At 38.6% G+C, this 57671-nt stretch carries 55 protein-coding genes (2 of these 55 running past the window's edge); 33 read left to right on the forward strand and 22 right to left on the reverse strand.

The window, feature by feature from the left end; all coding sequences use genetic code 11:
* On the reverse strand, positions 1–492 hold the 5' portion of the coding sequence (gene suhB, locus KP713_RS06565) for an inositol-1-monophosphatase (protein ID WP_215770195.1). It extends 312 nt beyond the left edge of the window; only the first 492 of its 804 coding nucleotides appear in the window; its start codon is at positions 490–492; the stop codon falls past the left edge of the window.
* 199 nt (positions 493–691) lie between these two features.
* Here suhB and KP713_RS06570 point away from each other — a divergent pair, with 199 nt between their 5' ends.
* From KP713_RS06570 to degS, 8 genes are all read left to right on the forward strand, one after another.
* Positions 692–1210 (forward strand): type II secretion system protein, encoded by a 519-nt coding sequence (locus KP713_RS06570; protein WP_215770196.1) that lies wholly within the window; start codon positions 692–694, stop codon positions 1208–1210.
* Positions 1204–1920 (forward strand): type II secretion system protein J, encoded by a 717-nt coding sequence (locus KP713_RS06575; RefSeq protein WP_215770281.1) that lies wholly within the window; start codon positions 1204–1206, stop codon positions 1918–1920. The genes KP713_RS06570 and KP713_RS06575 overlap by 7 nt, the downstream gene beginning before the upstream one ends.
* Positions 1920–2603 carry a DUF2572 family protein gene (locus KP713_RS06580; protein ID WP_140449939.1) on the forward strand — a complete coding sequence of 228 codons (684 nt, stop codon included), beginning with the start codon at positions 1920–1922 and terminating at the stop codon, positions 2601–2603. The genes KP713_RS06575 and KP713_RS06580 overlap by 1 nt, the downstream gene beginning before the upstream one ends.
* Positions 2596–2883: a DUF5374 domain-containing protein gene (locus KP713_RS06585; RefSeq protein ID WP_181153749.1), complete on the forward strand. Its 288-nt coding sequence runs from the start codon at positions 2596–2598 to the stop codon at positions 2881–2883. The genes KP713_RS06580 and KP713_RS06585 overlap by 8 nt, the downstream gene beginning before the upstream one ends.
* A 47-nt stretch (positions 2884–2930) precedes the next feature.
* Positions 2931–6305, forward strand: a complete 3375-nt coding sequence (gene recC, locus KP713_RS06590; RefSeq protein ID WP_215770197.1) for an exodeoxyribonuclease V subunit gamma — start codon at positions 2931–2933, stop codon at positions 6303–6305.
* Positions 6306–6367: 62 nt separating this feature from the next.
* A complete protein-coding gene (nrdR, locus tag KP713_RS06595; protein ID WP_046949673.1) occupies positions 6368–6817 on the forward strand; it encodes a transcriptional regulator NrdR in 450 nt (149 codons plus the stop codon).
* Positions 6818–6819: 2 nt separating this feature from the next.
* On the forward strand, positions 6820–7938 hold the full coding sequence (gene ribD, locus KP713_RS06600; RefSeq protein WP_111407732.1) for a bifunctional diaminohydroxyphosphoribosylaminopyrimidine deaminase/5-amino-6-(5-phosphoribosylamino)uracil reductase RibD: 1119 nt from the start codon (positions 6820–6822) through the stop codon (positions 7936–7938).
* Complete coding sequence (gene degS / locus KP713_RS06605; RefSeq protein WP_065265561.1) at positions 7939–8961, forward strand: outer membrane-stress sensor serine endopeptidase DegS; 1023 nt, start codon at positions 7939–7941, stop codon at positions 8959–8961.
* A 58-nt stretch (positions 8962–9019) separates the two neighbouring features.
* On the opposite strand, the gene KP713_RS06610 is transcribed toward degS, so the two are convergent.
* Positions 9020–10270: an O-antigen ligase family protein gene (locus KP713_RS06610; RefSeq protein WP_111407733.1), complete on the reverse strand. Its 1251-nt coding sequence runs from the start codon at positions 10268–10270 to the stop codon at positions 9020–9022.
* Between the two features lie 143 nt (positions 10271–10413).
* Here KP713_RS06610 and pepB point away from each other — a divergent pair, with 143 nt between their 5' ends.
* Together pepB and ndk are read left to right on the forward strand one after the other, a co-directional pair.
* Positions 10414–11718: an aminopeptidase PepB gene (pepB, locus tag KP713_RS06615; RefSeq protein WP_215770198.1), complete on the forward strand. Its 1305-nt coding sequence runs from the start codon at positions 10414–10416 to the stop codon at positions 11716–11718.
* A 10-nt stretch (positions 11719–11728) separates the two neighbouring features.
* Positions 11729–12151: a nucleoside-diphosphate kinase gene (ndk, locus tag KP713_RS06620; RefSeq protein ID WP_140527434.1), complete on the forward strand. Its 423-nt coding sequence runs from the start codon at positions 11729–11731 to the stop codon at positions 12149–12151.
* A gap of 109 nt (positions 12152–12260) precedes the next feature.
* Here ndk and KP713_RS06625 read toward each other — a convergent pair whose 3' ends face one another.
* Together KP713_RS06625 and KP713_RS06630 are read right to left on the reverse strand one after the other, a co-directional pair.
* Positions 12261–12665 (reverse strand): DoxX family protein, encoded by a 405-nt coding sequence (locus KP713_RS06625; RefSeq protein WP_140527435.1) that lies wholly within the window; start codon positions 12663–12665, stop codon positions 12261–12263.
* 111 nt (positions 12666–12776) lie between these two features.
* Positions 12777–14510, reverse strand: a complete 1734-nt coding sequence (locus KP713_RS06630) for a protein-disulfide reductase DsbD (protein WP_140527436.1) — start codon at positions 14508–14510, stop codon at positions 12777–12779.
* Positions 14511–14703: 193 nt separating this feature from the next.
* On the opposite strand from KP713_RS06630, the gene arcA reads away from it, so the two are divergent.
* A complete protein-coding gene (gene arcA / locus KP713_RS06635; protein WP_048953492.1) occupies positions 14704–15414 on the forward strand; it encodes a two-component system response regulator ArcA in 711 nt (236 codons plus the stop codon).
* A 42-nt stretch (positions 15415–15456) separates the two neighbouring features.
* Here arcA and ruvX read toward each other — a convergent pair whose 3' ends face one another.
* The 4 genes from ruvX to fadR all read right to left on the reverse strand — a co-directional run bounded on the left by ruvX (position 15457) and on the right by fadR (position 17999).
* Positions 15457–15879, reverse strand: coding sequence for a Holliday junction resolvase RuvX (ruvX, locus tag KP713_RS06640; protein WP_140527437.1), 423 nt, complete (start codon positions 15877–15879; stop codon positions 15457–15459).
* A complete protein-coding gene (locus KP713_RS06645) occupies positions 15879–16439 on the reverse strand; it encodes a YqgE/AlgH family protein (RefSeq protein WP_106013626.1) in 561 nt (186 codons plus the stop codon). The genes ruvX and KP713_RS06645 overlap by 1 nt, the downstream gene beginning before the upstream one ends.
* Positions 16436–17173, reverse strand: a complete 738-nt coding sequence (rsmE, locus tag KP713_RS06650) for a 16S rRNA (uracil(1498)-N(3))-methyltransferase (protein WP_106013627.1) — start codon at positions 17171–17173, stop codon at positions 16436–16438. The genes KP713_RS06645 and rsmE overlap by 4 nt, the downstream gene beginning before the upstream one ends.
* Positions 17174–17273: 100 nt before the next feature.
* Positions 17274–17999 carry a fatty acid metabolism transcriptional regulator FadR gene (gene fadR, locus KP713_RS06655; protein ID WP_140527439.1) on the reverse strand — a complete coding sequence of 242 codons (726 nt, stop codon included), beginning with the start codon at positions 17997–17999 and terminating at the stop codon, positions 17274–17276.
* A 124-nt stretch (positions 18000–18123) separates the two neighbouring features.
* Here fadR and nhaB point away from each other — a divergent pair, with 124 nt between their 5' ends.
* The 14 genes from nhaB (at position 18124) to trhP (ending at position 33781) form a co-directional block, all read left to right on the forward strand.
* Positions 18124–19668 (forward strand): Na(+)/H(+) antiporter NhaB, encoded by a 1545-nt coding sequence (nhaB, locus tag KP713_RS06660; protein WP_140527440.1) that lies wholly within the window; start codon positions 18124–18126, stop codon positions 19666–19668.
* 9 nt (positions 19669–19677) lie between these two features.
* Positions 19678–20211, forward strand: coding sequence for a disulfide bond formation protein DsbB (dsbB, locus tag KP713_RS06665; RefSeq protein ID WP_140527441.1), 534 nt, complete (start codon positions 19678–19680; stop codon positions 20209–20211).
* 148 nt (positions 20212–20359) lie between these two features.
* Positions 20360–21958, forward strand: coding sequence for a bifunctional phosphoribosylaminoimidazolecarboxamide formyltransferase/IMP cyclohydrolase (gene purH, locus KP713_RS06670; protein WP_252346327.1), 1599 nt, complete (start codon positions 20360–20362; stop codon positions 21956–21958).
* A gap of 156 nt (positions 21959–22114) precedes the next feature.
* Positions 22115–23404: a phosphoribosylamine--glycine ligase gene (gene purD / locus KP713_RS06675; RefSeq protein ID WP_215770200.1), complete on the forward strand. Its 1290-nt coding sequence runs from the start codon at positions 22115–22117 to the stop codon at positions 23402–23404.
* A gap of 421 nt (positions 23405–23825) precedes the next feature.
* Positions 23826–25091, forward strand: coding sequence for a phosphoethanolamine transferase (locus KP713_RS06680; protein ID WP_252346328.1), 1266 nt, complete (start codon positions 23826–23828; stop codon positions 25089–25091).
* Positions 25092–25216: 125 nt separating this feature from the next.
* Positions 25217–26482, forward strand: coding sequence for a serine hydroxymethyltransferase (gene glyA / locus KP713_RS06685; protein WP_215770201.1), 1266 nt, complete (start codon positions 25217–25219; stop codon positions 26480–26482).
* Positions 26479–26775, forward strand: a complete 297-nt coding sequence (locus KP713_RS06690) for a DUF1294 domain-containing protein (RefSeq protein ID WP_215770202.1) — start codon at positions 26479–26481, stop codon at positions 26773–26775. The genes glyA and KP713_RS06690 overlap by 4 nt, the downstream gene beginning before the upstream one ends.
* A gap of 107 nt (positions 26776–26882) precedes the next feature.
* A complete protein-coding gene (gene coaE / locus KP713_RS06695; protein WP_215770203.1) occupies positions 26883–27503 on the forward strand; it encodes a dephospho-CoA kinase in 621 nt (206 codons plus the stop codon).
* Positions 27496–27702, forward strand: a complete 207-nt coding sequence (gene yacG / locus KP713_RS06700; protein WP_005645697.1) for a DNA gyrase inhibitor YacG — start codon at positions 27496–27498, stop codon at positions 27700–27702. The genes coaE and yacG overlap by 8 nt, the downstream gene beginning before the upstream one ends.
* A 116-nt stretch (positions 27703–27818) precedes the next feature.
* Positions 27819–29066 (forward strand): ATP-dependent RNA helicase RhlB, encoded by a 1248-nt coding sequence (rhlB, locus tag KP713_RS06705; protein ID WP_215770204.1) that lies wholly within the window; start codon positions 27819–27821, stop codon positions 29064–29066.
* Positions 29067–29108: 42 nt separating this feature from the next.
* Positions 29109–30125 (forward strand): UDP-glucose 4-epimerase GalE, encoded by a 1017-nt coding sequence (gene galE / locus KP713_RS06710; RefSeq protein ID WP_215770205.1) that lies wholly within the window; start codon positions 29109–29111, stop codon positions 30123–30125.
* Between the two features lie 142 nt (positions 30126–30267).
* Positions 30268–31545 carry an MFS transporter gene (locus KP713_RS06715; protein WP_140527450.1) on the forward strand — a complete coding sequence of 426 codons (1278 nt, stop codon included), beginning with the start codon at positions 30268–30270 and terminating at the stop codon, positions 31543–31545.
* An 84-nt stretch (positions 31546–31629) separates the two neighbouring features.
* On the forward strand, positions 31630–32274 hold the full coding sequence (gene adk, locus KP713_RS06720) for an adenylate kinase (RefSeq protein ID WP_048953463.1): 645 nt from the start codon (positions 31630–31632) through the stop codon (positions 32272–32274).
* Positions 32275–32401: 127 nt separating this feature from the next.
* Positions 32402–33781: a prephenate-dependent tRNA uridine(34) hydroxylase TrhP gene (gene trhP / locus KP713_RS06725; protein WP_140527452.1), complete on the forward strand. Its 1380-nt coding sequence runs from the start codon at positions 32402–32404 to the stop codon at positions 33779–33781.
* Positions 33782–33937: 156 nt separating this feature from the next.
* Here the strand turns inward: trhP and KP713_RS06730 are convergent, their stop codons facing one another.
* Positions 33938–34978, reverse strand: coding sequence for a glycosyltransferase family 9 protein (locus tag KP713_RS06730; protein WP_215770206.1), 1041 nt, complete (start codon positions 34976–34978; stop codon positions 33938–33940).
* 77 nt (positions 34979–35055) lie between these two features.
* Between KP713_RS06730 and KP713_RS06735 the strand changes: the two genes are divergently transcribed.
* Positions 35056–35790: a 3-deoxy-D-manno-octulosonic acid kinase gene (locus KP713_RS06735; RefSeq protein ID WP_215770207.1), complete on the forward strand. Its 735-nt coding sequence runs from the start codon at positions 35056–35058 to the stop codon at positions 35788–35790.
* A gap of 10 nt (positions 35791–35800) precedes the next feature.
* Positions 35801–36394, forward strand: coding sequence for an RdgB/HAM1 family non-canonical purine NTP pyrophosphatase (rdgB, locus tag KP713_RS06740; RefSeq protein ID WP_048953456.1), 594 nt, complete (start codon positions 35801–35803; stop codon positions 36392–36394).
* Between the two features lie 66 nt (positions 36395–36460).
* On the opposite strand, the gene argH is transcribed toward rdgB, so the two are convergent.
* From argH to KP713_RS06805, 13 genes are all read right to left on the reverse strand, one after another.
* Positions 36461–37834, reverse strand: a complete 1374-nt coding sequence (argH, locus tag KP713_RS06745; protein ID WP_215770208.1) for an argininosuccinate lyase — start codon at positions 37832–37834, stop codon at positions 36461–36463.
* A gap of 134 nt (positions 37835–37968) precedes the next feature.
* A complete protein-coding gene (gene galU, locus KP713_RS06750) occupies positions 37969–38856 on the reverse strand; it encodes a UTP--glucose-1-phosphate uridylyltransferase GalU (RefSeq protein ID WP_048953452.1) in 888 nt (295 codons plus the stop codon).
* Between the two features lie 23 nt (positions 38857–38879).
* On the reverse strand, positions 38880–39071 hold the full coding sequence (gene csrA / locus KP713_RS06755; RefSeq protein WP_048953448.1) for a carbon storage regulator CsrA: 192 nt from the start codon (positions 39069–39071) through the stop codon (positions 38880–38882).
* A 77-nt stretch (positions 39072–39148) separates the two neighbouring features.
* Complete coding sequence (gene alaS, locus KP713_RS06760) at positions 39149–41773, reverse strand: alanine--tRNA ligase (protein ID WP_215770209.1); 2625 nt, start codon at positions 41771–41773, stop codon at positions 39149–39151.
* Between the two features lie 187 nt (positions 41774–41960).
* Complete coding sequence (gene uspA / locus KP713_RS06765) at positions 41961–42386, reverse strand: universal stress protein UspA (protein WP_005629483.1); 426 nt, start codon at positions 42384–42386, stop codon at positions 41961–41963.
* Positions 42387–42487: 101 nt separating this feature from the next.
* Positions 42488–43780 (reverse strand): Xaa-Pro aminopeptidase, encoded by a 1293-nt coding sequence (pepP, locus tag KP713_RS06770; protein WP_215770210.1) that lies wholly within the window; start codon positions 43778–43780, stop codon positions 42488–42490.
* Between the two features lie 11 nt (positions 43781–43791).
* Positions 43792–44340, reverse strand: a complete 549-nt coding sequence (locus tag KP713_RS06775) for a YecA/YgfB family protein (RefSeq protein WP_105887821.1) — start codon at positions 44338–44340, stop codon at positions 43792–43794.
* A 109-nt stretch (positions 44341–44449) separates the two neighbouring features.
* A complete protein-coding gene (groL, locus tag KP713_RS06780) occupies positions 44450–46093 on the reverse strand; it encodes a chaperonin GroEL (RefSeq protein ID WP_005632790.1) in 1644 nt (547 codons plus the stop codon).
* Positions 46094–46112: 19 nt separating this feature from the next.
* Positions 46113–46403: a co-chaperone GroES gene (locus tag KP713_RS06785; protein WP_005629492.1), complete on the reverse strand. Its 291-nt coding sequence runs from the start codon at positions 46401–46403 to the stop codon at positions 46113–46115.
* Between the two features lie 116 nt (positions 46404–46519).
* Positions 46520–47764 carry an MFS transporter gene (locus KP713_RS06790; RefSeq protein WP_215770211.1) on the reverse strand — a complete coding sequence of 415 codons (1245 nt, stop codon included), beginning with the start codon at positions 47762–47764 and terminating at the stop codon, positions 46520–46522.
* A complete protein-coding gene (locus KP713_RS06795; RefSeq protein ID WP_215770212.1) occupies positions 47721–49493 on the reverse strand; it encodes an ABC transporter ATP-binding protein in 1773 nt (590 codons plus the stop codon). The genes KP713_RS06790 and KP713_RS06795 overlap by 44 nt, the downstream gene beginning before the upstream one ends.
* Before the next feature lie 8 nt (positions 49494–49501).
* Positions 49502–51226, reverse strand: coding sequence for an ABC transporter ATP-binding protein (locus KP713_RS06800; RefSeq protein ID WP_215770213.1), 1725 nt, complete (start codon positions 51224–51226; stop codon positions 49502–49504).
* Between the two features lie 3 nt (positions 51227–51229).
* Positions 51230–53293 carry a TonB-dependent receptor gene (locus KP713_RS06805; RefSeq protein ID WP_215770214.1) on the reverse strand — a complete coding sequence of 688 codons (2064 nt, stop codon included), beginning with the start codon at positions 53291–53293 and terminating at the stop codon, positions 51230–51232.
* 170 nt (positions 53294–53463) lie between these two features.
* Between KP713_RS06805 and KP713_RS06810 the strand changes: the two genes are divergently transcribed.
* From KP713_RS06810 to ureE, 6 genes are all read left to right on the forward strand, one after another.
* Positions 53464–54042 (forward strand): TetR/AcrR family transcriptional regulator, encoded by a 579-nt coding sequence (locus tag KP713_RS06810; RefSeq protein ID WP_215770215.1) that lies wholly within the window; start codon positions 53464–53466, stop codon positions 54040–54042.
* Between the two features lie 140 nt (positions 54043–54182).
* Complete coding sequence (ureA, locus tag KP713_RS06815) at positions 54183–54485, forward strand: urease subunit gamma (RefSeq protein WP_005688619.1); 303 nt, start codon at positions 54183–54185, stop codon at positions 54483–54485.
* Between the two features lie 22 nt (positions 54486–54507).
* On the forward strand, positions 54508–54813 hold the full coding sequence (gene ureB, locus KP713_RS06820) for an urease subunit beta (RefSeq protein WP_215770216.1): 306 nt from the start codon (positions 54508–54510) through the stop codon (positions 54811–54813).
* An 11-nt stretch (positions 54814–54824) separates the two neighbouring features.
* On the forward strand, positions 54825–56543 hold the full coding sequence (gene ureC / locus KP713_RS06825; RefSeq protein ID WP_215770217.1) for an urease subunit alpha: 1719 nt from the start codon (positions 54825–54827) through the stop codon (positions 56541–56543).
* A 37-nt stretch (positions 56544–56580) separates the two neighbouring features.
* Positions 56581–57201 (forward strand): glutathione S-transferase, encoded by a 621-nt coding sequence (locus KP713_RS06830; RefSeq protein ID WP_215770218.1) that lies wholly within the window; start codon positions 56581–56583, stop codon positions 57199–57201.
* A gap of 250 nt (positions 57202–57451) precedes the next feature.
* Positions 57452–57671, forward strand: the 5' portion of a protein-coding gene (gene ureE / locus KP713_RS06835) for an urease accessory protein UreE (protein ID WP_215770219.1). The gene runs 326 nt beyond the window's last position; 220 of the gene's 546 nt are visible here — the first part of the coding sequence; its start codon is at positions 57452–57454; the stop codon falls past the right edge of the window.

Consider the following 57671-nt stretch of genomic DNA (forward strand, 5'->3'; position numbering starts at 1 on the left):
TAATTTTGGTTGTTTGAATGGGAAACCAGTCGCTAAAATTGAACCTTGAATTTCACATTTACTATCTACACGTAAACGTACTTCATTTAATTTTGCGCCTTCACCACGCACAGCGGTAAATAATTCATTGCGGATTGGATCGTAAACAACACCAACTTCAGTACGATTTTTTACACGAATTGCGATAGACACGGCAAAATGAGGAAGGCCCGTCATAAAATTGCGGGTACCATCTAGTGGATCAATCACCCATTGTACATCACTATCTTTGCCTTCAAGCGCACCTGTTTCTTCGCTGATGATGGTGTGGTCAGGATAAGATTTACGAATAATTTCAATGATTTCTGCTTCTGCCGCTTTATCAACGTTTGTCACATAATCATTAATACCTTTTTGTGTGCTTTCGATAGCATCACGGCGTTCATAATTTTTAGCAATCACATTGCCCGCTTTTCGTGCCGCACGAATTGCGATATTTAACATTGGATTCATATTTCCACCAGATTTTAAAGAACAGAAAAATTCCGCGCCATTATAGCGAGATTTGCCAAAATAACCAGTTGAAAATTATAAAACAATGGTTTTTATAGGGTTTCAGGAAAAGTTTGCGATACAGATCGCAAAAATAGCATGAAGTGATTTTTCCATTAATTATTTGCCATTAAAGTGCGGTAGAAAATTGGAGCGTTTTATGCAGAAAGGTGTGACATTAGTAGAATTATTGATTGGGTTAGCCATTATCAGCATTGCGCTGAGTTTTGCCGCGCCATTATGGCAAACGGATTCACCTAAAACGATTTTAGCCAAAGAGCAACATCGTCTGTATTTATTTCTACGCCAAATTCAGGCTCGGGCAGAAAATTCATCGGAAGTGTGGTTTTTACTTATCAATCGTAACCTTGCGACACAACAATGGTGCTTAACGGCACAAGTAAAAAATGATCAAACTTGTGATTGTTTAAACCCAACAAACTGCCCGAAAGAGGCCTATGCTCATTTTTACTATCCTTATTTTCCTAAAAAAACGATGATTCAAAGCCATTATATTTATCCCAAAGAAATCACGAGGTTTTATGGTGCTCGTAATACCAGTGTCACCCGTTGCTTTATTCTACAAGCGGAAAATGAACGTACATTATTTTCATTTTTCAATGTTGGCAGTATTCGTTTGAAAACCAATCAAGCGGCTAGTGCATGCAATCAATCATGAAAACATTATTAAAAGGGCAAACCCTATTAGCACTGATGATTTCGCTGGCGTTATCATCTTTATTATTGCTAAGTATTTCGCATTTTTATGTGCAAATACAAACTCAAAATCAACACATGTTATTGCATTTAAAACTACAAGCAGAATTACAACGAATATTACAGCTAATCGGTAAAGATCTTCGGCGATTGGGATTTAGAGCATTAAATACAAAAGGAACAGAAAGCAATTTATCTTTATTTGAATTAGATGAACAAGGCACTGCCATTTTCATTAGCCAAGAAGATAACGCCCCACTTAATAGCTGCGTGTTGTTCTTTTATGATTTAAATAAAAATGGTTGTATTGGCAAAGATTCGCCTAAAACCTGTATGAAAAATGGGAAAAATATATCTAAAAACAGTACAGAAGAATTATTCGGTTATAAAGTAAGTAATAAAATGATAAAAACCAAACTGACTTATCAAAGTGTTATTCCTACTAATTGCACAGCAGAAACTTGTAAACGAGCTTTTCAACAATCGGCTTGCAACGCTGGAGGCGGTTGGACAGATTTATTAGATAACAATGAATACGAAGTCACTACCCTACAATTTAATTGGTTAATCGAAGGCAAAGGATTAGAAATCAAACTAAAAGGAAATTTAAAACAAACCCCAAATATCAGTTACGAAACATCCCTTGTCGTTGCGCTCTGGAATCAAAAATAATGGCTACACACAAAGGCATTATCACGCTGACTATTCTGATTTTTATTTCAGGTTTATTAACCGTAATCTTATTATTGGATGACAGCCATTTAAGTTTTTTTCGTGCACAACAAAATCAACGAAAATACTATGTAGAAAGAACATTACAACTGCAAAAAATAACAGAGGAGAAAAAACAAACCGCCTGCCTTGATTTACCGTTAAATAATAATGAAAGTGTAAAGCAAATCAGCATCACGCTTGATGGCGCCACCGATGCAATTCAATATTTTCTTTGGTGTGAAAGAATGAGTCTATTTAAAAAATCGCCCACAAGAGGCGATAATCAAGGTGCATTGAAAGATTTTATTCACATAGAAAAACTAACGGATTTTCGACCGCGCTTTTCTTCCCCACCCAAAATTTTAAATGCTAACAAAATACCTAAACTTTATTGGTTTTCAGATTCACAAGCGGAAGTTGAAATTAATGGCATCGTGTCTGCCGTATTAATTGCGGAGGGAGATTTAAAACTAACGGGCAAAGGAAGGATTAGTGGCGCGGTGATCACCAACGGGAATTTAACTTTAGATGGGGTAACTTTAGCCTATGGCAAACCGGTTGTAACAACCTTAGTGCAACAATATAGCCAATGGCAGTTGGCTGAAAAAGGTTGGAGTGATTTTAATGTTCCAGATGAATAAAGGCATGTCGCTCACTACCCTATTATTTTCCTTGGCTTTATTTAGCGTTTTATTTATTGCTTTCAATCAATGGACGGCAAGCCAAAGAAAAAGTGCGGTGAAAACTTATCAAGATTTTCAGGCGATACAGATTGCGGAGAATCAAGCTCAACGCCAATTTTTAGGGTTAGCTTGTGAACAATTAATACCACAAAATGGCTTAACTTTTCGCGTTCAATGTCAAAACGAACGAGTCATTGTGCGTTATCCTATGGGTGAAATTTCGATAAAAACTAAGTAAAATGGGGCTTGTCTTTTTCTAAATCAAATCCTCAAAAGGTCGCCATTGTGTTCATTGTTTACTACTCTAATCAACTCGAAAAACAAAAAGAAATTCTTTCTTCCTTATTCAAATCGTTACCTCCAGAAGATCCTTTTCAGCAAGATATTATCTTGGTGCAAAGCCCGGGTATGGCGCAATGGCTGCAAATTGAATTAGCGAAAGAAACAGGCATTTCAGCGAACCTCAAATTTCCTATGCCAGCAAGTTTTATTTGGCAACTTTATGCTCAAAACTTACCCGCAACGGCACTGGAAAATCCTTTTGATAAAGATTCAATGACATGGCGATTAATGCGATTAATCCCGACTTTTCTCGAGAAAGAAAGTTTTTCACCTTTACGCAATTATTTAGCATCATCGCCTCATTCTGAACAATACAAACTTTATCAACTCAGCAGCAAAATTGCCGATTTATTTGACCAATATTTAGTTTATCGACCAGAATGGATTTTTGCTTGGGAAAAAGGCGAAGATGAACAAATCACTGTTCAAATACAAAAACAGCAACCTAACCTAAACGATACTTTGTTTGAGCAAATTCAAAGCAATACAAAATGGCAAGGTGAGTTATGGCGTGCATTGGTCGTCGATGTTAAATCAGATGTTGGGGATGCCACACATCGAGCGGCTTTGCATAATCAGTTCTTAGCCTTGCTTGCCGATAAGAAAGCACCGAAAAAATTACCTTCACGCATATTTATTTTTGGTATTCCAGCACTTCCAACTGCTTATCTCAATATTTTGCAAGCGATGTCATCAGAAGTGGATATTCATTTATTTTTTAATAATCCATGCCAAGAGTATTGGGGAGATATTAGCGATTTACGCCTTGATTATTTGCGTTCTCGCAAGCGTTATCAATTCAATAAACAAGATAAAAATCAACCGCTGTTTTCCGAGGATCAACTTTCTCAACTAGAAAACGCTCAGTTTGATGTCACTTATCAAAAAGAAAACCTTCAAGTAGGCAATCCGTTACTGGCTGCTTGGGGAAAAATGGGGCGAGATTTTCTTTACACCTTGGTGCGAGATGAAGAACATATTCCAACTTATCCCGTCAATGCTTATCAAGAAATTAAATCGAACAGTTTGCTTGGGCAATTGCAGTCTCAAATTCTGCATTTAGAAAATAAACCGCTAAATATCGCAAAAAATGACCGTACTTTAACCCTACATTCTTGCCACAGTGCTATGCGTGAAGTGGAAATATTGCACGATTATTTATTAGATTTATTTAATCAAGATCCTAACCTTACGCCAAAAGATGTGGTTGTTATGGTGGCAGATATAAACCAATATACACCTTATATTCAGGCAGTTTTCGGGCAAAAAAATGGGGATGCGCCACAAATTCCATTTTCACTTTCGGATAATAAACTTTCAGAAAGTGATGTGTTGGTATCAAGTTACTTAACTTTATTGCGCTTAAAAGAAAGCAATTTTAGTGCAGAGGACGTCTTAGCGTTGCTGGATATTCCTGCGATGCGAGAACGATTTAATATTTCTCTTGCTGATTTGCCATTAGTGCGAGAATGGGTGGCGGATTCAGGGATTCGTTTCGGTTTGCAAAAAAATCAAGATGGTATCAATTTCAATTCTTGGCAGGCTGGATTAGAACGAATGATGTTAGGTTATGCGATGCGTGAAGAACACGGTATTTGGCAAGATAGCCTAGGGTTAAACAGCAGCTATGGCTTAAAGGGTGAACTTGCTGGAAATTTATCTCACTTTTTCACCCCACTTTCAGCGTTGCATGAAACGCTGCAACAAGCACATTCCATCGAAAAATGGCAAGAAATTTTAACCGCGCTTTTATCAGATTTCTTCGTGCAAAATGAAGACACAAGCGACACGATTTTCTATATTCAAGAGAAAATTAATGAATTAGCTGAGCATCTAAAAACGCTCCATTTTACTGAAGAATTGCAAGCAGACGTGATTGCCGATGTCATCACAATGAAATTGGAAGATGCGCCAAATAGCCTCAAATTCCTTGCAGGAAAAGTAAACTTCTGCACCTTATTACCAATGCGTTCAGTGCCATTCAAGGTAGTTTGTTTACTTGGAATGAATGATGCGGATTACCCTAGAACACAAACACCAAACAGTTTTGATTTAATGCAATATCACCATCAAAAAGGCGACCGTGTTCGCCGTGATGATGATCGCTATTTGTTCTTAGAAGCCTTATTGGCAGCACGTGATTATTGCTATATCAGCTATGTTGGCCGTTCCATTACAGATAATCAACCGAAAGAACCTTCTGTATTGGTAAGTCAACTCGTGGATTATATTAATCAAGGTCAAAGCGAAAATACCCTTACGGTGATTGAGCATCCCATGACGGCATTTAGCCCAGATAATTTCAAATATAACGAGAAATTTACCCGCTCTTTTGCGACAAAATGGTTGCCAATAGCACAATTTGACGCAACAGCTAGCAATTCAGAATTTGCCGTCACTATGACAGAAAACCCAGAAAAAATAGAAGAAATTGAACTGGATCGTTTAGTCAGCTTTGTGGAAAATCCAGTGAAATTTTTCTTTGAAAAACAACTCGGTGTCTATTTCCGTGATGAAGATGATCGTATTGCCGACAGTGAAAATTTCACCTTAAGTGGATTCGATAATTACGCGCTCAATAATGACTTAATCTACCTTGATGAACAAAATTTTTCTGATTATTTTAGACAAGCAGAAGTAAAAGGCGTGTTACCTCGAGCCGAATTTGGAAAAGTTTATGCTGAAAATATTCGAGACAATGTTTTGGAATTTAAAAAGAAAATAGCGGATCTTGGTGAAGCCAAACATGCTTCCGTCGATTTCAATTTATCCGTAAATTGGCACAATGAAAATCAAGAAATTCGTCTATTTGGTTATATGGAGCCTTTATTTGGCGATGATTCACAGGTGATTCAATGGCATTTTGCGAAATACAAAGATCGCTATTGTATCCGTCCTTGGATTTATTATTTGATTCAATGTGTTACACAAGAAAATGCGGTACCACCAAAATTAATTACGCAAGATCAAGTTATCGAATTACCGCCTATTGAGCGCAAAACCGCTCTCGCTCAATTAGAAACTTACGTAAAAGATTATTTACAAAGTCAAATAGAAATCCAATTGGTGCCAACGGTAAGAAATGTGAATGATTTTATTGTGGACGATGAAAGTGCGGTAGATTTTGACAATATTTCTACAAAACTTCAGGAACTGGGCGAAGACAGCAATTACGGCGCTCAAGCAGATCCATATTGGTCACGCGTATTGGCGCAAACCTCAAGATTTGAACAAACTGGAAATATCGAAAAATTATTAAAACAAACAAAAGATTGGTTTGGCTTATTATTCGTACAAAAGAAGACAAGAAAGGCATAAAGCTAATCGTCAAAGAACCGATTTTTTGCTAAGATAACGGCCCTTTTTACGGAGAATTGTCTATGCGCTGTCCATTTTGTTTTACAGAAGAAACCAAGGTAATTGATAGCCGTTTGGTATCGGATGGCTATCAAGTTCGTCGCCGTCGTGAGTGCGGTCATTGTCATGAGCGTTTTACTACCTTTGAAACAGCCGAATTAATCGTACCAAAAATTATTAAAACTGACGGCACTCGAGAACCGTTTAATGAAGATAAATTACGCAGTGGTATTCAGCATGCGTTAGAAAAACGCCCTGTAAGTGCAGATGATGTTGAACAAGCAATTAACCATATAATTTTTCAATTACGTGCGACGGGTGAACGTGAAGTGCCAAGTAAACTGGTTGGAAAACTCGCGATGAATGAATTAAAAAAACTCGATAAAGTGGCTTATATTCGTTTTGCATCAGTCTATTTGAGTTTTGATAACATTAATCAATTCACCAAAGAAATTGAGAACTTAAAGGATTAACCATGAGCGAATTTTCCGCGCAAGATCGCAAATTTATGCAACGCGCCTTGGATTTAGCCGCCAAAGGACAATATACCACCACTCCGAATCCATCGGTAGGATGCGTATTGGTAAAAAATGGTGAAATTGTGGGGGAAGGCTTTCATTTTAAGGCTGGACAACCTCATGCTGAACGCGTTGCCTTAGCTCAAGCTGGTGAAAATGCCAAAGGAGCAACCGCTTACGTCACCTTAGAGCCCTGCTCTCATTATGGTCGCACACCGCCTTGCGCATTAGGATTAATCGAGGCTGGCGTAGTGAAAGTCATTGCTGCGATGCAAGACCCAAATCCCCAAGTAGCGGGGAAAGGATTGAAAATGTTGTCTGATGCAGGCGTCGAAAGTGCGGTGAATTTATTAAACGATCAAGCTGAAAAAATAAATAAAGGCTTTTTAAAACGAATGCGTCAAGGTATGCCTTTTGTTCAGCTCAAACTTGCAATGAGTTTAGATGGACGAACAGCAATGGCAAGTGGAGAAAGTAAATGGATTACGGGCCCTGATTCTCGTTCGGACGTACAAAAAATGCGAGCAAAATCATCCGCACTTTTATCCACTTCTGCGACAGTCGTTGCAGATGATCCTAGCCTTAATGTACGCTGGAATGAATTCCCTGAAAATCTTAAAACAGAATATAAAAAAGAAGATCTTCGTCAGCCTGTGCGTGTCATTTTAGATTCACAACATCGCATTCAGCCGACTCATAAACTTTTTTTAACGCATTCTCCCGTTTGGTTAGTTTCTAGTGAAACACGAGATTTAACAGGTTTTCCTGATTTCTGCGAACAAATTATGCTTCCAAAAGAAAATTTACTAAAAGAATTAATGCGAGAACTGGGAAAACGCCAAATAAATATGCTTTGGGTAGAAGCTGGAGCAAATCTAGCGGGTAGTTTAATTGATGCGAAATTAGTGGATGAATTGATTATTTACATTGCGCCCAAATTACTTGGCGACAATGCTCGTGGTCTATGCCAATTACCGAATTTAACTAAACTTGCCGATGCACCATTATGGCAACTCAATGAATTAGAACAAATCGGTGACGATATAAAATTAACTTACACACCGAAAGGAATCTAAATGCTTAAAAAACTTTTCCATTCCGCACTTTGGGGCTTGGCGGCTGCTGGCGTGATTTTGTTTGCAGTTCCAAGACTGAATAACAGCAATATCTTCACTTCAGACGATATTGTATCGTTCAAAAATGCGGTGCGTATTGCCTCTCCAGCAGTAGTGAATGTTTATAACCGCTCTTTTTCTTCCGCCAGCATTAATGATAATGATCAGCTACAAGTGAATAACTTAGGTTCTGGCGTAATTATGAGTAAAGATGGCTATATTCTGACGAATAAACACGTTATCCAAAATGCGGATCAAATTGTAGTAGCGTTACAAAACGGAAATATTTTTGAGGCCAGTCTTGTTGGTTCAGATAATCTCACCGATCTCGCTGTTCTCAAAATTCGTGCAAATAATCTTTCAACCATTCCACAAAATTCAGCTCGTCAAGCTCACGTTGGTGATGTGGTATTAGCAATCGGTAATCCCTATAACTTAGGGCAAAGCGTGTCTCAAGGTATTATTAGCGCAGTGGGACGTAATGCCGTAGGTGATTCTGTTGGCAGACAAAACTTCATCCAAACCGATGCTTCAATTAACCGCGGCAACTCAGGTGGTGCATTAATTAATTCTGCAGGGGAATTGGTTGGAATCAGCACCCTTAGTATTGGGAAAACCGCTAATGAAATAGCAGAAGGACTAAATTTTGCCATTCCAATGGATATTGCAAATGATGTTTTACAGAAAATCATTCGAGATGGGCGTGTTATCCGAGGTTATTTTGGTGTGCAAAGCGACATCAGTTCAAGTAGTGAAGAAGGCATAGTCATCACTGGAGTAAGCCCGAATAGCCCAGCAGCAAAAGCAGGAATTCAATTAGGTGATGTCATTTTGAAATTAAATAATCAAGAAGGCATTTCAGCCCGAGAAATGATGCAAATTATCGCAAATACAAAACCTAATTCAAAAGTTCTCGTCACCATTCTACGATTAGGCAAAATCTTACAACTTCCTGTTGTCATTGAAGAATTTCCAGTAAATTAATAAAAAAGTAGCGTTCTTAATCATGGAACTGACTTTCTATTTTTAACTCTTTCTCTTTTTAATAGGAAGAAGAACGAGAAGATCTAATTAAACTATAAAAAATAATACAAACGAAGAAATAAAATAACGATCCCGAATTATGCGCAAGAAATGACTGGCTCATAAAATAGAATAAATGAGATAATAGATGCATAACACCTAAAATTGCGACACATTTTATTTCTAAATTTTGTTGTTGACAATTTTTCATAAAATAAATAAAAGGCACAAATAATATAACTATCAATCCTATAAAACCTAATAGTCCCCGTTTAACCCAAGATTCTAAAAATTGATTATGCAAGCTATTAAACTGCAAGGTCGTTTTCGCCATACTACCTGATTCTATCTGTTTATTTCTGAATAGTTCGTAACCTCTGCTCCCATGACCAAAGATAGGCGATTCTTTAATGGCTACAAATGCATTCTCCCACATGTCAAACCTAGCCCCCAACGATGTACTTTTATCATTTTTTTCTAGATATAACTTAATATCAGACTCAGCCGCATAATAACGCTTCGTCATATTAAATTTAGGGTTCATTACAAGAAGAATAAAAGATCCACCCATAATAGCAAAAAAAGCTATTATCAGTTTCTTACTAAGAAATTGACGATATAGTAATAAAAGAATAATCAGTATAATTGGAAATCCTACCCAGCCACCACGCGCACCGGATAATGCGCTTGTACTCATCGCAAGAATAACTCCAGCCAATCCTATTAATACAGATTTATAATATTGTTTTATGAAAAAATGTATTGTGATCACTAAACTAAATGTCGCTAATGAAATAGCTATATCCCCAACCTGAATATGCATAATTTCAGGAAAAGGCTTATCATATCCCAAATAAAATTTCTGAAATAATGCCACGCACCCTGTTATAATTGCCCCTGTCGGAATAGCATACAAGATCGTATCAATCTTTAATGGGAAATGTCGAAATAAAATGAATAAAGGAATGAATAATAAAACTCGACTTGGGTTGTCAATTTCTCTAAAACTATCCTGATTAATAAAAACAGAAAGTAAAAAACTAATAAAATAATATAATAAGGAAAAGATGAAAATTTTATCTATTTTAGATAATTCATCATGTATCTTTGATTTTATAAAATAAATAATAACATAAATAACACTAACAGCACCTAAAGTTATGGGAACATAGCTATATCCCTTCTTGAATATCAAAACCGTTGTAAAAAATAGCCCAACAAATACATTAATACAAAAAGTAATATATTTTTTATGAAAAAATGAAGTCATCGCAACGTCAACCTAATTACTAAGATGAGCTATTTTACCTGAATTTATTCATAAATACTCCCAAAATCAGACTATTACTTTATGAAATCAAGAATAAAACTGGTATAGTGTTCCCCCTCATTTTCTTTTATATGGAGGACAAAGTGGAAATTATACTTTCATACCAACAAGCTAATGCTGTTTGGGGGGAAAAAACAATTCTCAGTTTTAACGATAAACAAGCGACTATTCATTTACAAAACAATGAAAAAACAGACCGTACTTTAATACAACAGGCTGCACGTAAGTTACGTAACATAGGCATTCAAGAAGTTGAGCTTTTAGGTGATAATTGGGCATTAGAATCTTGCTGGGCATTTTACCAAGGCTTTTATACCGCAAAACAAGATTATTCAATTGAATTTCCTCATCTTGATGACGAACCACAAGATGAACTATTAGCACGTATTGAATGCAGTGATTTTGTACGTGAAATCATTAATGAACCAGCACAAAACTTAACGCCTGTAAAATTGGCCGAGCATGCAGCCGAATTTATCTTAAATCAATCAGATATTTATAATAAAAAAAGTGCGGTAAGTTTCCAGATCGTTTCAGGGGAAGAACTTGAACAACAAGGATATCATGGTATCTGGACGGTTGGTAAGGGGGCAGCAAATCCACCAGCTATGTTACAACTTGATTTTAACCCAACAAATGATCCTAATGCGCCAATATTAGCCTGTTTAGTTGGGAAAGGGATTACTTTTGACAGTGGTGGTTACAGCCTAAAGCCAAGTGATGGAATGAGTACTATGCGTACCGACATGGGGGGAGCAGCATTATTAACTGGTGCTTTAGGATTAGCAATTACACGAGGGTTAAATCAACGTGTAAAACTTTACTTATGTTGTGCCGAAAACCTAGTGAGTAGTCATGCCTTTAAATTGGGAGATATTATCACTTATAGAAATGGCATTACCGCTGAAGTATTAAATACAGATGCTGAAGGCCGTCTTGTCCTAGCGGATGGGTTAATTGAAGCTGATAATCAGCACCCCAAATTTATTATTGACTGTGCAACATTAACGGGAGCGGCAAAAGTTGCATTAGGTAATGATTATCATGCAGCACTTTCAATGGATGAGAACTTAGTAGCAAAGCTATTCCAATCTGCTCAAGATGAAAATGAACCTTTCTGGCGTTTACCGTTTGAAGATTTCCATCGTTCACAAATCAGCTCATCATTTGCAGACATTGCTAATATTGGTAGTGTCCCGGTTGGAGCAGGTGCAAGCACAGCAACAGCTTTTCTCTCTTATTTTATAAAAAATTATAAGAAGAACTGGTTACACATTGATTGTGCAGCAACTTATCGTAAATCAGGTAGCGATTTATGGGGTGTGGGCGCTACAGGTATTGGTATACAAACACTTGCAAATTTATTATTGTTAAAATCAAAAGAATAAGGATTTACTTATGACGGAAAGAACACTTTCTATTATTAAACCTGATGCAGTTAATCGCCATCTTATAGGTGCTATTTTGGCACGTTTCGAACAGGCTGGTTTTAAGATTATTGCTACAAAGATGATACATTTAACGCGTGAGCAAGCTGAAGGTTTCTATGCTGAACATCAAGGGAAAGTATTTTTTGAACCACTTATTAATTATATGATATCAGCACCAATTTTAGTTTCTGTATTAGAAAAAGAAAATGCAATTAAAGATTACCGCACTTTAATTGGCAATACGAATCCAGAAACAGCAGAAGAAGGTACAATTCGTAAAGAATTTGCACTAAGTCAACGCGAAAATTCAGTTCACGGTTCTGACAGCATAGAAAGTGCTAAACGTGAAATAGCCTATTTCTTTGTTGATTCAGAAATCTATACCTACTGACATATTTATATTATTTCTAACAACAAAGCACCTAGATACATATCTAGGTGCTTTATTAAAAAAGCTCACTTTAGGTGGGCGAAATAAGGATTAAAATTATGAAACTAAACTACTTTCTATAAAGTCTGCTATCTAATGATAAAGCGCCCGCACCAGAAAAAACAAAGTACAAAAATATAATAGAATAAAGTAACGCAAGCTCACCGCCATTTGCAATTGGGAATAATAAATTCCCTTTGCCAGCCACATGCATAAAGAAATACGCAAAAGCCATTTGGCCAGATAAAATAAACGCAGCTGGGCGCGTAAATAATCCTAAAATTAATAAGATTGAGCCGATAATTTCAATCACGCCACCTACAATCATCATTGAATCACCGACCGGGCCATTCCCACCAGTCATAGAAATTGGAAACTCCCAAAATTTTGCTGTGCCATGTAAGATAAACATGTAAGCAGCAGTGATGCGTAATAGCGCTAATACATAAGGGCGATATTTTTCAATATTGTTCATTTGCTTTCCTTTTGTTTAAAGATGAATTAAAACAGCGCCATATTAATATTTAACGAATAGTTAAACAATAATTAAAATTGAAAAATACTTTTTACCAAAAGTAAAAAATAACTAAAGTAGCTTTCCAATCCAATTAGAAAAAGAATCGGCATCCATAAAGCCGGTTACTCTACTTCCTTGAATCTCATTATTTTGCTCATCAAAAAATAAAATTGTGGGTAATCCCATCACATTAAAGCGTTCCATTAATGCTTTATTTTCAGGGCTATTCTTTGTCATATTCACTTGTAACAATAAGATATTTTGAAATTGCTGTTGCACTTTTGGATCTGAAAAAGTCAGCTTTTCAAATTCTTTACAAGCCACACACCAATCCGCGTATAAATCCAACATCGCGATCGAATGCGGATTTTCCGCTAAAGTGCGGTCAAGTTCTTCAATATTTTTAATTTGCTTAAATTTAACCTGAGAAACAGGCTTATTTTCTACCGCACTTTGTGTTGTAGTTTGAGTTTGCCAAATCCAATTTTGCAAAGGTTGTACGGAAACCATAGCCAAAGCAAAACTAATAATTTTAATGGCATAGCCAAAACCACTCTTAGGCATCTGCAACGCAAACCAAATAAAGAATGCTGTCGCTAATCCAGCCCATAAGCGTGGCTCCCATACTTCAGGCAAAATACGAGAAAGCAAAAACACAGGTAATGCTAACATAACAAAGCCGAATGTTTGTTTCACTGTGTTCATCCACTCACCTGATTTTGGCAAAATTTTATTACCAAATAATGTGATTAACATTAGCGGCACGCCCATACCAAGAGCGAGCAAATAAAGGGTTGCCGCACCTGTGAATAAATCACCACTTTGCGCCACATAAAGTAAAGCACCTGAAAGCGGGGCTGAAGTACAAGGTGAAGCAACAAGGCCGGCTATCATCCCCATAGCGAAGGCGCCACCAAAAGCCCCTGACGTTTGTTTCTGACTCCATGTATTAAGTTTATTTTGTAAACTATTCGGCAATTGAAGGGTAAACACCCCAAACATAGAAAGGGCAAGAACAACAAATAAAATAGAAAGCCCTACCATGACATAAGGATGTTGTAAGGCAATTTGGAACGGTAAGCCAATTGCTGCAACAGCAAGACCTAATAAAGTATAAGTCAACGCCATCCCTTGTACATAAAGGAATGTTAAAATAAATGCTCGCGACATACTTCTTTGTTGTTGACCAATAACAATTGCTGAAAGTAAAGGCAACATAGGCAACACACAAGGCGTAAAAGCAAGCCCTACGCCTAATAAAAAGAATCCCCAAATTGCCCATTTACTATGAAATAAGCTATCAGCCAAACGATCTTGTTCTGATAAAAGCACTGGTTCTTCCGTATTATTTTCTATAGCTTTTGCATTAGAAATAACAAGATCACCAAGCCGTAAAACTTTACTTTCTGGTGGATAACAAAAACCTTCTGTACAACCTTGATAAGATATTTCCACTTTATCATCAGCATGGGAAAAATCACCGATAAAAGTGCCATCTATGGGTTGGGTAAAGACACTCACTTCACCAAAATAAGGATCCTGATGTCGTTCTGATTGTTGTAGAAAACGAGCTACCAACAATTTTGATTTATCAACAAATCTACCACTGATTTTATCTTGATAAAGATAATATCCTTTCACGATATCCCAATGAATCTGGAGTTGGGTTTTATCTGGAGATAATGTAGCAGAAAATGCAAATGCATCATCTACATTTAAAAATGATTGTTTTTTATCAAACAATCCTGCATTAGCTACAAATGTGGTAAAAATAAATATAAAAAAAAGGATAAATTTTTTCATAAAATAAACTAGAAAAGGAGAAAATTGCCTAAAATTTTAACATAAAGAAATTTGAAAGCATAAAACTATGATGTAGATCACAAAAACAAAACCTAATGAAAAAATCAGTGCATTTTTCTGTTGTTACAACAATGTTACATCGTTAGAATGATAACCACGATAGCATACGCCAAAATAAGTATAAGGATGGAAAATGGCTACCCCAAAAATTCTCATTGTTGAAGATGAAATCGTGACCCGTAATACGCTTAAAGGGATTTTTGAAGCTGAAGGGTATGATGTTCTTGAGGCTCAAGATGGCGCAGAAATGCATCATATTCTTGCACACTACACGATTAATCTTGTGGTAATGGATATTAACTTACCTGGAAAAAATGGTTTATTACTTGCCCGTGAATTGCGTGAAAATATTAATTTACCACTTATATTTTTAACGGGACGAGATAATGAAGTTGATAAAATTTTAGGATTAGAAATAGGTGCGGACGATTACTTAACCAAACCATTTAATCCCCGCGAACTTACTATTAGGGCTCGTAACTTACTACACCGTACTCTGCCTCACCAAGAAAAGGAAAATACATCGGGAAAAGAATTTTATCGCTTCAATGGTTGGGTATTAGATTTAAATAGCCATAATCTCATTACCCCAGAAAACCAAGAACTAAAATTGCCACGCAGTGAATTTCGCGCAATGCTTTATTTCTGTGAAAACCCAGGTAAGTTGCTAACTCGAGAAGAACTTCTGCGTAAAATGACAGGTAGAGCATTTAAACCACAAGATCGCACTGTAGATGTTACAATTCGCCGAATTCGGAAACATTTTGAGGAATATTCAAATACCGATGAAATCATCATGACAGTGCATGGAGAAGGATATCGATTTTGCGGTAATATAGAATAATGTCAAAGGCTATTATTCATTTCTTAAGATGAATGATAGCCTTTACCTAGCCGAACAACCCTCAAACCAACTTTCTAAAATCAAGCAAGCAGAAATACCATCGACCTTATCCTTTTTAAGCGATCTGAAACCACCACGTTCAAATATCTCACTACGCGCTTCCATTGTTGTAAGACGTTCATCTTGTAACTCAACAGTAATACCAAAACGCCCATGCAACCGGTTAGCAAATTTTTTCGCTCGTAGTGTTAAGTCTTGAATGGTACCATCCATATTAAGTGGCAAACCAACAACAAGTACATCAGGCTTCCATTCCTTTAGACAGTTTTCAATAGCGCTCCAATTAGGGATCCCATCCTGTGCTTTAAATGCTGGAAGTGCTTGAGCCGTTCCAGTTATACTTTGTCCAACCGCGCAACCAATACTTTTTGTACCAAAATCAAAGGCAAGTACAGTGATCCCCATTAACTATGCCCCACTTGAGCCATCACAAAATTATGAGGATGAATACCAAGAGATTGATTGGCCACTATATAGCGTTCTTCATAAGGTGTATCAAACAAAATTTGTTCACTAGCTGGTGCAACTAACCAGGCATTATCAATAATTTCTTTTTCTAACTGTCCTGCAGACCAACTTGCACATCCTAGCGCAACTAAATATTTTTCTGGAGCGAATGTAGACCCAAAGGTTTCTACAACATCAGCAGATGTCGTCATAGAAAGCGTATCAGTAACCTTGTAAGTATGTTGAAAATGATTAAGTGTATTTTTATGTAAAATAAAACCACGTTCTGAATGTATCGGACCGCCAGCAACGACCATTTCATTACCAAAAGCGCGGTCATTTTTCATCATAAAATTAAGCTTTAAATAAAGTTCTGCAATACTTAAATCCGTAGGCTGATTGATTACTAATCCCATAGAACCTTGTTCGTTATGTTCACACATAAACACCACAGTTCGATTAAAATAATCATCTAAATGAGGCATTGCGATGAGAAACTTCCCTTGCAGTTCCATCATTCTCCTAAATCTCCAAAATAAATTTGTAATGCACTGATCGCTGCTAGTGAAGCAGTCTCGGTACGTAATACACGCTTTCCTAATAAAATTTCAGTAAAACCTTTCTGTTGTGTTTGCACTATTTCTTGTTCTGATAACCCGCCTTCTGAACCAATTAACAAACGTACCCCATCTTTTGGAATCATTGGTAACGTTTTTATACTATGTTGTGCTCTAGGATGTAGATTTAATTTAATCGCCCCATCATCTTCTGCACACCAATCCTGTAATTTCATTAGAGGACGAATTTCTGGAACCACATTACGACCACATTGTTCACAAGCAGCAATGACAATTTTTTGCCACTGTTGAATTTTTTTATCCATCCGTTCGCCATCTAACTTCACGCCACAACGTTCAGACCACAGTGGCGTAATCACATTTACTCCCAATTCCACAGATTTTTGAATGGTGAATTCCATCCGTTCACCTCGTGAAATAACTTGACCTAAATGGATTTTTAAATTGGATTCTTTATCAGAAAGTTCTCTCCCTAAGATATTAACTTTTACCGATTTCTTATTGGATTCTGTGATTATTGCTGGATAAATATGGTTTGAACCATCAAAAAGTTCAAGTTGCTCACCTTCTACCATTCTCAATACACGACCAACATGATTGGCAGCATCTTCAGAAAGTTGACATTGCGTTTGATATTCTAGTGATTCAGGGTGATAGATTCTAGGTATGCGCATAGTATTCTAAAATGTTAATAGGAGACGGGAATAATATCTTTCACATGAAAAAGAAATAAATTTACACGTGGGCTATTTTAAGCCTCTCATTCCCTATAGATTAATCAGATAGATTTTGAGGTAACCGCTCTAAAATAGTATGCCAGTAAGTGATAGAGCGAACATTATGTTTACGAATACAATCTACCACAGCATCAGCGTTACCTATCTGACAAATTTGCTGCATTTCTAAGTAGAATTGTTTAGTAAGTTCTCTGTGCTTTTCTTCTTTAAAGAAGAGTAAACCAATTCGTTGATAAACGCCCTTTAAACTATTGAATACTAATCGATAAAAAGGCTTATTAGCTACCACAGTAAATTGACGAAACAAAGTATAGTCAAATTCTGTGTAATCTTGAGCAGTATTCTCCAATTGCTCTAGTGATGCAAAAAGTGCGGCAGATTGCTCTGGAGAATTTTTAACAGCCTCATAAATATAAAATTCAGACATTTTACTACGTAAAGATAGCATATTATCAATAATCATTGGTGCTGAACGCATATCCAAACTAATCAATGTCTCGATAATATTTGGTCCAGCCGTATCCCAAATATTATTTACTTTCGTCGGTTTACCATGCTGAATTGTTAACCAGCCATCTCTCGCCAAACGTTGCAACACTTCACGTAATGTTGTACGAGTTACCCCTATTTTATCAGCAAGATCTCGTTCTGAAGGCAAATTACTCCCTGCGGGAAAAATATCCTGCCAAATACTTTTTACAATATACTCTTCAGCCAAAGCCGCAGGACTTTGCGCTTTTAAAATGTCATTATCGTTTTGCATTACACTTAAAAATCAGATAAAAATAAAAAAAGATGCAATTTTATGAAAAAATAGCTAGTTTTTATTATCCTTTAAAGACGGATATATTACAATGTCCGCATGATAAAAAATAGTGGAGTCCCCTATGACAAACATTCAAGCTTTTATGAAAAACTTTCTTGGTTCAAGTCCGGATTGGTATAAACTTGCCATTGTTGCTTTTCTCATTATTAATCCGATTATTTTCTTTTTCATCAGCCCTTTTCTAGCAGGCTGGCTATTAGTCGCTGAATTTATTTTCACGTTAGGCATGGCATTGAAATGCTACCCCCTTCAACCCGGTGGTTTATTAGCTATTGAAGCTATTATTATAGGCATGACAAACGTAGAGCATGTAAAAGCTGAGATTATGTCTAATTTTGAAGTAATTTTACTATTAATGTTTATGGTTGCGGGTATTTTCTTTATGAAGCAATTACTGCTTTATGTATTTACTAAATTACTCGTTAAAATTCGCTCTAAAATTGCACTTTCTCTCGCATTTTGCTTTAGCGCAGCCTTTTTATCCGCTTTTCTTGACGCATTGACCGTAGTTGCGGTCATTATTAGTGTCGCAATGGGATTTTATGGGGTATACCATAAAGTCGCATCAGGAAATGGTTTAATGGATGCAGTGGATATTTCTGATGATGCTAAAATTGATGCAAAACATCATGAAACCTTAGAAAAATTTCGAGCATTCTTACGTAGTTTAATGATGCATGCTGGCGTCGGAACTGCACTTGGTGGCGTAATGACAATGGTGGGTGAACCACAAAACTTAATTATTGCAGAACAAGCCAAATGGAACTTTATCGAATTTTTCTTCCGCATGTCACCAGTTACTGTTCCAGTATTTATCTGTGGATTGCTCACTTGCTTCTTAGTCGAAAAATTCAAATTATTCGGTTATGGTGAAAAATTACCTGAAGATGTATGGAAAATCTTGTCAGATTTAGACCGCACTAATTCAGAAAAAATGTCTAAACAAGACAAAATCAAATTAGGTGTTCAAACGTTAATCGCGATTTGGTTAATTCTTGGATTGGCGTTCCATCTTGCGGCGGTAGGCTTAATTGGTTTAAGTATCATCATTTTTGCTACAACATTCACAGGTGTGACTGACGAACACACTATCGGTAAAGCATTCCAAGAGTCTTTGCCATTTACAGCCCTACTTGTTGTCTTCTTTTCTGTGGTTGCTGTAATTATTGATCAAAAACTATTCGCACCTATTATTCATTTTGTACTTGCTTCTGAAGAAAATACTCAGCTTGCTCTCTTCTATATCTTTAATGGATTGTTATCTTCTATCTCTGATAACGTATTTGTCGCAACGGTTTATATTAACGAAGCAAAATCTGCATTAGCGAATGGCGTAATTTTACCTCATCAATTTGAATTGCTTTCTGTGGCAATCAATACTGGAACAAACTTACCATCAGTCGCAACACCAAATGGACAAGCAGCATTCTTGTTCTTATTGACTTCATCCCTTGCCCCATTAATTCGTCTTTCTTACGGAAGAATGGTTTATATGGCTTTGCCTTATACTGTTGTTATGTCGCTTGTAGGTTTATTTGCTATCGAATTTATTTTACCTGCAACTACAGATTGGTTGGCAAGCTTAGGTTTAATTTTGCCGATTTAAGGAGACAAAATGCTCACATTATTAAAACAATTTTCTGAAAAACGTTCCGCATGGTTTTTGCTAGCTTTATCAAGTTTAGCCTTGGAATCTACCGCACTTTATTTCCAATATGGAATGGGGTTACAGCCTTGTGTGCTTTGCGTATATGAACGTTTAGCGATAATTGGATTATTTATTGCGGGCACTATTGGTCTTCTCGCACCCAAATCATTTATTGTGAGATTAATCGCCTTGATACTCGGATTATTTAGTAGTATTAAAGGCCTTTTGGTATCACTGCGCCATTTGGATCTACAAATGAATCCAGCCCCCTGGAAACAATGTGAGTTTATCCCTAACTTTCCAGAAACCTTACCATTTCATCAATGGTTTCCTGCTATTTTTAATCCTACTGGCTCTTGTAATGAAAGCCAATGGTCATTCTTAAATTTAACCATGGTTCAGTGGCTCGTATTTATTTTTGTTGTATACATTGCAATACTCACAATATTATTTATTTCTCAAATACAAAAAAGTCGTAAACAAAGACGGCTATTTAACTAAAAACAATGCCATTTGAAAAAATCAAATGGCATTTTTCTTTATTATATATTCTCATTTTATGATCAATAAAATCTTTCTATATTTACGCAAACGTTTGCTATATAATTCACTCCGCTTATTTTTAATCATTTAATGAAAGGAAAATGTGATGACAGATCGTCCAATTCGTCAGGCTTTACTGAGTGTTTCTGATAAAGCCGGTATCGTAGAATTTGCTCAAGGCCTAGTACAGCGTGGTATAAAACTACTTTCCACAGGCGGTACCGCAAAATTGTTAGAGCAGCATGGTTTGCCGGTGACTGAAGTGTCTGATTATACGGGATTCCCTGAAATGATGGACGGTCGCGTGAAAACCTTACATCCAAAAGTGCATGGTGGGATTCTTGGTCGTCGTGGTACAGATGATGCTATCATGCAGCAACATGGCATTGAAGGCATTGATATGGTGGTCGTGAATTTATATCCTTTTGCCGCAACCGTGGCTAAGTCAAATTGCACGTTAGAAGATGCCGTGGAAAATATTGATATCGGTGGTCCAACCATGGTGCGTTCTGCTGCGAAAAACCATAAAGATGTGGCGATTGTCGTGAAAAATCAGGATTTTGATGCCATTCTTGCCGAAATGGATCAACATCAAAACAGCTTAACTCTTGAAACCCGTTTTGATCTTGCCATCAAAGCATTTGAACACACTGCGCAATACGATTCCATGATCGCGAACTATTTCGGTCAGTTGGTGAAACCTTATCATGTTGCTGCTGAAGAAGATGCAGAGGCGAAGTGCGGTCAATTCCCGCGGACTTTAAATTTGAACTTCGTGCGTAAGCAAACCATGCGTTACGGCGAAAATGCCCATCAAAATGCGGCGTTTTATGTGGATCTCAATGTAAAAGAAGCGAGTGTGGCAACGGCAAACCAACTGCAAGGTAAGGCTTTGTCTTACAATAATATTGCCGATACCGACGCAGCCCTTGAATGTGTAAAAGAATTTGATGAACCTTCCTGTGTGATTGTTAAACACGCCAATCCATGCGGCGTGGCCTTAGGCAAAGATATTTTAGACGCCTACAATCGCGCCTATCAAACAGACCCAACCTCAGCCTTTGGCGGCATCATTGCTTTTAACCGTGAATTAGACGAAAAAACCGCAAATGAAATTGTAGAACGTCAATTTGTAGAAGTGATTATTGCACCGAAAGTGTCTGCAGAAGCCGTTGAAGTGGTGAAACGTAAGAAAAATGTCCGTTTGCTTGAATGTGGAGAATGGCAAGCACGTACCCAACGTTTAGATTTCAAACGTGTGAACGGTGGCTTGTTGGTGCAAGATGCGGATTTAGGTATGGTGGGCTTGGATAATTTAAAAGTGGTCAGCAAGCGTCAACCGACCGAACAAGAATTGAAAGATTTACTATTCTGCTGGAAAGTAGCGAAATTTGTGAAATCGAATGCCATTGTTTATGCCAAAGATAACCAAACCATCGGCATTGGCGCAGGCCAAATGAGTCGCGTGTATTCGGCTAAAATCGCCGGTATTAAAGCGCAAGATGAAGGCTTGGAAGTGGCCGGTTGTGTGATGGCATCTGATGCGTTCTTCCCATTCCGTGATGGCATTGATGCGGCGGCGAAAGTAGGCATTCAATGTGTGATTCATCCGGGTGGTTCAATGCGTGATCAAGAAGTGATTGATGCGGCAGATGAGCATAATATGGTGATGGTATTGACCGGAATGCGGCATTTTAGACATTAATTTATCTAACTATCCCCCTCTTTTGTAAAGAGGGGGATGGGGGGAGATTTAAACGATGCTAAATGTACTATGAGGTTGAAATAACTTCTGCCAAATCTCCCCTACCCCTCTTTGCTAAAGAGGGGATTAAATTCAAAAAGATACAAGGACTACAACATGAACATCCTCATCATCGGAAACGGCGGTCGTGAACATGCCCTCGCTTGGAAAGCGGCGCAATCGCCATTGGCAGATAAAATTTTCGTTGCACCGGGCAATGCAGGGACAGCGTTAGAACAAAAAGTCGAGAACGTGAATATCAGTGCAACGGATATTCCTGCATTGGTTAAATTTGCCCAAGATAACCACATTAGTTTAACGATTGTAGGGCCAGAAGCACCACTCGTGATTGGGGTGGTGGATGCGTTCCGTGCAGTAGGTTTAAACATTTTCGGACCAACGCAAGCAGCGGCGCAATTGGAAGGTTCCAAAGCCTTTACTAAAGATTTCTTAGCGCGTCATAAAATCCCAACCGCAGAATATCAAAACTTCACCGAAGTTGAACTGGCATTGGCTTACTTGCGTGAAAAAGGTGCCCCCATTGTCGTTAAAGCGGATGGCTTGGCGGCAGGCAAAGGCGTGATTGTGGCGATGACCTTGCAAGAAGCCGAAGACGCAGTGCGTGATATGCTTTCCGGCAATGCCTTTGGTGAAGCCGGCAGTCGGGTGGTCATTGAAGAATTTTTAGATGGCGAAGAAGCGAGTTTTATCGTCATGGTGGATGGCAAAAATGTTGAGCCTATGGCGACCAGCCAAGACCACAAACGTGTGGGTGAAAAAGACACTGGCTTGAATACCGGCGGCATGGGGGCCTATTCCCCTGCGCCTGTGGTGACACCTGAAATTCATGAGCGCGTGATGCGTGAAGTGATCTATCCAACGGTCAACGGCATGGCGGCAGAAGGCAATGTTTACACCGGTTTCTTGTATGCCGGTTTGATGATCATGCCGAATGGTCAGCCGAAAGTAATCGAATTTAACTGCCGTTTCGGTGATCCGGAAACTCAACCGATTATGTTGCGTTTGGAATCGGATTTGGTGGAACTTTGTCTTAAAGCCTGTGATGGCAAATTAGACGAAGTGAAATCCCAATGGAACCCGAAGGCTTCTTTAGGTATCGTCTTAGCAGCAGAAGGTTATCCGGGAGATTATCGCAAAGGCGATGAAATCAGCGGTTTGCCTCAAAGTGCGGTCGAAAATGAGAAAGTTTTCTTGGCCGGCGTAGAGGCTAAAGCGGGCAAGTTAGTCACCAACGGTGGCCGTGTGCTTTGTGTGACCGCATTAGGTGAAAGCGTATTTGAGGCACAACAGAAAGCCTTAAAATTGGCTGAGCAGATTCAATGGACAGGATGTTTTTATCGTCGAGACATTGGTTACAGAGCTGTGGAACGAGAACACGCAAAATAGTTAGAAAATTTGCTAGGTCTAATAGAGAAATAATATTATATAGCAATTGTAATTTATCTATTTTTTGTAATACACTGTAACAGTTTTCTTATCACTTTACGGAACCATATCATTCATGCGACAATTTTTTATCACATTATTATATTCTTCAATTCTACTTTCCTTAGAAATAATTTATCGCAAATTATTTAATATACCTAGCATAGAAAAATATATTGAAAGCTATATTTTCAATTATTTATTTGTCACCTTGTTTCTTTACTCAAAATATAAATTTACAAAGATACTAATTAGTACTTTATTTGCAATAAGCATTTTATTTAACAATGTACATTATGCCCTGTACCAGTCTTGGATCGGACCTGTTAGTTACTTGCTTGCATTTAAAGAAATCAATGAAGTAACAAATGCAGGTATAACAATGGTAGATAAATTTATTTTTCCATTTTTATTTGGGGTATTTGAAATTTTATTTTTTCTAAGCTTAAGTTTTATAAAGAGAAAAGAATATAAATTCTCTTGGTTATTTGACTTTATTTTTTACATTGCAATGATATATGTTTTTGTTCGAGCATACACAACAAAATCTCACGAACGTTTCATTTCGCCTAATACAACCTATTCAAGACTAAAGTCTAATTATTTTTCTTTTGGATATTTTGTAGGAAGATTATTACCATATGAGATACTCTCATTGTCAGACACCGCTATTTACTTGAAAAGTAAACCTGAAAAGACGAATAAACCTAAAATTAAGAACATTATTTTAATAATGGGAGAAAGTGCATCAGCAAGCCATTTTAGTGTATTTGGATATGATAGAAACACCTCTCCATTTCTAAATTTGTTAAAAAATGAAAAAGGAGCAATTGTTGGAAAAACTTATTCAGGAGGTTTATTTACAGCAATATCCTTACCAATGTTTTTTAATTCTATTCCTTATCCAAATGGAATGCAGCAAATAGCTAAAGGTGATACAAATTTATTTAATTTAGCAAAAGATCAGGGATTCCAAACATTTTTTTACTCAGCTCAAGCTAGGGACGACATGCATATGATCAATTTTTTAGGTGGTGCCTGGATTGATGATGTTCGTTTTCCAGATAATGAAGGCTATTCTTTAAGAGATTCAATGCCTGATAATAAATTACTTCCTGCTTTTAAAAATATTAATTTAGATAATGGTTATCATTTTATTGTTTTACATCATAGAGGAAGCCACATTCCCTATGGGGCATTATTAGATAATAAAGAAAAAGTGTTTGGAAAAAATAACGCAACAGATAATTATGATAATACTATTCTAAATACTGATAACTTTATCTCAGAGGTTTACCATTATTTATCTAGTAAATCTTCTAAAGATTGGATCATTGCTTATACATCTGATCATGGTCAATATGTAAAAGGTGATACTTATAAACAAGGTACATTTGATGAAGATAATTATATTGTTCCATTAGTTCTATATAGCCCAAATGAAGAAATACAAAAAACGGTGTTAGATAGCTTCTCATCATGTAAAGTTTCATTTCATAATCAGTTATCTAGTCTTCTTATTAATATAATGGGATATAACTATCCAATTGGTACTTGTGATAAAGGAGTAGTTAATGGAAATATTCTTACCGGTGATGCAGGATACCTGAAAATAGAATCTAATGGTAAACAAGAATATATCCATTAAATTATGACTTTCCATGATGAATTAATTTCATTTAAGTGATGAAAATTTAGGAATGAAATTTTAATTAAGTTTTTATCCATAAACAGTTAAACTATCTGTCATAAATTACATAACAGGAGAACACAATGTTTACAAGAAATATGACTATCGCTGATTACGATCCGGTTTTATGGCAAGCCATTCAAGATGAGAATCGTCGTCAAGAAGAACATATTGAATTAATCGCTTCTGAAAACTATGCCAGCCCGCGCGTAATGCAAGCTCAAGGTTCACAATTCACTAATAAATACGCTGAAGGCTATCCAGGTAAACGTTATTACGGTGGTTGTGAGTATGCAGACATTGTGGAACAGCTAGCAATTGACCGTGCGAAAGAATTATTTGGTGCAGATTACGTGAATGTTCAACCGCACTCTGGCTCACAAGCAAACGCAGCTGTGTATGGTGCATTGATTAATGCGGGCGATACTATTTTAGGTATGGATTTGGCTCACGGTGGGCACTTAACTCACGGTGCAAAAGTCAGTTTCTCTGGCAAGATTTATAACTCTGTGCTTTATGGAATCACTGCGGATGGCTTAATTGATTATGAAGATGTTCGTCAAAAAGCATTAGAATGTAAGCCAAAACTTATCGTTGCGGGTTTCTCGGCTTATTCACAAGTTGTGGATTGGGCGAAAATGCGTGAAATCGCAGATGAAGTTGGTGCGTATTTATTTGTGGATATGGCGCATGTAGCGGGATTAATTGCAGCGGGTTTATATCCAAATCCATTGCCTCATGCACATGTTGTGACAACAACAACCCATAAGACATTGGGCGGTCCTCGTGGTGGTTTAATCCTTTCTTCTTGCGGTGATGAAGAAATTTACAAAAAATTACAATCATCCGTATTCCCTGCAAACCAAGGCGGTCCATTAGTTCATATTATTGCGGCAAAAGCAGTTTGCTTTAAAGAAGCATTAGAGCCTCAATATAAAGAATACCAAGCAAATGTGTTGAGAAATGCAAAAGCAATGGTTGAAGTATTTAAACAACGTGGTTATGACGTTGTGTCAAATGGTACTGAAAACCACTTGTTCTTAGTAAGTTTCATCAAACAAGGATTAACTGGTAAAGCAGCTGATGCAGCATTAGGTAAAGCAAATATTACAGTGAATAAAAATGCTGTACCAAACGATCCGCAAAAACCATTTGTTACTTCAGGTATTCGTGTAGGTACACCATCTGTGACTCGCCGTGGTTTCAATGAAAATGATGTGCGTGAATTAGCTGGCTGGATGTGTGATGTTTTAGATGCTTTAGGCAAAGAAAATGAAGAACAAGTGATTGCTGAAACTAAAGAAAAAGTATTAGCAATTTGTAAACGTCTTCCAGTTTATCCGAAATGATTTATTTTCTTTCGTTGATTATATGGTTAGCGGCGATCAATATCGCCGCTTATTTTTTTATGTGGAGAGATAAAATTCGGGCAGTGCGTAACGAGTGGAGAATTCCTGAAAAAACATTTTTTCTTCTAAGTCTTTTAGGTGGTTTTATGGGAATTCATTTAGCCATGAACCATTTTCGTCATAAAACGCTGCATTTTAGTTTTAAATTTATTGTTGTCATTAGCGCATTTCTTTGGGTTGTCGTTTTTCCATGGTTATATTTTTCTTTTATTTTTCAATATATAAAAGCATGATAATGTAGATAAATTAATTTGTTATGGTTCACTAACTATTGGCTTGGAGAACTGATTTTTACTAACGTTATTTTGTATAATATTGGAAATTTTTTATGGGAAATCATATGAGTTATATTGTTGGCTTAACTGGTGGCATTGGTAGTGGTAAAACAACGATTGCTAATTTATTTGCTGATCTTGGCGTACCTCTAGTGGATGCAGATGTGGTTGCTAGAGAAGTCGTCGAGAAAGATTCCCCTTTATTATCTAAAATTGTTGAACATTTTGGTGCTCAAATTTTAACGGAACAAGGTGAACTTAATCGTGCGGCCTTACGAGAGCGAGTGTTTAGTCATGATGAAAATAAATTGTGGTTAAATAATCTTTTACATCCCGCTATTCGTGAACGCATAAAACAACAATTAGCAGAACAAACTGCGCCTTACATATTATTTGTCGTCCCTTTATTAATAGAAAATAAATTGACCGCACTTTGTGATCGTATTTTGGTAGTAGATGTGAGTCCACAAACTCAACTTGCTCGTTCATCGCAACGAGATAACAATAATTTTGAACAAATTCAACGAATTATGAATTCTCAAGTTTCTCAACAAGAGCGTTTAAAATGGGCGGATGATGTGATTAATAATGATGCTGAACTGGCCCAAAACTTACCGCACTTACAGCAAAAGGTGCTAGAATTGCACCAGTTTTATTTACAACAAGCGGAACATAAAAATGTCTGACGAAATTATTGAAGTACCTTGTCCAATTTGCCAAAAATCTGTGCCTTGGACAAATGAAAGTACTTTTCGACCTTTTTGTAGCAAACGTTGCCAGTTAATCGATCTTGGCGAATGGGCGGCTGAAGAAAAAGCGATTCCAAGTGATACTGCAGATTTTGCAATGGATCCAAATGTGAGTGACGAATGGAGCATTAAATAGAGATTAACCGATAGGAAACCCTATCGGTTAATTTTTATAAGTACGGTCCTTTTTTGAGGATTTTCCCTAAGCATGCTATGCTAAACGTAATTTTATTATTCTAAAATGTGATTTTTATGCAACAAGATTATTTAAGCCAACAGCGATTCTCCGATCTTCCTCTACATCCAATTGTACGAGATGCTTTGGCAAAAAAAGGCTTTGATTTTTGTACCCCAATTCAGGCTTTATCCTTGCCTATCAGTTTAAATGGACGAGATGTTGCAGGACAAGCTCAAACTGGTACAGGCAAGACAATGGCTTTTTTAACGTCTACTTTTCACCATCTTTTAACTCACCAAGATTCTAATCTTGAATATCGTCACCCAAGAGCTTTGATTTTAGCACCTACACGAGAATTAGCGGTGCAGATTAGTAATGACGCAGAATTTCTTGCAAAAGCTAGTGGATTAAAGACCGCACTTGCCTATGGTGGCGATGGTTATGATAAACAACTACAAGCGATTGAGCGTGGCGTCGATATTTTGATTGGTACGACTGGGCGAGTCATTGATTATGTAAAACAAGGCGTAATTAGTTTAGATGAAATTCAAGTTGTCGTGCTAGATGAAGCGGATCGAATGTTCGATCTTGGGTTTATCCGTGATATTCGTTATTTATTACGTAAATGCCCCGCTCCGCAATCTCGTTTAACGATGTTATTTTCAGCGACACTTTCTTATAAAGTGCGTGAATTAGCATTTGAAGATATGAATGACCCTGAATATATTGAAATTGAACCGGAACAAAAAACAGGGCACCGAATCAAAGAAGAACTTTTTTATCCATCTAATCAGGATAAAATGGCACTTCTCTTAACCTTAATGGAAGATGAGTGGCCTGAGCGTTGTATTGTGTTTGCGAATACTAAACATCGTTGTGAAGAAATTTGGGGTTATTTGGCGGCTGATGGGCATCGTGTCGGCTTACTGACTGGCGATGTAGCACAGAAAAAACGTTTATCGTTATTAAAACAATTTACTGATGGTGATTTGGATATTTTAGTGGCAACAGATGTGGCTGCTCGTGGCTTGCATATTTCTGATGTGACGCATGTTTTCAATTATGATTTACCTGATGATAGAGAAGATTACGTTCACCGAATTGGTCGTACTGGACGAGCTGGGGAAAGTGGCGTTTCGATTAGTTTTGCTTGCGAAGAATATGCGATGAATTTACCCGCAATTGAAGAATATATAGGCCATTCTATCCCAGTCAGCCAATATGAAACAGAAGCCTTGCTTGAACTGCCGAAACCATATCGGTTAAAACGTGCAGTACCACCGCAAGGGCATACAAGACATCGTTCTTATCACACAAAATAGTGATATAATTTTTTAGTCTCAATAATTAATAAGGAAATCATTATGGCCATTTTAGTGACAGGTGGTGCCGGTTATATCGGTTCTCACACGGTTGTAGAATTATTAAATGCTGGCAAAGAGGTGGTGGTATTAGATAATCTTTGCAATTCATCGCCAAAATCCCTTGAGCGTGTAAAACAAATTACAGGCAAAGAAACAAAGTTTTATGAAGGTGATATTTTAGATCGTGCTTTGTTACAAAAAATCTTTGCAGAAAATGAAATTAGCTCTGTTATTCACTTTGCTGGGTTAAAAGCCGTAGGGGAAAGTGTTCAAAAGCCGACAGAATATTACATGAACAATGTAGCTGGCACCCTTGTATTAATTCAAGAAATGAAAAAAGCGGGTGTTTGGAACTTTGTATTTAGCTCATCTGCAACAGTTTACGGTGATCCAAAAATTATTCCAATTACAGAAGATTGTGAAGTCGGCGGTACAACCAATCCTTATGGTACCTCTAAATATATGGTTGAGCAGATTTTACGTGATACAGCAAAAGCGGAACCAAGATTTAGCATGACCATCTTGCGTTATTTTAATCCAGTTGGAGCGCATGAAAGTGGCTTAATTGGTGAAGATCCAAATGGCATTCCAAATAATTTGTTGCCTTATATCAGCCAAGTTGCCATCGGTAAACTAGCTCAACTTTCTGTATTTGGTAGTGATTACGACACTCATGATGGAACAGGTGTGCGTGATTATATTCATGTAGTGGATTTAGCCGTGGGGCATTTAAAAGCGCTTCAACGTCATGAAAATGATGCTGGTTTACATATTTATAACCTTGGTACAGGCCATGGTTATTCCGTATTAGATATGGTAAAAGCTTTTGAAAAAGCTAACGACATTACCATTGCATATAAACTTGTAGAACGCCGCCCTGGTGATATTGCGACATGCTATTCAGATCCTAGTTTAGCTGCAAAAGAACTTGGTTGGGTGGCAGAACGTGGTCTTGAAAAAATGATGCAAGATACGTGGAACTGGCAGAAAAATAATCCAAAAGGGTACAGAGATTAATATTCTCTAATATTTGTTTTTCTTTTTTAGGAAGAAGAAGCTAAACATTGGGGGATGTGATTAAAAATCCCCCTAATTTTTGCACTTATCCTTTAATTGAAAGGCAAAGTTTCTAAAATACAACCAAAATTAACCGCACTTTATGTCAAATTCCCTTTCTTCCCAAATTTTTACACGCAAGATGTTGATTTGCGTATTCACAGGTTTTAATTCTGGTTTGCCATTATTTGTGTTATTGCAGATGTTGCCTGTTTGGCTAACAGATAAACATCTTTCAATTGAGCTTATTGGTGCGGTAACTGGTGTGATGTTGCCTTATGGATTGAAATTTTTGTGGGCACCATTATTGGATCGTTATTTCCCAAGTTTTTTAGGGCGTCGTCGTAGCTGGATGTTGCTTTCACAAGTGGCATTATTGATTTTACTTTACATCATTAGCCTTTTTGATCCGCTCACACAATTGAGCACGGTGGCAAATATTGCCTTGCTTATCGCTTTTTTTTCAGCCACACAAGATATCGTGTTAGATGCGTATCGTCGTGAAATTTTGAGTGATCATGAATTAGGTTTGGGAAATACTATTCATATTAATGCTTATCGAATTGCGGGATTAATTCCTGGTGGATTATCGCTCTATTTGGCGGCGATTTATCCTTGGGAAACGGTATTTTTATGGACCGCTCTTTGTATGTTAGCCGGTATCTTCATGACACTCTTTTTAGCAAAAGAGCCAAAAATAGACATGCAGCAAACTAATCAGCCTTTCTATCAAGCATTTTGGATTCCATTACAAGAATTTTTCCAGCGTAAGGGCGTTATTCAAGCTATCGGTTTTTTACTGTTTTTGTTTTTATATAAATTCGGGGATTCTTTTGCCACAACGCTACAAACCAAATTTATTTATGATATGGGGTTTAGCAAAGAGGATATAGCCATTGTTGTAAAAAGTACCGCACTTTGGTCAAGCATTTTATCTGGACTTGCTGGTGGTGTGATCATGCTAAAACTGGGTATTAACCGTGCATTGTGGCTATTTGGATTTGTACAAATGGTGACAATTGGTGGGTTTATTTGGTTGGCCGCTTTCGGACATTTTGATGTTATTACATCTGCCGAGTTATGGAAACTGGGTGTTGTGATTGCAGCAGAATATATCGGCGTTGGACTTGGTACCGCGGCTTTTGTGGCTTTTATGGCGCGTGAGAGTAACCCTCTTTATACCGCAACACAGCTTGCACTTTTTACGAGTCTTTCAGCTTTGCCAAGTAAAGTTTTAGGTATGCTTTCTGGTTATGTTGTGGGAGCCGTGGGGTATTATCAGTATTTTTGGTTTTGTTTATTTTTAGCGATTCCAGGCATGCTTTGTTTATTTTGGGTAGCGCCTTGGAATCAAGATAATAATACGGCCAATTCACTATAAAAGTGCGGTAAAAATTATAAAAAATTTGACCGCACTATGCTTTATCAGTATCTTAATCACGTTTTTTATTAATGGAGATTTTTTATGAAAATTATTCTTTTAGGTGCACCGGGTGCAGGTAAAGGCACTCAAGCACAATTTATTATGAATAAATTTGGTATCCCGCAAATTTCAACTGGCGATATGTTCCGTGCTGCAATCAAAGCAGGGACTGAACTTGGCAAACAAGCTAAAGCATTAATGGATGAAGGTAAATTAGTACCAGATGAATTAACCGTTGCCCTTGTAAAAGATCGTATTGCTCAACCTGACTGCGCAAATGGTTTCTTGTTAGATGGTTTCCCTCGTACTATTCCTCAAGCGGATGCATTGAAAGATTCAGGCGTTAAAATTGACTTTGTTTTAGAATTCGATGTGCCAGACGAAGTGATTGTTGAACGTATGAGCGGCCGTCGTGTACACCAAGCATCTGGTCGTTCTTACCACATTGTTTATAATCCACCAAAAGTGGAAGGTAAAGATGATGTAACGGGTGAAGATTTAATTATTCGTGCAGATGATAAACCAGAAACTGTATTAGATCGTTTAGCCGTATATCATAAACAAACCAGTCCATTAATTGATTATTACCAAGCAGAAGCGAAAGCGGGGAATACTCAATATTTCCGTTTAGATGGTACACAAAAAGTGGAAGAAGTTAGCCAAGAGCTAAATAAAATTCTAAGCTAAAATTAACCGCACTTTTTGATATAGAGAAGTGCGGAATATTCCTTAACATGTCTAAAATCCCTAGTTTTATCTTTTAATGATTTACCTCGTGTAAATTCCTGACTTGAAATCAGATAGAGAACATATCATGACATCCTCATTCAAACCAGAATTACTTTCCCCTGCCGGCTCCCTTAAAAATATGCGCTACGCCTTTGCTTATGGCGCAGATGCCGTTTATGCTGGCCAACCACGTTACAGCTTGCGCGTACGTAACAATGAATTTAATCACGCCAATTTAAAAATCGGAATCGACGAAGCCCATGCACTTGGCAAAAAATTCTATGTGGTCGTGAACATTGCACCGCATAATTCCAAACTCAAAACCTTTATCAAAGATTTACAACCTGTCATCGACATGGGCCCTGATGCCTTAATTATGTCTGACCCTGGCTTAATCATGTTGGTTCGTGAAAATTTCCCAGATATTGATATTCACCTTTCTGTACAAGCAAATGCGGTAAACTGGGCAACTGTCAAATTCTGGAAACAAATGGGATTAACTCGCGTGATTTTATCTCGCGAACTTTCAATAGATGAAATTGCCGAAATTCGCCAACATGTACCAGATATCGAACTCGAAATTTTCGTACACGGTGCATTATGTATGGCGTATTCTGGTCGTTGCTTGCTTTCTGGCTATATCAACAAACGCGATCCAAACCAAGGCACTTGCACGAATGCTTGCCGTTGGGAATACAAAATGGAAGAAGGCACTACGGATGAAGTCGGCAACATTGTGCCTAAAATCGATCCTGCTCAACAAATTGAAGTGAAAAATGTCGCGCCAACCTTGGGTGAAGGTGCGGTAACAGATAAAGTCTTCCTTTACACCGAATCACAAAAGCCAGATGAACAAATGACAGCATTTGAAGATGAGCACGGCACTTACTTTATGAACTCAAAAGATCTTCGTGCAGTACAACATGTGGAAAAATTGACCGCACTTGGTGTGCATTCTTTAAAAATCGAAGGTCGTACAAAATCATTCTATTACTGCGCGAGAACCGCACAAGTTTACCGCAAAGCCATTGATGATGCGGCAGCAGGCAAACCATTTGATGAAAGCTTAATGGATACGTTGGAATCCCTTGCTCATCGTGGTTATACCGAAGGTTTCTTACGTCGTCATACGCACGATGAATACCAAAATTACGAATACGGTTATTCTATTTCTGATCGTCAACAGTTTGTCGGTGAATTTACTGGTAAACGTAATGAACAAGGTATGGCTGAAGTGGCGGTGAAGAACAAATTCCTACTTGGTGATGATGTAGAAATGATGACCCCTCAGGGGAATATAAATTTCAAAATTGAAAAAATGCTAAATCGTAAAAATGAAGCGGTTGATGCAGCACTAGGTGATGGGCATTTTGTGTTCTTAGACGTACCACAAGATATCAACTTAGACTACGCCTTATTAATGCGTAATTTAGTCAATAGCAATACAAGAAATCCACATAATTAAATAACAAAAAATTATTTGTTAAAAAAATGTTGCATTTTTGTATTTTGTTATTATAATACGCCACATACCTGATTTGTTAATTCAACAACTCATAGTATGACTCCAAATATTTTTGCCCTTTCAGCTTTTGAAAGGGCTTTTTTTTTATCCTTGAATTTAAAGCCCTAACTTATTCATTTCTTTAATTACAGAGTCCACTTGGATCTGTGCCATTAAATCTTTTCCTTTTAGTTTTGTTACCCAAGGTAATAGAGAGGATGGTTTTCCAAATTCTTTTTGTGCATTCTCTTCATAAACAGAGACGACATTAGACAAATTATGATAAGGGCCCGTACGTAATGGGTTGTGATAAGCATATAAACCAATAACAGGCGTATTTTGAATCGTTGCAATATGTGCTGGGCCAGAATCAGGCGATAAAACTAAATCTACTTGAGAAATTAAGGCAGCAAGTTGCTTCAAGTTAGTTTTACCTGAGGCATTAGTTGGTTTAAAGTCACAAAGTGCTATGATTTTTTCAACCATTTCTAATTCACGCTTTGAGGGGGAACTACAAAAAATAACATGAATATTACGTTTATTTGCAATATTTGCAACTTCGGCATAACGTTCAATGAGCCAATCTTTTTCTACTTTACTAGAGCAAGGAGAAATCAGTAAATTTTTACGTGAAGGATCAATAAATTGATATGCATATTCACTTTCCTGGGGAGATATCTCAAGTTTCCAGGTTAATTTAGCTTTTGGCACACCAATATATTCTGCAAAAGCCATGAAACCATCTAAGACATGAGGTGAATCAGGATCATTTACTTGACGATTAACAAATAACCATTGTCCCTCTCGTGATCGTTTTTTACCAAACCCAATTTTATATTTAGCTTTAATTCCTAAGGAAATAATAGAAGCACGAAATGCAGTTTGCATATTTAACAAGGCATCAAAGTGTTGATTCTTTAACGTTTTCCATAATGAGAAAAGACCTTTCCAACCTGTTTTCTTATCATAAGGAATCAGAGTAATATTAGGAATCCCCTCTAATAAACCGAATTCTGTTTTACCTACAACCCAAGTAATTTGGGTTTGAGGATAATAAGCCTGAATATGTTGTATGACAGCAAGGGCATGACAAACATCTCCTACAGCAGAAAGGCGGAGAATACAAAGTGATTTGGGAGCACGAGTGAAAAGTGGCATTTGCAATCCTTTCTCATTTAATTTGGATGTATTTTAAAGTAGAATAAGGACATTTTCTATCATCCAATTCCACTAATATGCACTCATTCCAACAGGGTAATGAATATTTTATCTTCAGTTTTGACCGCACTTTTAACGATAAAAGTAACTTCTTTAAACCTAAATTCTGGCAAACTCAAAAAAGAATTATTGGGACGGCAAAAGGCCGAGGCACAACTTATTTTCTACAAACAGAAGATTATCTAGGCGTAAACTGCGCACTGAGACATTATTATCGCGGTGGATTATGGGGAAAATTCAACAAAGATCGTTATTATTTCTCCTCTCTCAAGAAGACCCGTAGTTTTGCTGAGTTTTATTTACTACAACACTTATATGAGGCAGGGCTCCCCGTTCCTAAACCTATTGCTGCACGAGTTCAAAAGGGAAAATTGGGGATCTGCTATCAAGCGGATATTTTGACAGAAACAATTGAAAATGCTCGGGATTTATCCCTACTATTACAGGCAACCCCTTTACCAAAAGAAATCTGGACTCAAATAGGAAAATTAATTCGTCAATTACATGATCAGCAGGTTTGCCATACAGATTTAAATGTACATAACATTCTAGTTCAACAAATAAAAAATAGAAAACAATGTTGGTTATTAGATTTCGATAAGTGCACTATAAGATCGGGAAATAGTTGGAAAGCAGACAACTTGAATCGATTACACCGCTCTTTTACAAAAGAAATTAAAAGAATGAAGATTCAATTTACAAAACAAAATTGGGCAGATTTAATTGCAGCCTATAATCAACCTCAAGAATAAAGGATAAGCTATGAAACAAAAAATCGTACTTGCTACAGGTAACCAAGGTAAAGTGAAAGAAATGTCTGATGTATTAGCCAATCTTGGATTTGAAGTAATCGCACAAAGCGATTTAGGCATTAATAGCCCCGAAGAAACAGGCTTAACCTTTGTAGAAAATGCACTATTAAAAGCACGCTATGCGTCAGAAAAATCGGGGTTACCCGCTATCGCAGATGATTCTGGTTTAGTTGTTTATGCGCTCAATGGGGCTCCAGGGTTATATTCCGCGCGATACGCTGGAGAGGATAGTAACGATGAAAAGAATCGCAAAAAATTATTAACCGAACTCTCTCATGTCACAAAAGAAAATCGACAAGCAAAATTTGTGAGCTGTATCGTTTATCTAAAACACCCAAATGATCCGTCACCAATCATCGCTGAAGGTGAATGCCATGGTCTCATTGAGTTTGAAGAAAAAGGTAAAAATGGTTTTGGTTACGATAGTTTATTTTTCAGCCCAGAAAAAAATTGTACGTTCGGTGAACTGGATACAATCGAGAAAAAAAGAATCTCACATAGAGCACGTGCACTTAATATCTTAAAAAATAAATTAGAAAATTAATATTTATAGGCACTCAAAAACGGTCAGAAATATAAAATAATTTCTGACCGCACTTTAACGTTATAATTAAGCTAAACGTATTTTCGCTTCTGCAATCGCTTCAGCAACTCTTAATGGCGATACACCACCTTTTGCACAACGTTTGTCTAAGCAAGATTGGAGAGAAAGGATCTCGTAAACATCATCTCCCACTACGTCACTAAATTGACGGAATTCAGGAATACTGAGATCTTCTAATCCCTTCCCTTTATCAATCGCATAAACAACCGTTTCACCCACAATATGATGAGAATCTCGGAAAGGTACGCCCTTAGAAACTAAATAATCCGCTAATTCAGTTGCGTTTGAATAGCCTTTTAACGCGGCTTCACGAGTACGTTCAACATTTACTTTCAATTCATCTAATACGAACGTTGCCATGTCCACACAGTTTTGCCAAGTATCTAAGGCATCAAAAATACCTTCTTTGTCTTCTTGCATATCTTTGTTATACGCAAGTGGCAGGCCTTTTAAGGTGACTAGCATGCCTGTTAATGAGCCAATCACCCTGCCGGCTTTGCCTCGAATTAACTCACATGCATCAGGATTTTTCTTTTGTGGCATTAATGATGAGCCGGAAGTCACGCGATCAGATAGCTCGACGAAATTTGCCTCTCCGCTATTAAAGATAATCATATCTTCAGCAAAGCGGGAAAGGTGCGCCATACTGAGAGATGCGATGGAAAGTAATTCTACGATATGATCGCGGTCAGAGACGCTATCTAAGCTATTTCTAGTCGCGAAAGTAAAACCAAGCTCGTGCGCAAGTGAATCACGATCTACAGCATAAGCCGTACCAGCCAACGCACCACTACCAAGTGGACAGGTATTCATTCGATTATACGCATCTGTTAAACGTGAATAGTCTCGGTCGAACATTTCCACATATGCCATACACCAATGAGCAAACGTTATTGGTTGAGCCCGTTGTAAATGGGTATAGCCCGGCATTACTGCTTGTTGTGTGTTTTCTGCAGTTTGAATTAAGTGACGTTGCAAATTACGTACTGATTCTTGTAATTCAACCACACGTTGTTTGCACCATAGTTTTATATCTACTGCCACTTGATCGTTACGGCTACGACCAGTATGTAATTTTTTACCAAGGTTGCCTACTTTATCGATTAGCTTACTTTCAACCCAACTATGAATATCTTCAGCATCATCTTGTAAAATTGCTTGCGGATTTGACCGCACTTCAATAAGTAATTCATTAAGTGCTTGCTCAAGTTGATGCTGTTCTTCGATAGTTAATACATTGACTTTCACCAAGGCTTTGGACCAACCAATCGAGCCTTGAATATCCTGTTCTACCAAACGATAATCAAAACGTAACGAGTCATTAAAATCTTTAAAACGTTTATCCGCTGCCTGCGTAAAACGTCCACCCCAAAGTGCCATAATCTTTCCTTTTTATTTTAATTAATTATTCTATTATTGTGCATATTTATGCATAAATCAACATTCTATATTAATAATAAAACAAAAATGGACAAAATCTTTCATTTTGTCCATTTTATCTGTATTAGAGCTATTTATAGTGTTTTTGCTAAATTTTTGATAAATGTTTTGAATTCTTTACCTAATTTTTCGTGACGAATACCGTATTCTACGAAAGCTTCCATATAGCCAATTTTATCACCACAGTCGAATGTTTCACCTGTCATATGGAATGCTTCGACAGTTTCTTTTTCAATGAGCATATCAATAGCATCGGTCAATTGGATTTCATCACCAACACCTACCGGAGTTTTTTCCAATAAATCCCAGATTTCAGCAGAGAATACATAACGACCCACTACAGCAAGGTTCGATGGTGCCTCTTCAACGGCTGGTTTTTCAACAATGTTATTAATTTTTGCACTTTCACCACCATTAAGAGCTACACCGCCACAGTCTGCAACACCATAGCTACTCACATTTTCTTGTGGTACCGGTGCAACCATTATCTGACTGGCTCCTGTTTCTTTAAAACGTTTAATCATTGCAGAAAGATTTTCTTTTTTCTGATTTGCGCTAAAATCAGCCAATAATACATCGGGTAATACTACAGCAAAAGGCTCATTACCAACTACTGGACGACCACAAAGAACCGCATGACCTAAGCCCTTAGCATTACCTTGACGAACGTGCATAATAGTTACATCTTTTGGACAGATAGAACGCACCTCTTCTAGAAGTTGACGTTTCACGCGTTTTTCTAGCATCGTTTCTAGTTCAAAAGAGGTATCAAAATGGTTTTCGATAGCATTTTTTGATGAATGCGTGACAAGTACAATTTCTTTTATGCCAGCTGCAACACATTCATTTACAACATACTGAATTAATGGTTTATCAACTAATGTAAGCATTTCTTTTGGAATTGCTTTTGTTGCAGGTAACATGCGGGTCCCTAACCCTGCTACAGGAATAATTGCTTTCATAATATTAAATCCATTATTTACGATTATGATGAACCGTCTAATTGTTCATCTTTCATCTGTTTAATTCGTTGGTAAATTTCTTCTCGGTGAACGGATACTTCTTTAGGCGCTTCTACACCGAGTTTAACTTGGTTTCCACGTACACTCAAAATCGTGATAGAAATATCATTTCCAATAAGTACACTTTCGCCAACTTTACGAGTCAAGATTAACATCTTTTATCTCCTTAGTTTGCATTTATTAGATATCCCTATCAATCAAGGAAGGTTGGCATCCCACCAACCGGCTTGTACTACAGATTTTTGTTTAACCAGTCCTGCGCCACTTTAACTGCTTGTGCTACATTTTCTGGTTGGGAGCCTCCTGCCATTGCCATATCCGGACGACCACCGCCTTTACCCCCGACCTGTTGAGCCATTAAATTAACGAGCTCTCCAGCTTTTACTTTGGTAGTTAAATCGTTTGTTACACCAACGACAAGGTTGACTTTTTCATCTAAGATCGATGCGAATGCGATTACGCCTGAGCCGAGTTGATTTTTTAAATCATCGACCATCACACGTAATGACTTTGTTTCTATGCCATCTAATTGTTGTGCGATAACAGAAACACCGTTGATTTTCACCGCACTTTTCACAAAATCAGAACCCGCCTGCATTGCGGCTTTTTCTTTTAGACCTTGCAATTCTTTTTCCACTTTCTTCGCTTTGTCTTGAAGTTGTTGGATTTTTTCTACTAAGGTATTTACATCTGATTTGAATAAGTCTGCGCTTTGGAGCAGAATGCGTTGTTGATTATGTAACCATTCAATCGCATTTTCACCAGTTACAGCTTCAATACGACGAACGCCTGCAGCCACTGCGCTTTCAGTAATAATTTTAAATAGACCGATATCCCCAGTGCGTTTTGCGTGAATACCACCACAAAGCTCAATTGAGAAGTCGCCCATGGTCAATACGCGAACGTTATCACCATATTTCTCGCCAAAGAGTGCCATTGCCCCTTTAGCTTTTGCTGAATCAATGTCCATAATATCCGTTTGAACAGGGAAGTTAGCACGGATTTTTTGGTTTACTAGTGTTTCAATTTGAGTTAATTGTTCTTTTGTAATTGCTTCTGGCTGTGCAAAGTCAAAACGCAAGGCTTTATCTGAAACAAGTGATCCTTTTTGCACAACATGTTGACCTAAAACTTGACGTAAAGCCGCGTGCAATAAGTGTGTTGCTGAGTGATTAAGTGATGTACTGTGGCGACGTTCTGCATCCACAATAGCATTCACTGATTGCCCTACTTTCAAACTTCCTTGCGTTAATTCTCCAATGTGTCCAAATACTTGCCCATATTTTTGGGTATCTTTCACATTAAAGGTAATGCCTTGTGCGCTTAAGTGTCCGCTATCGCCAATTTGGCCACCTGATTCTGCATAAAACGGTGTATTTTCTAAAATAACGACTGCACTTTGACCTGCTTCAATACTTTCCACAGATTTACCATCATGGAAAAGTGCGGTAATTTTTGCTTGAGATTCGACTTCAGTATAGCCTTCAAACTTGGTTTCGCCATCTACACGAATAATGCTGTTGTAGTCCACACCAAACTGACTCGCTGCTTGAGCACGAGTACGTTGTGCTTCCATTTCACGGTCAAACGCTTGTTCATCAATAGTGATATTGCGCTCACGACATACATCAGCCGTTAAATCCAATGGGAAACCATAGGTGTCATAAAGTTTGAATGCAACTTCACCTGAAAGAACCCCATCTTTCACTTGAGCAAGGGCTTCATCTAATAAGCTCAAGCCGCGCTCTAGAGTGCGAGCAAATTGTTCTTCTTCTAAACGTAATAGTTTTTCAACATTTACTTGTTTTGCTTTTACGTCTTTGCCTGCTTCTGCCATTACTTCAATTAGAGTTGGCACGAGTTTATAGAAAAAGGCTTCTTTGGCACCTAATAAGTGGCCGTGACGAACTGCGCGGCGAATAATACGACGTAAGACATAACCACGGCCTTCGTTTGATGGAATAACGCCATCTGCGATTAAATATGCACAAGAACGAATATGGTCAGCAATAACACGTAATGATTTATTACTTAAATCTGTTGTGCCTACAACTTCAGCCGTTTTTGCGATTAATGTTTTGAAAATATCAATCTCGTAGTTTGAGTTAACATGTTGTAATACAGCAGAAATACGCTCTAAGCCCATACCTGTATCAACTGATGGGCGTGGTAATTTTTCCATTGTGCCGTCGGCTAAACGGTTGAATTGCATGAACACAACGTTCCAGATTTCAATATAACGGTCGCCATCTTCTTCTGGTGAGCCTGGAGGTCCGCCCCAAATATGATCACCGTGATCGTAGAAAATTTCAGTACAAGGACCGCAAGGCCCCGTGTCGCCCATTGCCCAGAAGTTGTCTGATGCGTAAGGTGCGCCTTTATTGTCACCAATGCGAATAATGCGTTCAGCAGGAACACCGACTTCTTTATTCCAGATGTTGTAGGCTTCGTCATCGCTTTCATACACGGTTACCCATAGTTTTTCTTTAGGTAAACCAAGCCATTGTGGGGATGTTAAATATTCCCAAGCAAAATTAATCGCATCGTGTTTAAAGTAATCACCAAAACTGAAGTTACCGAGCATTTCAAAGAAAGTATGATGACGCGCGGTATAACCAACATTTTCTAAGTCGTTATGTTTACCACCAGCACGTACGCAACGTTGCGCGGTGGTCGCTCTAGAATAAGGCCGTTTATCCATTCCAAGGAATACATCCTTAAATTGGTTCATCCCAGCATTCGTGAAAAGCAAAGTCGGATCATTTTCCGGCACAAGTGAGCTACTCTCAACTACTTGGTGGCCTTTGCTATGGAAAAAATCAAGGAATGATTGTCTTATTTCTGCTGTTGTTTTCATTAAAAAGAATCCTTGTTACCCATAATAAAAATAAAAACTAAATCGCCCTATTTTTGCATATTTTTGAAATTTATAAAAAGGCTTTTTGCCAAAACCCCAAAATAAAACCGCACTCCACGACGCTATTTGAGAAGTGCGGTTAAAATTTAAGTTATTTCAGATTATTCAAAAAACAATTTCTTGTTAATTATTCATCTCTAAGCGGAACAACCAACATATCAATTTTAATCGTATTCATCACTTGACGTGTTGAAGACATTAACTTACTCCAAAAATCTTGGTGATGTCCCGTCACTAATAAATCTACATCATATTGTTCGATGGCATCACTTAGAACTTGTCCTAAATCACCACTGCCACTCAATTTTTCTGAAATTGGATAATCCGCACTTTCAGCTAAATCTAATAAGGCTTTTTGTGTTTCCGTGGAAATTCTGTCTTGCATCGAAGACATATTCACATCAATCAATCCAGTGTAAAGATCCGAGAAGTTCACATCAACGTGGATGATAGAAAGCTTTGCTTCATGGCGTTTTGCAACCCCAACCGCTTTTTTAAGTAAAACTGGACTCTCTTCGGAAAGATCTACTGCCACTAAAACGTGTTTGTACATAATCGACTCCTTAACTGATTGGTTCGGCTTTTAACTGGTTCTAATGCTAACATTTTGAGCAATAAAAAACTGTGTACTAGATCACAATTTAAACATTTTTATTAAAAATTCATTAAATTTTCAATGTCTGCAATTTCTTTAGGGGCAGCTGCGGTTAGGATTTTATTACCATGTTCAGTTATGAGTAAATTGTCCTCAATGCGCACGCCAATGCCTTTGTATTGCTCTGGCACATCAGCATCTTCTGAAATATAAATACCAGGTTCAACGGTAATCACCATGCCGATTTCGAGTATCCGCTGTTTATCCTGACCATAGCTACCCACATCATGTACATCTAAACCTAGCCAGTGTCCTAATCCATGCATATAAAATTGGCGATAAGCTTGTTGTTCAATGAGTGTATCGACATCACCGTTTAAGATGCCTAAATCCACTAATCCTTGGGTTTTAATACGAATGACTTCATCATTGGCTTGTTTAATAGAATTGCCCGGTACAAGCAATTCAATCGCACGTTTTTGTGCTTTTAAAACTAACTCGTAAATTTCACGTTGAGGCTGGCTAAATTTTCCATTTACAGGAAAAGTGCGGGTAATATCGCCAGCATACATGGCAAACTCACAGCCGGCGTCAATGAGCACTAAATCCCCATCATTTAGTGGGCGATCATTTTCTGTGTAGTGCAAAATACAGGCGTTATTTCCCCCTGCAACAATGGAATTGTAAGAAGGAAATCTTGCGCAATGGCGATTAAATTCATGCAAAATATCGCCTTCAATTTCATATTCAAAGCGATTTGGGCGTGTCGTTTGCATCGTTTTAATATGAGCAAGTGCCGTAATTTGTCCCGCTTGTTGCATTAAGCGGATTTCATTAGGCGATTTTATAAGACGCATTTCGCTGAGCATTGGTCGCCAATCTAAAATCTCGCTAAAACTCACCGCACTTTCTGTTACTAATTTATCACCCCAAGTATGAATTTCTGGCACATAGTAAAGTGCGGTTAGGTTGTTTAGTATTTTTGGCAGTACGGTAGCGAACTCTTCAATAGAATAGGCTTCATTTACATTAAGTTGTTGTGGTGCTCGCTCAACACCCAATCGGCGACCATTCCACGTTTCAAGTAACGGATCGCGTGGACGGAGAAAAATAATGGCTTTTTCAGCTTGTTCTGTTTTCAGTAATAACAGTGCTGCATTCGGTTCATTAAAGCCTGTTAAATACCAAAAATAGCTATCTTGACGGAAAGGATAGGTACAATCATTATTACGGCGTTTTTCGATTTCAGAAAAAAGCAATAATGCTGAATTAGGTTGCATTTGAGCGAACACTCGTGTGCGGCGTTCCCCAAATTCTTCTTTAGGCAATTCAGCCATATAAGCCAATTCCATCCTAGATCTCCTTAATGTAATACAGGTTTGCTCTCAATTTCTCCTTCGTTGAAATGAGAATAGAACAACATAGCAATGGTGCGAACATATTCAATGATTTCTTCTAGTGCTTCCGCGAGTTCTTCTTCGTTATCGTCTTCATCATAACCAAGTTGGCAAATATCTTGTAAATCATCTACGGCTTCGCCAATTTCGCCTTTTTCTTTTGCTAATTCAGGTTGTGCTAAGCCAAGACCTAGTAAGAATTGGTTTGCCCAGTCAGATAAGCTATCCGCTTGGGCAAAGACATTTTCATCTTCGGTTAAACCAAGTTCAAAGGTAAATCCTTCAACATCTGATAAGGTTTGACTAATTTGTTCATAAAGTTCTGTAACGGGTTGAACTAATCCTGTTGGGTAAGCGTGATTATCATTGCTGAATTGATATAAGAGCGGTAGCCAACTTTGATCTTTTAAGCCTCCACAAAGTAAACCGCTTAAAAAACCATGTAGTTCTGTTGCATTAAAGCCGATTCCAGCAGATTTAAGTTGTTGGTTAAGGTCAGAATGAGAAATGAGCATAATAGATTTCCTGAGTAAATTTGAAATTAGTGTAAACCTTTGTAAATAAAAAAGCGATCGCTTTTCCTTGTGGAAAAACGACCGCACTTTTTACCTGATGATGAGCGAATTACATCATTCCGCCCATTCCACCCATACCGCCCATGCCTGCGCCTAGGTCAGCTTTTTCATCTTTTGGAAGCTCGGTTACCATACATTCAGTGGTAATCATTAAGCCTGCTACAGATGCTGCGAATTGTAACGCAGAACGAGTTACTTTAGTTGGATCTAAAATACCCATTTCGATCATATCGCCGTATTGTTCTGTACCTGCGTTATAACCAAAGTTTCCTTCTCCATTTTTAACCGCACTTGCCACAACAGATGCTTCTTCACCTGCGTTAGTGACGATTTGACGTAAAGGTGCTTCCATCGCACGTAGCGCAAGTTTGATACCTACATTTTGTTCTTCGTTGTCACCTTTTAGGCTTGCTGCTACTTTCGCGGCTGCGCGAACTAATGCAACACCACCACCCGCAACGATACCTTCTTCAACCGCTGCACGAGTTGCGTGTAACGCATCATCTACACGGTCTTTTTTCTCTTTCATTTCAACTTCAGTTGCCGCGCCTACTTTGATTACTGCCACACCGCCAGCAAGTTTAGCCACGCGTTCTTGAAGTTTTTCTTTGTCATAATCAGAAGTTGATTCTTCGATTTGTTGACGAATTTGAGCTACGCGACCTTTGATTTGTGCTTCATCACCAATACCATCAATAATGGTTGTGTTATCTTTATTGATAACAACACGTTTTGCTTGACCTAAATCTTCTAATGTCGCTTTTTCAAGTTCCATACCGATTTCTTCAGAAATCACAGTACCTGCAGTTAAGATCGCAATATCTTGTAACATTGCTTTACGACGATCACCAAAACCTGGCGCTTTCACGGCTGCAACTTTCACGATACCGCGCATAGTGTTCACCACTAAGGTTGCAAGCGCTTCACCTTCCACATCTTCAGCGATGATTAATAACGGTTTACCTGCTTTCGCAACACCTTCTAACACTGGAAGTAATTCACGGATGTTAGAGATTTTTTTATCAACAAGAAGAAGATATGGATTATCTAATTCAACCGTTGCAGTTTCTGGTTTGTTGATGAAATATGGAGAAAGGTAACCACGATCGAATTGCATCCCTTCAACCACATCTAATTCATCTTCAAGACCCGTACCATCTTCAACGGTAATCACGCCTTCTTTACCCACTTTTTCCATCGCTTGTGAGATTAATTGACCTACAATGCTGTCAGAGTTTGCAGAAATAGTCCCTACTTGTTCAATTTCTTTCGCTGTTTCACAAGGTTTAGATAAATTTTTAAGCTCAGAAACAACCGCACTTACTGCTTTATCGATACCACGTTTTAAATCCATTGGATTCATGCCTGCCGCTACTGCTTTCAAGCCTTCATTTACGATAGCTTGCGCAAGTACAGTTGCAGTGGTTGTACCGTCACCTGCAGCATCATTTGCTTTAGATGCCACTTCTTTCACCATTTGTGCACCCATGTTTTCGAATTTATCTTCTAATTCGATTTCACGAGCAACAGACACACCGTCTTTAGTGATAGTTGGTGCACCAAATGATTTATCTAAAATTACATTACGACCTTTAGGGCCAAGGGTCACTTTTACTGCATCGGCTAATACATTCACGCCTTTAAGCATTTTTACGCGTGCATCGTTACCAAATTTTACGTCTTTTGCTGCCATTTTCTTTTCCCTTATCTAATTATTCTACAATTGCTAAGATGTCGTTTTCAGAAATGATTAATACTTCTTCACCATCGATTTTTTCGCTTTTCACACCGTAACCGTCATTGAAAATTACGGTATCGCCAACTTTCACATCTAAAGGTTGAACAGTGCCATTTTCTAAAATACGACCTTTACCCACAGCTAATACTTTCGCACGGGTTGATTTGGTCGCCGCTGAACCAGTTAATACGATACCACCTGCTGAACGGGTTTCGACTTCTTCACGTTTAATAATTACACGATCGTGTAAAGGACGAATATTCATGATTAATTTCCTTCTTAAAGAATTTGTAAAGCATCTCTTATATAGGGAACGATTTCTAACTTTCAAGTGTGATAAATTAAAAATTTTGCACTTACTTATTGAAATCTAAATACGGGCTATTCATCATTACATTTACTTTTTTTTGAGCATATAAAGAAACACTCTATTCCAGCAGCCACAAACGTTGCAATAATATAAACTGCTAAATAACCAAAAGTACCTGCAATTCGGATAGAGATAAATCCAGCTAAATAGGCCCCTAAAAGCGCGATAGAAAATTGTAACGCACTGTCAAGCGTAGCGTATGTTTTAGTTGATTTGTCCATAATCATGGCGAGTAAGCAAGGCACAAGTAATGCGTAAGTAATACTTAATAATAAGATTGGTACAGCAATAAGATAAGGAAAACCCGTGCCGACATATTCAAATAAAATAAATAAGAAGAAGGCAAAGATTTGGCTAAATAATATCCATTGGGTGACGGAAGCCCGAGAATATTTTTTGAGTAATAGACCGCTGAGTGGAGCAAAAGCGATAGCACAAAGGGGTTCGAATACGGAAAGTAATAACCCAATGTGTTGGCTGCTCCAGCCCAATGCATTTAGACGTGGAATGAAACTACTGACCACCATGCCGCTGGGAATAAACACAAATAACAATAAAATCAACCAATGAAATGAGATGTGCGGTTGTTGCCAAAAGTGGAAAAAGCGTGTGAATAAAAAACGCAATGGCGGATTTTGCGGTTCAGTGGCAACTGTAGGTTCGGAATATAGGCTGATTTGTAGAATCAACAGTAGCGCAAAAACACTGATTAAATCCACCGCACTTTGCCAGCCGTAATGATGATAAATCAGTAACACCAAACCGCCGCCAAGCATTTTACCCAGGCGTCCTGCGATCACTTGAATGACGCCGCCAAAGCCACGTTGCTCAAAAGGCAGGATGGCACACGTCAGCCCCAACGCCGCACAACCAAAAAATAGACTGCTTAGGTTCAATAGCACACACGTCACCATAAGCAGTGCAAAATCTTGTTGCGGTTGGATGAAATGCAACATAAATAAGGCAATAAAAATGATTAGCGAGGAAAGGCATAGCCAGCCTCGAAATTGCCCGATACGTTTGAGACGATAGCGTTCAATTAACGGCGAAACGATGAATTTCGCCATTTCCATTCCACCAAGCAAATAGAACCAACTAATCTGTTTAAGATCAAACCCCATTTCTTTTAACATGGTGATGAGCGCAATCATATAAAACGCTACTACGCAGAATTTAAAACCGGCAGTCGTGGCAAGGATCGCCCAATCCTGTTTAGTGAGTGATGTTGCCTTGTTGGCATTGCCAAAATGCTGCATAACGTCCTTTTTGTTCTAAAAGTGTTTGATGCGTGCCTTGTTCGGCAATGCTGCCGTTTTCCAACACATAAATGCAATGCGCGCCCACAATGGTGGAAAGTCGGTGAGCGATAATAAACACGGTTTTGTCTTTAACCAGCTGATCCAGCGCTTTTTGTACTGCCAGCTCATTGCGGGTATCCAACGATGCTGTCGGTTCATCTAAAATGAGAATCGGTGCGTCTTTTAAAATCGCGCGGGCAATAGCAAGTCGTTGCTTTTCGCCGCCGGAAAAATTACTTCCAATTTCATTAACTTGCGTTTGATACCCTTGTGGTAATGCTTGAATAAAATCATGGCATTGGGCAAGTTTACAGGCGTGAATCACCTCTTCATCGGTGGCATTGGGTTTTGCCATTCGGATGTTATTTAATACACTGTCTTGGAATAAATACACGTCTTGAAACACCACAGAAATTAAGCGCATGAGCTGTTCTTGGCTAACATCCCGAATATCGATATCGCCGATCGTAATTCGCCCTGATTGCGGATCAGCATAACGCAACAACAAGCGAAGTAATGTTGTTTTACCGCAACCGCTGGTGCCCACAAAAGCATTGAGGCTGTTAGGTTTTATGTCTAGATTAATGTCGTTTAAGATGGTTTTTTCAGCATTATAACCAAAGCGGACATGCTCATACCGAATGCGATAATCTGTGGGTAATCTGCTGCCATGATTTTCCGCCAATTCAGGCAATGCCATCAGTTTTTCAAATTTTTCACAGCTAATCACAAAAATTTCTAAGAGCGAAGACATTTGCACAAAGAAGTTCAATACATCTGAAATTCGCGCAATTAAAATCAGCACTGTGGCTAACAATACCCAATGAGCGCTACCGGAAATCACCCAAAATGTGCCAACAATTAATACCGCAATAAGACTTAATTGAATGCTTGAGGTAATAATCAAATTCGGACGTTCGCCTTTTTTAGTGCCGATGCGTTGAATATTGGCCACATCTTCAATCACACGGTTGAAAATGTGTTGTTTGTTTTCAGTTTGCCCTGTTGATTTCAGAATTTCCAAACCTTGCACAAACTCAATGGTTTCGCCTTTAAGTCGCTGATTAGCTTCTGCCAAAATACTAAATCCACGACGAAAAGCTTTTCTTCGCCATAAATAAAGTGGCACGATAAGCGGAAAAATAATGAAGATCAGCAGCCCAAAGCGGTAATCAAAGAAACAAAGACAAAGGGCGGCAGACACCGGTGTTACGATGCCATAAATTAGAATACTGATTAAACTGAATGCGTAATTCGTAGCTTCATTAATACTTTGGATGGCAACGGAACTGAGTTCGCCTGCACGAAATCTACTGAGGACAGCAAGAGATACGCAGCGAAGTTTTTCGCCCAGTTGACGTCTTAATTGATATGTCGCCAAAAATGAATCGCCTTTGGTGTCATAATATTCCGCCCAAATGCGGAAAAGGAGGCTGACGATTAAAAGCACGCCACACAAAACACTCCAAAAAATGACTGCACTTTGTCCTGCTTCAGTTTGTTCTAATGCCAAAAGCAGCGGATACAGTAAGCCGATAGCCACGCCGAATAAAATTGCAGACAGTGCTGCAAAAGCGAGACAGCGTAAGAATGCGCTTTGTTGCTGTTGAGCGGCGGCAAATAAGGTGTGATAAGTTTGCCATAGGCTTTTTACACGTTGAGTTTCGGGATTAAAGTAAGATTGCATAACATTCTCTAATGTATCGTCCAAGATTTTGCCTGTTGATATTCCGCCCAAAGGGTTTGATAGGCGACGTTGGTTTGCAACAAGGCTTGGTGATTGCCTTGAGCAATGATTTCGCCGTTCTCTAAATAAATAATTTGATCGGCTTGGGTAATGCTAGACAGGCGATGCGCCACCATGATCACCGTTTTATTTTGCATCAGCGCATGAAATGCCTGCATTAAATCCGCCTCGTTTTTTGCATCGGAAAAAGCCGTGGGTTCGTCTAGCAATAAAATCGGGCGATTTTGTAAAAAGGCACGGGCTATACTGATACGTTGTTTTTGTCCGCCTGACAATAATTGTCCGCGTTCACCCACTTTCGTTTGATATTGCTCTGGCAAGGTCATAATAAAGTCATGAATACGGGCTTGTTTGGCGGCATTGATAATGGCTTCTTCCGTCACATTTTCTATGCCGTAAGCGATGTTTTCGGCAATAGAGCAAGAAAATAAGAAATTATCCTGAAATACGACCGAACAATACTTCATGAGTTGATCCTGTTCCATATGACGAATATCCGCACCACCTAAGGTGATTTTTCCGCTATCGACATCCCAAAAGCGCAACAGCAAATTGAGTAAGGTGGTTTTGCCGGAGCCTGAAGTGCCAATAATGGCAGTAAAACTATTTTGCGGCACGCTGAAGTCTATATTTTTCAGCGTTGCTTTGTCGGCATCATAGCTGAAATTGACCTGTTCAAATTGAACAGCATACCCCTTCGGTGTTTGTAACGGCAAAAGTGCGGTGGCATTTTCCAACGTTTTTATTTCGTTAATGCGTTCAATGGCAGCGCGGGAGCGTTCCAACAAATGAAACAGTCCCATGTATGGATGCATGGTTTCAATTAAGCCGGCGGCTAACACTAAAAAGGCAAAAAAGCCAAAGGTGGAAAGCAGCGCAAGTGAGTGTAAATACACGCCTAACACGATCAAAAACAACATGATCGGCATTGGCGTAAAGAGCGAACGGGCAAGACGTGTTGGGGCGCCCACTTTAGCTAAAAAAGCGAAGATGACCTGATTAAAATTTTCCAATGCGGTGCTAAAACGACTGTATGAACTTTGTCCCGCATCAAAGGTACGAATCGTGCTCATGCCTTGAATATATTCAATAATCGCGCTGTTGATTCTGCTCACGGCAGCACCGTAATCACGATAATTCAATCGACTTTTTTGCATTAACCGTTGCAGAATCGTAAATAGCACGACTAGGAAAATCACCACAGCCAATGCCATTTGCCAATTTAACCAAAATAATGCTGCCAACACGAAAATTGGTGTGGAATAAGCCTCCGCTTTAAGGGGGGGCGCATCGGCAACAAAGGTGTGCAATTCGTTTACGTCATCGCACAGTACTTTGGTTAAACCGCCTGAACCGATTTCATTGACTTTGCCTAACGATAATTGACTAATTTTTTTCGCAAGCTGTTGGCGTAGCATTTTTTCCAATTCAAAGGCTGCATAATGAGATTTGTCGTGCGCTTTAATTTTGCAGGTGTAATACAAAATGGACGTGACAAGCAGCGCGAAAATCTGCCAATAAGGAAACGTAAGAGATTGGCTGACGGTGAACACAATGTGGATCATCAAAAGCCAAATCCCGATTTTTAAGCCTTGCGCGAAGGTTGCCAACCACATTGAGGCGCGTAATTGCGCGGCAACAGGTTGGCAAATTTGTTGGTGTTGCTGACTCATTGCTTAAAATCTTAACTCAGTAGAAAGCCCAATTTGACGTTCCGGCTGACGGGTAATGTCGCCAGAGCGCGGTACGAGTAAGATATCTTTGCGTGAGTTAAGCACGTTGTCGGCATAAAGCGTGATTCTGGCATGCTTAAAGTCGTACGCTAAATAAACATCAAGTTGGTCATAATGCCCTACTTTACCATTGGCTAAGTTGTCGGCAGTGGAATAATAACTACTGTTGTAGCTGTAATTGGTGCCAATTTCTAGATGGTCAAGAAGACGATAATTGGCCCCCACTTTTCCACTAAAACTTGGTGCACGAGCGAGTTTATTTCCTTCAATGCCGCTGTTTGGATAACGTTTGATATCGGTTTTTAACATCCCGATGCCTGCGTGGAGTGCCAGTTTCTCCGTGGCTTGCCATTCGGTATTGATTTCCGCACCATAGGTAACGACTTTATCGGCATTGCGGATCACGATGGAATTCGGACCAAGGGTGAACGGTAACTGCATGTCTTTGTAGTCGTTATAGAATAGGTTGCTATTAATGCGTAGGCGTTTATCTGTGGATGTCCAACGATGATAAAGTTCGTAGTTCCAGACATATTCCGCGTCATATTCATAGCTGGTGTACGGCACACCGAAAGTCACACCGGCACCGCCCGGATTATAACCTTTGCCTACTTTAAAGCCTAAGCGTTGATCATCGTTAATTTTCCATGCAATGTCTGCTTTTGGCAGGAAGACATTGTATTTTTTATCCCGGTTGATGGAAAACATCGCACTTTTGCCTTTACGCTGATGATGTTCCTGCTCATAGCGAGCAGAAAGCGTCAATTCAAACGGAATATCTGGTGTAAAGGTAATTTCACCAAAGGCCGCCTTAGTTTTCGTTTTATCATTAAAATTTGTCGTAATCGGCGTGCGAGCAATGCGTCCATTAAGCATCGTAACACTTTCATCCTGTTTCGCATTGAAATAGAACAAACCGAATAAACCACGGTATTTTTCGCTTTCGTATTTTACAATGGGTTCTATTTGGAATTCATTGCCATCAACGCGAGCCGGAACACCTCGACGATTTGGCGGCAATGCGGTGTTGAATGGCGAAGTCGTTTTTCTATCGTGAATAAAGTGGGTGTAAACCAATTTATTTTCCCATTTCCAACGCTCTGAGAGTTGATAGCCAATGTCCCAGATGGTGCTAGCAGAGCGTGTTTGGAATACCGGGCGTTCCGGCGTGTAACGTGGTGAATTAGGTTGTAATTCCGTTTCACTTTGTGGTGCTCGCGCGTTTAAATGATTGAACGTTAAACGGCTATAGAGATCTGGCAACGCAGACGGCGTCCAGAGTAATTTGACGCGGGTATTGGTGGCTTTAAACCAACGCGGGTTGCCGACGGGATCGTAATGTGGTAAATCTACAGCAGTTTCCCGTTGTTGATGATCTACGCTTAAACGAAACGCTAATTCGTCTTTCACCACAGGGCCTGAAATCAGGGCTGCTGTTTGCGTTAATCGATGATTTCCCATATTCAATTTCGCTGCGCCTTCCCATTCTTGCGTTGGGTCATTGCTGGTCATGACCACCGCACCGGCAATGGCGTTACGCCCTTGGGCATAGCTTTGCGCCCCACGATAAATCTCCACCTGTTTCATATCCCAGAGAGATTTTGTGCCAAACGCTAGTTCATTATAGCTAGAAGTTCTACCGTCAATTTGCATATTTAAACGTGGACGTGAACCAGCAAAAAATGCTACCGCACCGACCGCCGGACCAGAACCGTCAACGCCACGCACAGTAGGTAAGTCATTGCCCAAGCCGGTGTCTAAAATATTCACATCGCGTTTTAATAATTGGGTCGCAGACAGTAAATTGGGTTCTCGTTTGAGTTGTTCGGAGGTTACCACGGAGGTGCTTGAACCGGTAGAGGATTGACTACGCTCGAATTTTTCACCAGTCACAGTGATTTCATCTAGTACTGTAGTCTGCTTACTTTCTTCAGCATGAGTTGAAAAGGAATAGGCACTCATCAGGCAAAGGCTAATGAGGCTGAGTCGTGGGGATAACTTGTTCATGGGGTCTCCTAGGCTTTATCTTGGCTTAAGGTTTACACTTTTTAAATTAATTAATTAATAATGTAAACCTAACACAATTATAATACGAAAGTAAATAAGAATTTTTCTCAAATTTAATATTTGACAATTAAAGGCTTTCGGCTATGTTATTGAGCCTTAAGGAGTGAACCATGAAAAAAGATATTTTTTTGAAACAGGTTGCCACTGAACTGTTTTATCAACAAGGCTGGAAATTAACCTCTGTTGCAGAAATTTGTCGGGTAGCTGGGGTGAGCCGAGTAACGTTTTATAAACATTTCCCCACCAAGCAAGATTTAGTGAAAAGTATTTTTGAAGAACAAAAAAATAATATGCGGCGGGAATTTGATAGACTGTTAGCCACAGAGGCAGATTTAGCCACGGTGATCCAGCAGATTTTGACGATGCAACAAGAATCCATGGCCACGCTATACTCCGCTGCTGTATTACATGACTTAAACCATGATCAAGATGAAACCTTACAGGCCTTTTTTAGGCAAATGGCACAGGAAAAATACCACTATATGCACTATTTCTTTAGTACGCTACAACAACGTAAAAGCGTACGTAATGATTTTCCTGTAATTTTAATTGATGTATTAATTCAAAAAATGGATGAAATGATTCATTCTTCCGTCTTACAACAGCATTATTCAGGAAAAGAACAACAACTCTTTAAAGATGTATTACAGCTTTTTTTGCATGGACTCACTTATCAATATGCCCCCTAATAAAAATATTATTTCTACGCATCATATATCTAAACTATTTGCTACTTTATTCTACGTTTCTATTAAAATTCTTTTCTTATTTATCTATTTTTACGTAAAATCCAACAACCTATCAAAAATTTGAAATAAAGGACAACAATATGCATTTAACCTCTAGAGAACAAGAGAAACTAATGCTCTTTTTAGCCGGTGAGTTGGCGGCAAAACGCAAAGCACGTGGCGTTAAATTAAATTATCCAGAAACTATTGCTTATATTGCGAGCCATTTACAAGAGGCGGCAAGAGACGGAATGAGTGTAGCGGAAGTGATGCAATATGGTTCAACGCTTTTAACCGTTGATGATGTCATGGAGGGTGTAGCCGAAATGGTTCATGAAGTTCAGATTGAAGCCACTTTCCCAGATGGTACAAAGCTTGTTACCGTGCATAATCCGATTAGATAAAAGATAGAAGGATTTAAATACTATGATTCCAGGCGAATACCAATTAGCTGAAGGCAATATTATTGCCAATGTCGGTAGAAAAACCGTAAAAATCGAAGTAACCAATTCAGGCGACCGCCCAATTCAAGTTGGCTCGCATTACCATTTTTTTGAAACCAATAATGCCCTTAAATTTGACCGCACTTTAGCGCGCGGAATGCGCTTAAATGTTCCATCTGGCAACGCAGTACGTTTTGAACCTGGTGAAGTGAAATCAGTCGAGTTAGTGGCTTTTGGTGGCTCGCAAACTATTTACGGCTTCCATAATCAAATTGATGGTAAATTATAAGGTAGGGCAAGATGGCATTAACAATTTCAAGAGCTCAATATGTAGCAACTTATGGCCCAACCGTTGGCGATAAAGTCCGTTTAGGCGATACCAATTTATGGGCAACCATTGAACAAGATTTATTAACCAAAGGCGATGAGTGTAAATTTGGTGGCGGTAAAAGTGTACGCGACGGCATGGCACAAAGTGGTACGGTAACTCGTGATAATCCAAATGTATTAGATTTTGTGATCACTAACGTGATGATCATTGATGCGAAATTAGGCATTATTAAAGCCGACATTGGTATTCGCGATGGTCGTATTGTCGGTATCGGACAAGCAGGCAACCCTGACACTATGGATAACGTCATGCCAAATATGATTATCGGCGCAAGTACAGAAGTACATAACGGTGCACATTTAATTGCGACCGCTGGCGGTATCGATACCCACATTCACTTTATTTGTCCGCAACAAGCACAACATGCGATTGAAAGTGGTGTTACTACGTTAATTGGTGGCGGAACAGGCCCGGCTGACGGCACACACGCGACCACTTGTACACCTGGTGCATGGTATATGGAACGTATGTTCCAAGCGGCAGAAGCATTGCCTGTAAACGTAGGCTTTTTTGGTAAAGGAAACTGTTCAACTTTAGAACCGTTACGTGAACAAATTGAAGCGGGTGCATTAGGTTTAAAAATCCATGAAGACTGGGGTGCAACGCCTGCTGTGATTGATTCTGCATTAAAAGTAGCAGATGAAATGGATATTCAAGTAGCAATTCACACTGACACGCTAAATGAAAGTGGCTTTTTAGAAGATACCATGAAAGCAATTGATGGACGTGTGATTCACACTTTCCACACTGAAGGAGCTGGTGGTGGCCATGCGCCAGATATTATTAAAGCGGCAATGTATCCAAACGTTTTACCCGCTTCAACCAACCCGACTCGTCCATTTACGAAAAACACCATTGATGAACACTTAGATATGTTGATGGTTTGCCATCACTTAGATAAACGCGTACCGGAAGATGTCGCATTTGCCGATAGCCGTATTCGCCCTGAAACCATTGCGGCAGAAGATATTTTGCATGATATGGGCGTTTTCTCAATTATGAGTTCAGACTCTCAGGCGATGGGACGTATTGGCGAGGTCGTTATTCGTACATGGCAAACCGCAGATAAAATGAAAATGCAACGTGGTGAGTTAGGCAATGAAGGAAACGATAACTTCCGCATTAAACGCTATATCGCGAAATACACCATCAACCCAGCAATTGCACACGGTATTGCGGATCATATCGGTTCATTAGAAGTGGGTAAAATTGCGGATATCGTGTTATGGAAACCGATGTTCTTTGGCGTAAAACCCGAAGTCGTGATTAAAAAAGGCTTTATTAGCTACGCCAAAATGGGGGACCCTAATGCCTCAATTCCAACGCCGCAACCTGTATTCTACCGCCCAATGTACGGCGCACAAGGCTTAGCAACGGCACAAACTGCAGTATTCTTCGTTTCACAAGCCGCTGAAAAAGCCGATATTCGTGCGAAATTTGGTTTACACAAAGAAACCATTGCCGTGAAAGGCTGCCGCAGCGTGGGTAAAAAAGATCTCGTTCACAACAATGCAACACCTGAAATTACGGTGGATCCAGAACGCTACGAAGTGCGTGTAGATGGTGAGCTAATTACTTGCGAACCTGTGGATACGGTGCCATTGGGACAACGATATTTTATGTTCTAAGCAGAAAAGAACGGTCAAATTTTAAGGAGAATTTACAATGAAACTTTGGTATTCCACTACTAGCCCGTATGTGCGTAAAGTGCTGGTAACGTTGAAATATCAACAACTCTTAGACAAAACAGAACTGATTAAAATTGGTTCATCATTTGATGCAAGCTCTCCGCATAATCAGGCAAATCCTCTGGGTAGAGTGCCAGCGTTAGAACGTAATTGTGGTAATTGGCTTTATGGCAGTTTGCTGATTTGTGAATATCTTGATCAAAAAGGCAAGGTAGAGCCTAAACTCATTCCAGAAAGCGGCAAGCCACGTTGGGCCGCGTTAGCGTTGCATAATTTAGCCGATGGCATTATGGAAAATACCGTGCCGATGATGGCTGAAAAAATGCTTCGCCCTGAAAGTGAATGGTGGACAGCTCGCCATCAACAACTAACTGAACGTAATCGTCAAAGTTTTGTAAGACTTGAGCAAGACTTGAAACCGTTTGGCACGGAATTAAACATTGGAACGTTAACGGCAGTTGCAGTCATTGATTGGTTCTTGTTTAGAGCAGAAAAAATTGGATTAGATCTTGCAAAAGAATTTCCAAATTTAACCGCTTGGGCGGCAGAGATGAATGAAAAATATGAGGTTTTAAGCGAGACAACGCCTACTTTGTAACCATTTTTTGCGTCACGAAACTGGTCTAAATAATCTAATTTCTCCGTATTTTCTTCTGCCAAATCTCCCCTCCCCCTCTTTGCTAAAGAGGGGCAAAACGAGTGAGATTTTATATCATTGTTTTACTTTGATATGGTAAATATAAATTAGTCAGATGACAGCAAATTTATAAGGAAAATCCCCTCTTTAGCAAAGAGGGGGAGGGGAGATTTGGCAGCCTTAATTAGCGAAGAAAATAAGTAATACAAAAATGAAAATCCTCAACCCTATTCTGCCCATTATGGATACCATTTGGGGCGATTTAACTAGCCTCCAAGCTGAAGGCAAAATTACACATCAAACCATTGAACGCGTGGCATTGCAGTGGTATGAAAGTGAGCGCAATATTCTGCGTAAAACGACGAATACGGGGCGTGAAGTAGCATTTCGTTTGCTCAAAGAGGGGCAACGCTTGAAACACGATGATGTGG

This window comes from Haemophilus sp. SZY H36, from assembly GCF_018829625.1.
Classification (GTDB): Bacteria; Pseudomonadota; Gammaproteobacteria; order Enterobacterales; family Pasteurellaceae; genus Haemophilus; species Haemophilus haemolyticus_K.

Coding starts and splice junctions, on each gene's coding strand:
- KP713_RS06785 (WP_005629492.1), bottom strand. CDS start 46,403: ATGAATATTCGTCCTTTACACGATCGTGTAATTATTAAACGTGAAGAA.
- ribD (WP_111407732.1), top strand. CDS start 6,820: ATGAGCGAATTTTCCGCGCAAGATCGCAAATTTATGCAACGCGCCTTG.
- KP713_RS06715 (WP_140527450.1), top strand. CDS start 30,268: ATGTCAAATTCCCTTTCTTCCCAAATTTTTACACGCAAGATGTTGATT.
- KP713_RS06570 (WP_215770196.1), top strand. CDS start 692: ATGCAGAAAGGTGTGACATTAGTAGAATTATTGATTGGGTTAGCCATT.
- ureC (WP_215770217.1), top strand. CDS start 54,825: ATGGCATTAACAATTTCAAGAGCTCAATATGTAGCAACTTATGGCCCA.
- KP713_RS06730 (WP_215770206.1), bottom strand. CDS start 34,978: ATGCCACTTTTCACTCGTGCTCCCAAATCACTTTGTATTCTCCGCCTT.
- KP713_RS06690 (WP_215770202.1), top strand. CDS start 26,479: ATGATTTATTTTCTTTCGTTGATTATATGGTTAGCGGCGATCAATATC.
- ureA (WP_005688619.1), top strand. CDS start 54,183: ATGCATTTAACCTCTAGAGAACAAGAGAAACTAATGCTCTTTTTAGCC.
- ureB (WP_215770216.1), top strand. CDS start 54,508: ATGATTCCAGGCGAATACCAATTAGCTGAAGGCAATATTATTGCCAAT.
- KP713_RS06800 (WP_215770213.1), bottom strand. CDS start 51,226: ATGAGTCAGCAACACCAACAAATTTGCCAACCTGTTGCCGCGCAATTA.
- KP713_RS06795 (WP_215770212.1), bottom strand. CDS start 49,493: ATGCAATCTTACTTTAATCCCGAAACTCAACGTGTAAAAAGCCTATGG.
- argH (WP_215770208.1), bottom strand. CDS start 37,834: ATGGCACTTTGGGGTGGACGTTTTACGCAGGCAGCGGATAAACGTTTT.
- dsbB (WP_140527441.1), top strand. CDS start 19,678: ATGCTCACATTATTAAAACAATTTTCTGAAAAACGTTCCGCATGGTTT.
- nhaB (WP_140527440.1), top strand. CDS start 18,124: ATGACAAACATTCAAGCTTTTATGAAAAACTTTCTTGGTTCAAGTCCG.
- KP713_RS06790 (WP_215770211.1), bottom strand. CDS start 47,764: ATGCAGCATTTTGGCAATGCCAACAAGGCAACATCACTCACTAAACAG.
- KP713_RS06775 (WP_105887821.1), bottom strand. CDS start 44,340: ATGCTCATTTCTCATTCTGACCTTAACCAACAACTTAAATCTGCTGGA.
- nrdR (WP_046949673.1), top strand. CDS start 6,368: ATGCGCTGTCCATTTTGTTTTACAGAAGAAACCAAGGTAATTGATAGC.
- galE (WP_215770205.1), top strand. CDS start 29,109: ATGGCCATTTTAGTGACAGGTGGTGCCGGTTATATCGGTTCTCACACG.
- coaE (WP_215770203.1), top strand. CDS start 26,883: ATGAGTTATATTGTTGGCTTAACTGGTGGCATTGGTAGTGGTAAAACA.
- KP713_RS06630 (WP_140527436.1), bottom strand. CDS start 14,510: ATGAAAAAATTTATCCTTTTTTTTATATTTATTTTTACCACATTTGTA.
- rdgB (WP_048953456.1), top strand. CDS start 35,801: ATGAAACAAAAAATCGTACTTGCTACAGGTAACCAAGGTAAAGTGAAA.
- KP713_RS06610 (WP_111407733.1), bottom strand. CDS start 10,270: ATGACTTCATTTTTTCATAAAAAATATATTACTTTTTGTATTAATGTA.
- KP713_RS06580 (WP_140449939.1), top strand. CDS start 1,920: ATGGCTACACACAAAGGCATTATCACGCTGACTATTCTGATTTTTATT.
- alaS (WP_215770209.1), bottom strand. CDS start 41,773: ATGAAAACAACAGCAGAAATAAGACAATCATTCCTTGATTTTTTCCAT.
- galU (WP_048953452.1), bottom strand. CDS start 38,856: ATGAAAGCAATTATTCCTGTAGCAGGGTTAGGGACCCGCATGTTACCT.
- arcA (WP_048953492.1), top strand. CDS start 14,704: ATGGCTACCCCAAAAATTCTCATTGTTGAAGATGAAATCGTGACCCGT.
- purD (WP_215770200.1), top strand. CDS start 22,115: ATGAACATCCTCATCATCGGAAACGGCGGTCGTGAACATGCCCTCGCT.
- pepP (WP_215770210.1), bottom strand. CDS start 43,780: ATGGAATTGGCTTATATGGCTGAATTGCCTAAAGAAGAATTTGGGGAA.
- KP713_RS06645 (WP_106013626.1), bottom strand. CDS start 16,439: ATGATGGAACTGCAAGGGAAGTTTCTCATCGCAATGCCTCATTTAGAT.
- rsmE (WP_106013627.1), bottom strand. CDS start 17,173: ATGCGCATACCTAGAATCTATCACCCTGAATCACTAGAATATCAAACG.
- yacG (WP_005645697.1), top strand. CDS start 27,496: ATGTCTGACGAAATTATTGAAGTACCTTGTCCAATTTGCCAAAAATCT.
- KP713_RS06805 (WP_215770214.1), bottom strand. CDS start 53,293: ATGAACAAGTTATCCCCACGACTCAGCCTCATTAGCCTTTGCCTGATG.
- purH (WP_252346327.1), top strand. CDS start 20,360: ATGACAGATCGTCCAATTCGTCAGGCTTTACTGAGTGTTTCTGATAAA.
- ruvX (WP_140527437.1), bottom strand. CDS start 15,879: ATGGGGATCACTGTACTTGCCTTTGATTTTGGTACAAAAAGTATTGGT.
- KP713_RS06585 (WP_181153749.1), top strand. CDS start 2,596: ATGAATAAAGGCATGTCGCTCACTACCCTATTATTTTCCTTGGCTTTA.
- KP713_RS06735 (WP_215770207.1), top strand. CDS start 35,056: ATGCACTCATTCCAACAGGGTAATGAATATTTTATCTTCAGTTTTGAC.
- KP713_RS06680 (WP_252346328.1), top strand. CDS start 23,826: ATGGTAGATAAATTTATTTTTCCATTTTTATTTGGGGTATTTGAAATT.
- adk (WP_048953463.1), top strand. CDS start 31,630: ATGAAAATTATTCTTTTAGGTGCACCGGGTGCAGGTAAAGGCACTCAA.
- glyA (WP_215770201.1), top strand. CDS start 25,217: ATGTTTACAAGAAATATGACTATCGCTGATTACGATCCGGTTTTATGG.
- fadR (WP_140527439.1), bottom strand. CDS start 17,999: ATGCAAAACGATAATGACATTTTAAAAGCGCAAAGTCCTGCGGCTTTG.
- ndk (WP_140527434.1), top strand. CDS start 11,729: ATGACGGAAAGAACACTTTCTATTATTAAACCTGATGCAGTTAATCGC.
- KP713_RS06830 (WP_215770218.1), top strand. CDS start 56,581: ATGAAACTTTGGTATTCCACTACTAGCCCGTATGTGCGTAAAGTGCTG.
- rhlB (WP_215770204.1), top strand. CDS start 27,819: ATGCAACAAGATTATTTAAGCCAACAGCGATTCTCCGATCTTCCTCTA.
- uspA (WP_005629483.1), bottom strand. CDS start 42,386: ATGTACAAACACGTTTTAGTGGCAGTAGATCTTTCCGAAGAGAGTCCA.
- groL (WP_005632790.1), bottom strand. CDS start 46,093: ATGGCAGCAAAAGACGTAAAATTTGGTAACGATGCACGCGTAAAAATG.
- trhP (WP_140527452.1), top strand. CDS start 32,402: ATGACATCCTCATTCAAACCAGAATTACTTTCCCCTGCCGGCTCCCTT.
- KP713_RS06810 (WP_215770215.1), top strand. CDS start 53,464: ATGAAAAAAGATATTTTTTTGAAACAGGTTGCCACTGAACTGTTTTAT.
- degS (WP_065265561.1), top strand. CDS start 7,939: ATGCTTAAAAAACTTTTCCATTCCGCACTTTGGGGCTTGGCGGCTGCT.
- KP713_RS06625 (WP_140527435.1), bottom strand. CDS start 12,665: ATGAACAATATTGAAAAATATCGCCCTTATGTATTAGCGCTATTACGC.
- csrA (WP_048953448.1), bottom strand. CDS start 39,071: ATGTTAATCTTGACTCGTAAAGTTGGCGAAAGTGTACTTATTGGAAAT.